Below are 48,674 nucleotides of genomic sequence, written 5' to 3'. Positions count from 1 at the left end.
AAGAACACGGCGACCTTGGGGTTGAACAGGTTCGTGAGCAGGCCGGCCGCGAACGCGCCCCGGGTTTCGGCTCCGCCGGCTTCGGGAGCCTGGTCGTAGCCGCCCCGGCGGGCGGCCAGCAGCGCCCGGATGCCGAGTAGCACCAGGTAGGCCGCGCCGATCAGCTTGACGATGGTGAAAGCGACCGCGGAGGCGGCGAGCAGGCCGGCGACACCGAGCGAGGTGACGACGGCCCAGACCAGCACACCGGCAGCGATGCCGGCGGCACTGGCCATGCCCGCGCGGCGGCCGGCGGACATGGCGCTGCGGAGGACGATGACGAAGTCGGGACCGGGTGACATGGCGGCGAGCAGGATGACACCGCTTAGAGCGATTGCCTGAGTTACGTGCACCGCTGGAGACTACGTGGTGCCGCGGTGTCGTTTCGCCCAAACTTAGGCTAGCCTAACTCGCGGAGGTGCCGCCTTGACCGATCGACCCCCGACTCCGAGCCCTGGCGAGCGGGCGAGAACGCTTGCCGCGCGTGGCCCGGCGACCCTGCTGCCGCCGACGCCGTCCCTGCCGCCGACCGGGGTGCCGGCGGACCGCGTGACACCGCTGTTCCACCACGTGCACGACGACGGGATCGTGTCGGTGCTGCTGCCCGACGACCACGAGCTGCCGGTGTCGCTGCGGGACGGGGTGCTGACGTCGATGGTCGAGGTGGTCGACGTCGCGCCGGTGCCGTTGCGGGAGTCGGTGCGCGGGCTGCTGTGGATCACCGGCCAGCTGGGGTCGCTGCCGCTGCCGGAGGCCCGCGAGGTGGCGCTGTCCATTGCGGCTCTCCGTCCTGACCCGCGCCTGCTCGACCTCGGGCACGGCGCCACGATGCTGCGCCTCACGCCGGTGTCCATGGTGATCGCCGACGCCGACGGCACGCACCCGGTGACCACGGCGATGTTCGGGCAGTCCCAGCCCGACCCGTTCTGCCACCAGGAGGCGGGCTGGCTGCGGCACCTCGAGCTGTCGCACACGGAGGTCGTGCACACGCTGCGCCGGCACCTGCCGACCAAGCTGCAGGGCGGTCACCTGCGCCCGCTCGGGCTCGACCGGTACGGCCTGCGGCTGCGGGTCGAGAGCATCGACGGCGACCACGACGTGCGGCTGGCGTTCTCGCGACCGATCGCGACGCTCGGCGAGCTGTCGGACGAGCTGCGCCGGATGGTGGGCTGCCCGTTCCTGGCGCTCCAGAACGGGGTCTAGGGGGACGTCGACAGCGCGGCCGTGCTCGATCTCGCGCAGGGTCTCGACGGATGGGGAGAGCAATGGTCGAGCTGAAGACCGAGACCGAACTCGCCGTGATGCGCGAGGCAGGGCGCGTGGTGGCGACGGCGTTGGCAGCGTGCCGCGAGAAGGCGGCGGTGGGCGTGTCACTGCTGGAACTGGACACCATCGCGGCCGACGTGCTGACCGACTTCGGCGCCACGTCGTCGTTCCAGCACTACCACCCGCGCTTCGCGCCGACCCCGTTCCCCGCGGTGATCTGCGCGTCGGTGAACGACGTGATCGTGCACGGCATCCCGTCCGGCTACCAACTCCGTGACGGCGACCTGGTGAGCATCGACTTCGGCGCCTGCGTGGACGGCTTCCACGGCGACGCGGCGATCTCGTTCGTGGTGGGCGAGGCGTCCCCGGCCGACCTTGCGCTGATCTCGACCACCCAGCAGGCACTGGACGCGGGCATCGCGGCGGCCCGCCCCGGCAACCGGCTGGGCGACGTCTCGCACGCGGTCGGCGTCATCGGCCGTGCCGCGGGCTACGGCATCCCGGAGGGCTTCGGTGGCCACGGCGTGGGACGCCGCATGCACGAGGACCCGTCCGTCCCCAACGAAGGCCGACCGGGACGGGGCCTACCACTGCGCCCGGGCCTGGTGATCGCGATCGAGCCGATGTTCATGGCCGGCGGCAAGGACCCGTTCACCACGGACGACGATGGGTGGGCACTGCGCACCGCCGACCGCAGCCGGGCCGCGCACATCGAACACACGGTGGCCGTGACACCGGACGGCCCACGCGTACTGACCGCGCTGTGACCATCGCGGCCGCCGCCGACGCGGACGCGGGCGAGGTGTTGACGGTCCAGCGGGCGGCGTACGTGTCCGAGGCACGGTTGTATGACAACCCGCACCTGTCGGCGCTGACCGAGTCGCTGGCTTCCGTGCGCGAGGCCATCGCATCGGAGATCGTCCTGGTGGCACGGGCCGGCACACGGATCGTCGGCGCGGTCCGCGGCCGGGTCGAGGGAACCGTGTGCCACGTCGGGCGGCTCGTGGTGGCGCCCGACGTGCAGGGCATGGGCCTGGGGCGGCGGTTGCTGCTGGCGGTCGAGGCGCGGGTACCCGCGTCGGTGCGGACGTTCGCGCTGTTCACCGGTGATCGGAGCGCGAGCAACCTCGGGTTGTACCGGAAGCTGGGGTATAAGCGGGTGCGTGAGGAGCGGGTGGCGGACACGCTCAGCCTCATCCACCTGGAGAAAACCGTGCCGTGAAGCGCTCAGCCTGCTTCACCTGACGCGAACTGCGCTTTGAACACCCGGTAGGCGTTGTCGTCGAAGAGGACGAAGCGGATCAGCTCCATCGAGCTGTCTCGCACGGCGGCCAGAGCGATCTCCGCCGCGGACTCGAGCGGCCAGCGGTAGACGCCGGTCGAGATGGCCGGGAACGCGATCGACCTGGCACCCAACTCGGCCGCTACCGCGAGGGAGTTGCGGTGGCAGTCGGCCAGCAGGTGGGCACGTTCCTCGGACTTCGACCACACCGGGCCCACCGTGTGGATCACCCAGCGGGCGGGGAGGTTGCCCGCCGTCGTGGCCACCGCCTGACCGGTCGGCAGGCCCTTGCCGTACCGGCTGGCCCGAAGCTTTCGGCACTCCGCCAGGATCTCCGGACCGCCCTTGCGATGTATCGCGCCGTCCACGCCGCCGCCACCCAGCAACGAAGAGTTGGCCGCGTTCACGACCGCGTCCACTTCCTGCTGCGTGATGTCACCTCGGACTATCTCGATCATGCGGGGCTCCGGAAAATCGTTGGCTCGGTGGGCGACATGTCCATAACGTCGGGTTCATGATCTACCAGCACCCGTTGGCCTACCTGCTGGGCATCGAGGGCATCGGGCTGCTTCGGGCGTTTCGCGGTGAGTTCGACCGTGAGTTCGTGGCGGCCCGCCTTGCCGAGGTGCGCACGCTGCTCGACGACGAGTCGCTGGTGCACGCGGGAGTCGAGGTCGATCGGGTGGGCACGGTCGACGGGTACCGCATGTGGTCGGCGACCTATGACGATCCCGGCAACGCCGCGTTCGACATCGACATGCCGATGGTCAAGGACATCCTCGACGAGTTGCCGACGGGTGCGGCCCTGGACGCGGCGTGCGGAACCGGGCGGCTCACCCGGGAGTTGGCCGATCGGGGCCACCAGGTCATCGGGGTGGACAGCTCGCCCGACATGCTCGTCCTGGCACGTGAGCGGGTGCCGGACGGTGAGTTCCTGGCCGGTGACCTGCGTGCGCTTCCCGTGCCGGACGACCACGTGGACCTCGTCGTCTGCGGGTTGGCGCTGTCTCACGTGCCTGAACTCGGTCCCGTGATGGCGGAGTTCGCTCGGGTGTTGCGACCCGGCGGACATCTCGTGATCACGGACATGCATCCCGAGTCCCTGCTGCGTGGCGCTGTCCCGGCCGTGCGCGACCAGGACGGGCGGCCCGGGCGGCTGGTCAGCCACCGGCACCTGGTCGGGGACTACCTTCGTGCCGCTCTCGCCGCCGGGCTGGTGCCCCGTCGGTGTGAGGAACCCGTCAGCGCCGGGGCACCGGGGGACGCGGCCGACGAGCCCGGCCCCTGGGAGCTGTGGCCGTGGAGCCTGGCCGCGCTGGTGCCCGAAGCAGCGCACGCGGCCAACGCCGGCGTACCCGTGATGATGATCTGGGACTTCCAGCTAGATGAGTGATTCCGTGAAGATCGCGTGAGGCGGGTCGGTGTCACCGCGTGGGAGGAGGGTGTTCAAGATCAATGTGTGACGAAAGAACCTGACGGCGCTGTACGTGCTGGTCGATGACCACGTGGTATCCGCCCGCACCGGTCGTGGTCGGCGACCTGAGTTGACTGATAGTGAGTTGATCACCTTGGCGGTGGCCCAGGTGCTGCAGCGCTTCCCCAGCGAGCGGCGCTGGATCCGCCATATCCGCGCCGACGGTGAGTGGTGGGCCATGTTCCCGGACATGCTGACCCAATCGGGCTATCACAAACGGTTGAAGACGGCAGAGCCGTTGTTGTGTAAGGCGATCCTGACTCTGGCTGCGTGTTGCCCGTCCTGGTCCGACGACCTGTGGATGACCGACGCCACCCCGGTGCCCTGCGGCATGTCCCGCGCGACCGTCAAGCGGTCGGATCTGGCCGGGCACGCCGGTTACGGTTACTGTGCGTCGCATTCCCGCTTCTACTGGGGCCTCAAGTTCTACCTGGTCTGTTCCGGGGACGGGATCATGTGGCGTCTGGCCCACCCCAAGATCGGGGAGCGAGGTGGCGGCCGAGTTATTGAGACCACGGTGCCCGCACCCCAGCCGGAGTATTCACCCGCGTCGCCCAACGCCTGCTGGCCATGACCACCGGCATCTGGCACAACTGGACCACCGGCGTGACCAGCAAACGATCACTGACCGCCTACGACCACTAACACCAACTTCACGGAATCACTCATCTAGAGCTCCGGTAGCGCGGCGTAGAAGAGTTCTGCCCGCCCCCACCCGATCCCGGGGGGCGTCCCTGGGCCAGTCTACCGGTGGGGGGTGACAGTGGCGGGGTTGATGATCTTGGTTGTGGACAACTCGTGCGGCTGTGGACAACCGCGGCGGCACCGGGCCCCTCCGGTGCGAGGAAACCAATCAGCGTGAGTGCGGCCGGCGGTCTGGGACTTCCAGCTAGAGCTCCGGTAGTGCGGGGCGTTTCTTCACCAGCAAAGGTTTCAGCAGGTCGGCGTGATCGTCCAGTCGGGACAGTACGTCCGTCGCGGTGAAGGTCATGTCGTTCGGGTGGCGGCAGGTGGCCACCTCGTCCCAGGTGACCGGGGTCGAGGCGGTCGGGGACGGGCGGCCACGTAGCGAGTAGGGCGCTACCGTGGTCTTGTATCGGTTGTTCTGGCTCCAGTCGATGAAGACCTTGCCCTGGCGCAGGTCCTTCGCCATGCGGGCCACCACCAGCTTCGGGTGTTCGCGGGCCAGGTGTTCGGCGACCGCCTTCGCGTACTCCGACGTGCGCTCCACCGCGGTCGTCGTGATCGCGGCGTACAGCTGCATGCCCTTGCTGCCGCTGGTTTTCGCCACCGCCTTCAGGCCGTGGCCGGCCAGGACCTCGCGTAGTTGGAGCGCGACCTCGCAGCACTCCACGATCGTCGCCGGCGGGCCAGGGTCCAGGTCGAACACCAGCAGGTCCGGTGTCAGCCGTTCACCTTTCCGGTCGACCTTCCACTGTGGAATGTGCAGTTCCAGCGCCGCCATGTGTGCGGCCCACACCAGGCTCGGCAGGTCGTTCAGCAGCACGAAGTCCAGTGTCTCGTTGCCTCGTGTGCTGCCGGGCGTCTCGATACGTACCGTGCGGACCCACTCCGGGGCGTTGCGGGCCGCGTTCTTCTCGTAGAACGGTTGCCCCGTAACGCCGTCCGGGAAGCGGCGCAGCGTCACCGGGCGGTCTTTCAGGTGTGGCAACAGGAATGGCGCCACCCGGCTGTAGTAGTCGATGACCTGCGCCTTGGTGAAGCCCGTGTCCGGATACAGCACCTTGTCCAAGTTGGACAGCCGGATGCGCTTGCCTTCGACCTCCACCAGCACGTTGCTGGGCGGCGGTTCCGCCTCGGGCTCCTCCTCCACCGGCTCCGGTACCGCGTCCGGCACGGCCTCCGGTTCCAGGTCCGCCGCGTCCTTGTCCGAGCGCAGGCCACGCCACGACGCGGCACGCAGCCGGCCGTCCGGGGTCCAGTTGCGGAACTCGACCTCGCCGACCAGCTCCGGACGCAGCCACGTCGCGCCCTTCGCGCGTTCCCTCGGCACCTCGTTGACGAACGGGTTCTTCTTCTGCACGAAAGGTTTCAGCTGCTCGTGCAGTAGAGCCAGCGCCTCGTCGGTGAAGCCGGTGCCCACCTGCCCGACGTACCGCACGCCCGCGTCCGTCGGCACGCCAAGCATCAGTGAGCCGATGCTGCCTTCCCGTCGGCCCTCGCCCGGTCGCCAGCCGCCGATCAGGACCTCGATGGTCAGGACCTCGGTGATCTTCAGCCAGTCGGCGGTGCGCCGGCCGGGGTAGTACCGGGACGAGCGGCGTTTGGCGAGCACACCTTCCAACTGCTGGTCATGGGCCGTCGCGACCACCGCGGCGCCGTCGCCGTCGAAGCTCGGCGAGATGTGCCAGTGCGGGCCGTTCAGTTCGAGCCCTTCCAACAGCTGACGGCGTTCCGCGTACGACAGGTCCACACAGGACCGACCGTCCAGGTGCAGCACGTCGAAAATCAGGTACGTCACCGGTATCGAGTTCGCCAGGCTTCTCGCCTGCCGGTCGTTGTGGACGTGCATGCGTTGCTGCAACACCGGAAAGCTCGGCCTGCCGTCCCGTAGCGCGACGATCTCCCCGTCCAGCCACGCCTGCGTCGAGCCGAGCTCCACCCCGAGCTGACGCAGCTCGGGGTAGCTGACCGTGATGTCGTTGCCCTTGCGGGAATGCAGCCGCAGCCGGCCGCCCTCGATTCGGGCCAGCGCGCGGACACCGTCCCATTTGAACTCGTACGACCAGTCGGACTCATCGTCGGGCAGCGTGCCCGGCGACGCCAGCATCGGCTCCACGAGGTCCGGCAGCGGGGTGAAGTCGTTCCGCAGCGGCGGCTCGGACCGGCGGACCATCCAGTCCTTCTCCTCCTTGCCGCTGCGGAAGAAGGTGTACTTGCCCTTGGCACGTTGCCCGTCGAAGACGACCGCGACCTCGCGGTCGGACCACTTCACCGTCTCGTAGCGGCCGCGGTCCCAGATGAACATACGGCCGCCGCCGTACTCCCCCTTCGGGATCTCGCCGGAGAACTCCAGGTACTCCATGGGGTGGTCCTCGGTGTGGACCGCCAACCGGATGTCACCGGGCACGTCAGGCAGCCCGCGGGGCACCGCCCACGACACCAGCACGCCGTCCCGCTCCAGCCGCACGTCCCAGTGCAGCGAGCTCGCGTGGTGCTCCTGGATGACGAACGCGTCGTTGTCGCCGGTCGGCAGAGGCCCCTCGGCCGGCACCGGCTCGGGGGTCTTCGCGGGGTCCCGCTTCTTGCGGTACTCGTCGAGACCGGCCATGAATCATTCGTACCGCGATCAGGGCAGCCAGGCCACACGTCCGCGCAGAATCGCGTACCCGACGAACGCGACGAAGTCGATGAAGAAGTGCGCCAGGACCAGCGGCCACAGCCGGTTCGTGCGCTGCCACACCCGCCCGTACACCAACCCCATGATCACGTTGCCGACGAACCCGCCGAACCCCTGGTACAGGTGGTACGAACCACGTAGCACGGCCGAGGCCACCAGCGTCCTGTTCTCCGACCACCCCAGCTGCCGCAGCCGCGTGATCAGGTAGCCGACGACCAGCACTTCCTCCGCCCACGCGTTGCCGAACGCCGACAGCGGCAGCGTGAGGAACTGCCACCAGTGGTCCAGCGCCGTCGGCACCACGGTGAGGTTGGCGCCGACAGCCCGCGCGACCAGGTAGAACGCGAGACCCGGGATGCCGATGAGCGCCGCGAGCCCGGCCGCGCGGGCCGCGTCGCCGCCCGGCCGGTCCCGGTCGAGCCCGATCCGTCGCAGCGTGATCCCGGCCCGCCACAGCAGGTAGACCCCGAGCGCGCCCCACGCGAAAAGCTGTGTCGCGCTGAGCAGTTGCCGCAGGAAGTCGAGCACCTGGTTGGTGGCCTGCGGGACGTTCAGCGCCACCCGCTGGTCGGCAAGCGCCTGCTCGCGCAGCAGCGAGTCCACCAGTGAGAGGAGACTGCGCAGAGCGGACAGGCCCAGCGTCAGCGTGAAGACGAGCACGATCTCGACGACCACCACGCGGCGGTTCTCGACCGGCAGTGGTTCCGGACGCGGCGGGTTCAGCCAGGTGCGAATCACGGCCGCACGCTACCCGGAGTCGTAGGCTGGTGTCCGTGCCCAAGATCGCAACGGCCGACCAGGTCGACCGCACCGCGCTGAACGACTTCGTCCGTCCCCGCCACCACGCCGTCCTGGTGACCCGCCGCGCCGACGGCGGCCCACAGATGTCGCCCGTGACCTGCGGGCTGGACACGTCCGGCCGGATCGTGATCTCCAGCTACCCGCAGCGGGCCAAGTCCCGCAACATCCGGCGCGACCCCCGCGTGTCCGTGCTGGTGCTGTCCGACGAGTTCAACGACGCGTACGTGCAGGTCGACGGCACCGCCGAGGTGCTGGACCTGCCGGACGCGGTCGAACCGCTCGTCGAGTACTTCCGCGTGATCTCCGGCGAGCACCCCAACTGGGACGAGTACCGCGAGGCCATGACGAAGCAGGGCAAGTGCCTGATCCGCGTGACAGTCGAGCGCTGGGGCCCGGTCGCGACCGGCGGGTTTCCGCCAGAACTCGGATAGGCTCGCTGGTGTGACCGCACCTGAGCTCGAACAACCGAGGGTCGAGAGCGAGGTCGGGCCGCTGCGCGTCGTGCTGCTGCACCGGCCAGGGGACGAGATGAAGCGCCTCACCCCACGCAACAACGACCAACTGCTGTTCGACTCGATCCCGTGGGTCGACCGGGCGCAGGAGGAACACGACGCGTTCGCCGAGACGCTTCGGTCACGCGACGTCGAGGTGCTGCTGCTCGCGGACACGCTCGTCACCGCCCTCGGCGACGAACGCGCACACGCGGCTGCCGCCGACACCGCCGTGGACCGCAGGCGGGTCGGGCACGAGTTGGCGGACGCACTGTCCTCGCACCTGTCGGCGCTGTCACCGACCGCGCTCGCGGACGTGTTGATGGGCGGCATGACGTTCGAGGAACTGCCCGAGGCCGAGGGCGCGTCCCTGGTGCGGAGGATGCACCACCCGCACGACTTCGTCGTCGACCCGCTGCCCAACCTGCTGTTCACCAGGGACTCGTCGGTGTGGATCGGCGACAGGGTGGCCATCGCGTCCCTCGCCATGCCGGCACGGAACCGGGAAACGGCGCTGCTGGACCTGATCTACGCGTACCACCCGAGGTTCCGCTCGGCCGGCCGCGCGTACGGCGCCCACTCGGCCCCCGTCGAGGGCGGCGACGTGTTACTGCTCGCGCCGGGCGTGCTCGCGATCGGCGTGGGCGAGCGGACGACCCCGGCGGGCGCGGAGTCACTGGCCCGTTCTGCGTTCGCGGACGGGCTGGCCCACACGGTGCTGGCGGTGCCGATCGCGCAGGACAGGGCAACCATGCACCTGGACACGGTGTGCACGATGGTCGACCGGGACGCGGTCGTGATGTACCCGGCGGTCCGGGACACGCTGGTCGCGTACCCACTGCAACCGGACGAGGCCAAGGGTGTGCGCGTGTCGGGCCCGGTCCCGTTCCTGAAGGCCGCCGCGTCGGCCATGGGCATCGACCGCCTACGGGTGATCGACACCGGCCTCGACCCCGTCACCGCGGAACGGGAACAGTGGGACGACGGGAACAACACGCTGGCCGTGGCGCCGGGCGTGGTGGTCGCCTACGAGCGGAACGTGGAGACGAACGAGCGCCTCGAGGAGGCGGGCATCGAGGTCCTCCGCATCCGCGGCTCAGAACTGGGCAGCGGCCGCGGCGGTCCCCGATGCATGTCGTGCCCGATCACCCGCGCCCCGCTCTGACCCGGTAGCGCCCAGCGGGCGTCGCCCTTGGGGCATCCGGCGCGGGCGGTTCGCTTGCAAAATCGCTCCGAGGCGCAGGGTGCCCATCCGCAGAAATACGACTCTGCCTCGTTGCTTTGGTGCCGCCCCAACCAAGCCACACCGCCGTTCGAGGTGGGGCGTCTTCACCGCGCCCGCTGGCGCAGGCATCTTCGCGAAACGCTGCACACTCGCGTCGCGCGCGCGTTGCCCAACCCCCACCCGATCCCGGGGGCGTCCCGCCGTGCCAGTCTACCGGTAGGGGGTGACAGAGACCGTGATGTCGATCTTGTCTGTGGACAACTCGGTGGGCTGTGGACAACCGTTGGTGAGCGGGGACGGGGTGGAGGTGACGCGCCGTGCGGGAGCGGCCCAGTCGGTTTGATGATGTCGTCGCGGTGAGCGTGGCGGTGGTGTGCGGGGGGTTGGCGTTCTTTCTCGTGGGGATGCAGGTGTTCGCCTACTCCGTGTGGGTCGCGCTCTGGCTCGGGCCGCTGTTGCTGGGGGTGGGGGTGGTCGGGGGCGTGTTGATGGTCGTGCGGGGTCGGCGGTCGGCGCGGGGGTTCGGGGTGGGGATGGTGGTCGGGTGGGTGTTGCTGGCCCTGTGGACGTCCGGGATGAGTGTCGGTCTCTAGTCGGTCCAGGACGGGTTCAGCTGGTGGTAGATCACCTCGTCGTCGAAGCCGGTCTCGCTGATCGGGAAGCCCTCCGGGAGTGTGGCCACCTGGATGAAGCCGGCTTTCTCCGCCGCGTACCGGGATGCCTTGTTCGTGCCGGCGATGCCCAGGCTCACGCGACGTAAGCCCAGGCCGCCGTCGGGTTTCGCGCGGAAGGACCATTCCGTCAGCATGCGCAGGGACTCCGTGACGACACCCCGGCCGCGCCACTCCGGGTGCACCGAGTAGCCCGCCTCGGCGGACGTGTCGTCCAGGCCGCCGAAGTGGAAAAGTTGGATCTGGCCGATGAGCAGGTCCGTGTCCCGGTCGGCGATCGTCCAGTCGTAGCGCTCGCCCCGAGCGTCGAACTCCAGAGCCCGGTTGATCAGTTGTTCCTTGTTCGGCGGCAGGTTGCGCATCCACGGAGCCCTGCCGGCGAAGTGGCGGCTGCGCTCGTCGGCCAGCACCTCCGCGAACCGGGGCGCGTCCTCCAGGCGGTGTGGGCGCAGCCGCAGACGGTCCGACTCGAGCACCGGCGGGGTGTGCCACGGGTGCTTGGGCTCGCGGGCGTCGTCCGCGCGCAGCGAGCCGTACCAGGTGTCCTTGCGCTCGCCGCGTTGTCTGAGGAACTTCGGCACCGTGCCGTGCCACGTGAAACCGTTTGCCCACGCCACGCGCAACGAACCCCAGTTGCCGACGTACGCGTACCACACCACGACGTCGATGTCCGGCTCCTGGAAGCCCCAGTCCAGGATCAGCTTCACCGCCCGACTGCACACACCGGACCCGCGCACGGCCGGGTGCAGGCCGAACGCGATCTCCGCGATGCCGTCCCCCATCGGACGAAGGGAGATCGAGCCGGAGAACTTGCGGCGGCCGTCCGGGTGCTCGGCCTCGATCGCGAAGTTCAGGTCCTTGCGTGTGTGCCAACCGTCCGGCACGTCCTCCGTCACAAAGGACTTCGCGTGCACACGGTCGTACGGGTTGGGCACGGTCGTCCATCTGATCGACTCGGGGTCCGTGCACTGCTCGACGATCTCGTCCACATCGGACAGTTGGTGCCGGCGGAGGGTGATCACGCCGTCGGTGAGAACAGGGGTACCGGCCACCACACCATCCTCGATGGCCGATGCCGGTGTGTGCAACGACGTTACGTGTCGTCCGTGGCCACACCGGCATGTTCCGTGCCCAGTCGCGATTTAGGAATGCCTTACCTGAATTGCATTTTGATAGGCTTGCCTAAATAGTGGAAAAATTGCCCACGAAAGGGTCAGTGCGTATTATCGAATTCATGACGAAGACAGGCAGCCTCACGAAGTTCCACTCGCTCCTGCAGGAGCAGGTGCGGCACGAGTTCACCGCGTCGCAGCAGTACATCGCCCTGGCCGTGTGGTTCGACGGGCACGACCTGCCACAGCTGGCCAAGCACTTCTACCGCCAGGCGCTGGAAGAGCGAAACCACGCGATGATGATCGTGCAATATCTTCTGGACAACGACATCCGGCCCACCATTCCGGGAGTTGACGAGATCCGGAACGATTTCTCCGCCCCCATCGACCTCGTCAGCCTGGCTCTGAAGCAGGAGAAGCAGGTCACCGAGGAGGTCATCAACCTCGCCAAGACCGCCCGCGACGAGGACGACTACCGGGGCGAGCAGTTCATGCAGTGGTTCCTCAAGGAGCAGGTCGAGGAGGTCGCGCAGATGACCACGCTGCTGAACGTGATGGAGCGGGCGAACGGCAACCTCTTCGACGTGGAGAACTTCCTGGCCCGCGAGTCCGTCGGCGCCGACGGCGACGACCCGCTCGCTCCGCACGCGGCCGGCGGCTCGGTGTAGCCGCTAGAAACAGCTCCGGTCGGCGGCCTGCAGCGACACGCCCGTGACCAGGCCGTCGGCGAACTTCAGCCGGTAGTGGGCTGACTGGTTGCCCGGCACCGACACGAGGATCTCCCCGTTGTCCTTCACGAACGTCTCGTCGACCTCGGAGTACACGGTCTTGACGTGCTTGACCGACCAGCCGGGGCCGACACCCTCCGGTGTCTGCGCCGGTCGCACGTCGATGGCCTGCACGGTGCCGGCCACGTACACCTCCCCGGCGGCGCGGGAGGCCAGCTTGTAGGTGGAGCAGCCGTCGGGGCCGCCGTCCTCGACAACCTCGCCCAGCTGCCCGGTGGCCTGCGCTTCCTCGAGGGTCTGCCCCAGCTCCAGCTGACCGATGCCGGTCGGGCCGAGCACCGCGTAGTTCAGGTCCGGCGGACCGGGTTCGGTCGATTTGGTGGTGACCGGCGCCTTCGGCGTCTTCGTCACGGTCGTCGTGGTGCCACCCAGGGGTGGCGCCGCGGCGCTGGACGCCGCGGGCAACGTCGTCGTGCCCTCGATGGACGTGGCCGCCGGCGGTGGTGCGGGTTTGGTGGTCGCGGGTGGCATGGCGTCGGGGTTGCCGCCGGTCAACACGATGCCACCGATGATCACGGCAACGACCGCGAACACCCCACCCGCCGTCGCCGTCGCGATCCGGCGTCGGCGAATCCGGCGGGCGCCGGTCACGATGACCTGCTCGGCGTCCGCCCGGACCGCCACGTCCAGCTGGTCGCTCGTGAACAGTTGCCGCAGCTCAGCGTCGAGGTCGCCGTCGAGGTCCATCAGGCACCTCCCCCGACCGAGGTACCCAGCCTGCTCCGCAGATGCGCCATGGCCTTACTCGTCTGGCTCTTCACCGTGCCGCGGCTGACCCCCAGCGCAGCCGCGATCTCCGTTTCCGACAACTCCTCGTAATAACGCAGCACCAGCACCGCGCGTTGCCTCGGCGGTAGCCCGCGTAGCGCATCCCACAACGGCTCGTTCTCGAACGGGTCGTCGTGAGCGGCGGCCGGCGCGTCGGGCAGCTCCGCCAGGAGGCTCTCCCTCCGCGACCGACGCCAGCGGCTGACATGCGCGTTCACCATCGCCTTGCGTGCATAGGCGACGGGATCCCCGGACTTGCGCGCGATGGTCTGCCAGCGGGCCCCGATCCGCTCGAGCACGGTCTGGACAAGGTCCGCCGCGTCGTGCGGGTTGCCTGTCAGCATGTGGCCGTACCGGAGCAGCCCCGGCAGTGCCTCTCGCACGAAGTCAGCGAAATCGTCCACCGCAGTGGCTCCACTTCCCCAGCCCAGATGATCGTGCCTCCCTCCGGGATGACATCGGCCCCCGTGTCAGGTACACACCGCCCAGACGCAAAAGGTTGCCTCATCGTTGCCCTTTGCGCGCAATTCCTACAGCGGTGACCGCATCCCGCCGCGAACCCCCAGGATCACGGATGGCGGCCGTGGCCTCCGGCCCCCGGGTCCAGCCTCTCATGGAGCACCGACAGTCTCGGCGTGCGAGGCCGCGCTTGTCCACAGCGCCCGCGTGTCCAACGGCACAGACCCGCGTGTCCAACGCGCGGGACCGGTGAGTTCGACAAGTCAGTCACGTGTCCGAACTGTTGAACTCAGGGGTCCACATTGTTGGACACGCGGGTCCTGAGCGTTGGACACGCGCGGTTGTCCACAGGTGGTTGGTCGCGGCCACTGGAATGTCGGTGGTCGCCGCTAGGCTGGGTAACGGGGGCCGGAGGCCGCCCGGGGGTCAGCGGATTGTTACCTGGCGGCCTATCAGGCCGTCGCGAGCTCGGCGTTCTTCGCTGGTCAGCGGGGTTTCTTCCAGGGAGGCCAGTGCCTCGTCCAGGCGGGTGCCCAGCTCCTCCGCCGGCTTGGTCCACTCGCGGGCGTGCTGCTCGCGGTCCAGATCCCAGACCGGCACCAGGACGCCGTGGGCGCGGAACGAGCCCGCGTACCGGGAGCCCTCGCCCAGGCCCAGCTCGCCGCGCGCCGACAGCCTGGCCAGCGCGAGCAGCAGCTTCTCCTCCGGCTCCGGGCGGACCCAGCGCAGGTGGGCACGGTCCCCCGCGTCGACCCAGTACGCCGCCGGGCCGATGCGCTCCGTCGGCATGATCGCCTGGTTCGCCCGCTCCAGGGACAGCGCCACCTCGCCGGACGGCTCCTCGCCCTCCGGCAGCCACCACGAGAAGTCACCGTGCAGGGTCGGTTCCAGCTCGGCCTTGGGGTCGATCATGTCCTGCAGGCGTTCCCGGTCGCCCTCTTCCGTTTCCGGGCCCACCACGGTCAGGACATCGCCTGGTTTGGCCTCCAGCACCCAGCGCAGGGCGCGGGCCACGTCGCGGCTCACGTCGCTCGACCGGGTCTGCACCTGCAGGCCCACCAGCGCGCTGCCGTCCGCGCGGACCAGGCCCGCCGCGGCCATGGGCAGGACCGTCGCCAGCGTGACCGTGCGGTCGGTGTCGACCGTCAACGTCAGGGCGGTGGTCGCTGACGGGACGAACTCACGCAGCGCGATCAGCTCGCACTCGCCTGCCAGACCCTCGAACGGACGGCCCACCGGCACCTCGATCGGGCCACCCGTAAGACCGTGGCACGCCTTGTACCGCTTGCCGGAACCACAGGGGCACGCCTGTCTCGGGTTGATGCCGTCGGTGGTCTTCTTGCTCTTCACGGCGGAACGCTTGGCCATGAAGCGAACGCTACCGGTTCAACAGGTCGCGGGTCGTGGCCGGGGAGTTGGTCGCCAGGAAGCGGACACCCAGTTTCGCGCAAAGTGCCACGTCGGTCGGCTCGTCCACGGTCCAGACGTACGTGTCGTTGCCGTGGGAGCGGGCCCGCGCCACGTAGTCCGGGTCGTTGCGCAGGATGTGCACGCCAGGACCGGTGTGGTCCGCGTACGGCGGCAGCGTGCCGTCCCAGCGGGTGACCGACAGCTGGTCCAGCAACAGCACGGTGGGCAGGGTGTCGGTGTGGCCCCGGATCCGCCGGACCGCGCGCGACGAGAACGACATCATCACGACCTGCGAGTCCTCTTTGGACCTCGGCCGGGCCATGCCGAAACGGCGCAGCAGGGCCACGAGCTTCGCCTCTACGAGCCCGCCGTAGCGGACCGGGTGCTTGGTCTCCACGAACAACCTGACGCCCGGTGACACCTTCACCAGTTCGAGCAACGACTCCAGCGTGAGCACGCCGCGTGCCGAGTCGTCGGGTGGCCTCAGCACGAGGTCGTCGGCGTGTTCCGGCAGGCCAGGATGCCAGCTGCCATAGTCCAGTTGGGAGAGACGGTCGAGCGTGAGCGTGGAGACGACGCCGCGACCGGAGGACGTGCGGTTGACCGTGCGATCGTGCACGCACACCAGGTGACCGTCGCGGGAGAGGCGGACATCGCACTCCAGGCCGTTCGCGCCCTGCTCGATGGCCAGCGCGTAGGCGGCCACGGTGTGCTCGGCCCGATGCGCGGACGCACCCCGGTGCGCGACAACATCGGGCTGCACGGCGGGGATCATCGCACAGCTACCGTGGCGGCATGGTCTTCGACCCACGGGATGTGGCGTTTCTCGCTGATCCGTATCCGGAGTTCGCGAAGCTGCGAGCCGCCGGGGCGGTGCACTGGCACGAGGAGCTCGGACTGGCCGTCGCGGTGTCGCACGCGGCCTGTTCCGAAGTGCTGCGGAACCGGTCCGCGGGTCGACTGTGGAGGGACAAGGAGCCCGCATCGTCCTTTGTGGCCTTCAACCTGCTGCACCAGAACTCCTTGCTGGAGAGCGAGCCGCCCCGCCACACCCGGTTGCGGCGGCTGATCTCGACGGCGTTCGCGCGCGGACACGTCGAACGTCTGCGGCCCGCGGTGCGGCGGATCGCGGACTCGCTGGTGTCCTCGCTCGCCTCCGCCATCGCGGCCGACGGCTCGGCGGACCTGCTCACCCACGTCGCCGCGCCGCTGCCGATCGAAGTGATCGCCGAGCTGCTCGGTGTGCCCGTCGCGGACCGGCCGAGGCTGCAGCCCTGGTCGAACGCGATCGTGAAGATGTACGAGTACGCCCTCCCGGCACCGGCGGCGGCCGCCGCGGAATCCGCTGCCCAGGAGTTCGTCGACTACCTGCGCTGGCTGGCCGCGCAACGAGTCTCGGCGCCCGGCCAGGACCTGATCAGCGATCTTGTGGCGGTCCGCGACGGCACCGACCGGCTCTCCGACGACGAGCTGGTGGGCACCGCCGTCCTGCTGCTGATGGCCGGCCACGAGGCGACCGTGAACGTGATCGGCAACGGGATGCTCGCGTTGCTGACACACCGTGCCGAATGGACTCGCCTGGTCGACTCCCCCGAACTGCTGCCGACGGCCGTGGAGGAGCTGATCCGGTTCGACGCGCCACTGCAGCTGTTCGAACGAACGGCGACGGCACCCACGGTCGTCGCCGGCTACCCGCTGCGTCCCGGCGACAAGATCGCGGCCCTGCTGGGGGCGGCGGCGCGGGACCCTCTGGTGTTCGAGTCGCCGGACGTGCTCGACGTCGGCCGCACGCCGAACGCGCACCTGGGGTTCGGCGCGGGGATCCACTACTGCGTGGGCGCCCCGCTGGCGCGGGTGGAAATCGAGGCGGCGCTGGAGGCGTTGATCACGCGGCTGCCGGGGTTGCGGCTGGCGGGTGAGCCGGAGCGCAGGCCGGAGTTCGTGATCCGCGGCCTGCGGAATCTGCCGGTCACGGACAACGCACGGTCCTGAGGAAGGCCGGGAGCAGCCAGGGGCGGCGACCCGAGACGATCACCTTGCCGGTGAGCGCCGCGCGGGCCTTGCCGACGCGGTGGAACATCATCAGGTTGAGCGTCGGCGGGTCGAAGAAGATCCGCACGTCGGTGGGTTCGCCCGGCTCCTCGACCGACACCTGACCGTTGTGCAGCACGATGGTCACCGGCGCGGTGTGGCGCGAGCGGAAGCTCACCGCGATCCGCCGGGCTCTCGGCGGCTCGTCGTTGTCCAGCAGGTGCCCGACGCCGTGCCGGATCAGCTCGACGAAGAAGACCTCGAAGAACAGCGCGGCGTCCGCCGGCGGGACGGGCCACGGCGTGCGGGTGGCGCGAGCGATGTCGCGGCCGTGTATCTGCAGCTCGTTGACCAGGTGGGCGAGCACGCCGGCGATCGGGACCTTCGAGTCGCCGAGCCAGGTCACCACCGTCGCCGGGTCCAGCGTCTCGGTGACCCGCAGGATCTCGACGACGTCCGCGCGCAGCCGCTCGACCAGTGTCGCCGGGTCGCGCTCTCCGAACAACTCGAGCGCTCGTTCGTTCAGATCGGCGACGGTGTCCACGCTGGTGGCCAGGACCTGTTCCTGGATCGCGGGGATGGCGGGCTCGTCGGACCGCACGATGTGCGTGTACATGAAGGCGATCGTGGCCACGTGGGCGGCGGTGTCGGCCACCGACCAGTCCGCCGTGGCCATGGTTCGCGGGTCACTCGCCGCCACCAACTCGACGAACCGCGTGGCGGTCGCCGCGACGGCCGTCCGGGTGGCCTGCCATCGCTCGTTGGTGATGGGCATGTACAAGGACGTTAGCGACGGACGGCGCTTGCCCGGTTCTCCGAGTGTGCGAAGCTAGCCGACCCCCACGCCCAGCGAGACGGTGTAGCCGTTCGAGGCGTCGCCGCTGACGGTCGCGAGCTGGTGCACGCCTTGGTCGTCGCTGAAGACGTTGTCGGTCGCGAGGCTGACCTTGGCGAGGTTGCTGACGGACTGTTCGTAGCCGCTCTGGGCGTACACCTCCTTGCACACGTCCTCCGGCAGCGCGACCTGCGAGGTGGTGAGGGCGTTCGCGGCGTCGGTGATGGTGGCCTGGTCGGGGTAGACCTCGAAGTGGATGTGCGGCCAGCGCCCGGAGTAGCAGCCCGGGAAGATGCTCGTGTACATGACCTTGCCGTCCGGGCCGGCGACCTGGACGCCACGCAGATAGTTCTGGTCCGTGACGCCCTGGGAGTAGAGGGAGTAGCCGCCCTCGCGGGTGCAGTGCCAGACGTAGACGGCGGCGCCTTCGTACGGGGCGCTGTTCTCGGCCAGGTTGTAGATGGTGAGTTCCAGCGTCATGGGCACGCCTTCCGCGGTGCCGCTGAAGTCGCCGAAGCTGGACCGGATGTCGGCGCGGACGATGCCGCTCTGCTCCAGCACGTCCGGACCGTTGGAGCCGTCGCCCGGGTACGGACCCGCGGTCTCCTGGGGGATCTCCTCGGTCACGGCCGTGCCCGACGAGGTCGCCGCGCTCGTCGTGGTGGTGGTCGTCGACGCCGAGGTGGTCGTGGCGGACGAGCCGGTGTCGTCGTCACCGCACGCCACCAGTCCGATGGAGACGGCACCCAGGCCGAGCGCGCGCAACGTCTGCCGCCGGCTCAGGAGCGTGCCGATGTCGAACCCCAGCCCCTGGTCGACGATCTCCTCATCCGGCCGGGGCAGTGGACGACCTTCGTAGCGCGTCATGGGTCACAACATAAGCCGAGTCCAGGCGGCCCGCAGCAGGCGATCAGCGGCGGGACGGGAGTGTCTTCACCGCGCGGAGTGGGGGTTCCGGTGCGCCTTCCACCCGGACGACACGCTGGTACCGGACCGTGGTCGAGTCGATCGGGGCCAGCAGCATGACCAGGCGGCGGATCATCAGTGCGGTCAGTACCGCGAAGCCGGCCGCGGACAGGTCGGTCAGTGCGCTCAGCACCACGCCGTCCGCTCGGGCCTGTACCGAGTCGCGGAAACGCCACAGGACGGTGACGGCGAAGAGCAGGCCGGACGCCGCCCACGTCGCCCACCAGATCTTCACGTGATTCGTCGGCTCTGGGCGTTGGTCGGCCGGGCGGCGGAGGATCTGGTGCTCCAGCTCGGCCAGGATGACGCCCGCCATGGCCAGGTTCAGGCCCGGGAACAGCAGGTACACCAGCACCTGCCCGTCGGAGCGGGCCAGGCGTTCGTCGACGAGGTCCGCGGCCGCGTGCCTGGCGAGATGCAGCCACCACAGGGTGACCACCGCGGCCAGCAGCCCGAACGCCATCGTCAGGATCGCCGCGATGCCCACCAGAGCGTCGGATGCCGTCACGAGGCCGGACGACAGCGCTCCCGTCCTGCTGCGCAGCAACAGCACGTACCGCCACACCTCGCCGGCCGCCGCGATCACGGCCAGGCCCGCGAGGGCCCACATCATGGACGAGGCGTGGCCGGCCACGGAGCGGACACGGTCGACCGTCACCGGTTGCTCGACCACGGTGCCCGGCACGGCCGTGGGCCAGCGCCACGCCAGCGGCGGGAAGCCCCAGTTCGGGGGCGTGCCGTACGAGGGCGGGCCCAGATACGGCAGTTTTCGGCGCACGCGGGTTCGGCGGCCGCCGCCCGGAGGCACCGTCGCTATCCACCGCTGGCGCTGCATGTCTACAGAACCGTCGGCGCGCCGCTGTCGCTGGTCATCGGCCGGCCGGCCGCCTGCCAGGACTGCATGCCGCCCTCGACGTTCTTCGCGTCCCAGCCGTTCGCGTTCAGGTACGCGGTCACCCGCGCCGAACGACCACCACTGCGGCACACCACGAATACCTCGCTGTCGGCCGGCAGGTCGTCCAGACGGGACGGGATGTCGCCCATGGGAATGTGTATCGCGTCCGGAGCGTGACCGGCCGCCCACTCGTCGGGTTCGCGCACGTCGAGCAGCGTCACCCCCTCGGGCAGCGCGGCCGGCAGCTCCGGCACGGACACGGTGGGCACCTGCTGTGGCATCACGACACGATGCTGCCATGTCCGCCCGTAGAACGCGTGTGAGTCAGTACAGGTTTGTCACGAACCTCTCCGCGATGTCTGCCAGCTGCTCCTGAGTGGTCGGCAGCTTGCCGCGCCCGCCCACGTACGTCTTGCTCTCGCCGACCAGCACCGCGTCGTCCTCGCTGTAGCCGGCCGACGTGATGTTGTAGAAACGTCCGTCCGGCTCATAGACATTGAGGAACTGGGTCGGCTGCTCCCCGCTCTCGGCCGTGTAGAGCTGCAGCACCGTGCCATCGGCGAGGACACGCCGCTGAGGCAGCTCGCATTGTCCGTACCCGAAAATGTCGAGGTTGGCCGCTTCCTCGGGTGTGCCGCCGAACCGTCCCGTCTCCAACTGGAGCTGGCCGCTGCCGTTGTCCATCGGCACCTTCACGGTGACGTAGCCACGAGGTCCGTAGTTCTTCGCCGAGGTGATCTGCCATTCGGAGGTGGCCGTCAGCGGCGGCAACTGGCGCACGTCGGCGATCGCTTCGACGAAGACGTCCTTCACCGTCTCTTCCGGCCGCAACACGATGTCCGGTTCGCCCGGCCCTATCACCGCGACTGTGCATTCGAGCCCTTCGATCGGCGCGACTACCGCCCAGCCGGGCAACACGGCAGTAGGAGCCAGGGGCGTGCTCTCGGTCGTCCTGGTCGACTCCGGCCCCGCGGACGTCGAAGTCGGCGCGGTCGGCGAGTCGGCGACCCGCACACCGTTCCCGGACGAGTCACCGGGCCGCAGTATCAGCGCGCCGACCCCGATAGCCGCGACCACGGCCACCACACCGGCGACCGCACCGGCCCGCTGCATGAACACCCGGCGCCGTCCCCGTCGCAGCACCTGGTCGAACGTGGTCTCGACCGGGGGTTCCGGGTCGTCGGCGAGCGCCTGGAGCACCCGGCGCGCCGCGTCGTCGTCGAACATCTCACGCACCCCGCATCTCCAGGTTGATCTCGCCTTTGCCGTAGGCGGCTCGCAGGGCCGCGAGGCCACGCGAGGTCTGGCTCTTGACCGTGCCCGCGGAACAGCCGAGTGTCTCGGCGACCTGTTCCACCGAGAGGTCGGCGACGAAACGCAGCACCAGCACCGCCCGCTGCCCCGGCGGCACGGTCAACAACGCAGCGCGTAACGCCATTCGCTCGGCCGGCCCGGCGTCCGGGGGCGCGATCATGTCCGGCAGCTCCGCGACGATCTGCTCCCGGGCCCGACCTCGGCGTTTGGTGTCCAGAAAGACCCTGGTCAGCACCGTACGCAGGTACGCGTCCACCGTCTCGATCCGTATCTTCGTCCAGCGCGAATACATCTTCACGAACGCCGACTGAGCTATCTCCTCCGCGTCGGGCCACGAGCCACACATGGCATACGCGATCCGCCGAGCCCCTTCGAAGCGCGCCGAGAAGAACTCGGCGAACTCCTGATCACGCCCTCGCACCCCTCCGACCTCCTCATGTCCACCCCTTCTACGCCGATCATGAGGACAGGGTTGCACGCCAATGTTGACCTCTTGTGCGGTCGAGGTACGAGTCTTGTAAGAGTGAGCGATCTGGAGGAAATCAAGCAGGTCATCGCGGACGTCGAGCGGGGATTCAACGCGAACGACGCCGTGCTGATGAACAAACATCTGGCCCAGGACGCGGCCGTCGTCAGCGCCATGGGCGTCCGGCTGGTGGGGCGGGAAGAGATCATGAAGGCCAGTGAGGAAGGGCTCGCGGGGCCGCTGAAGGACCAGTACGCGCGCTACGAGGTGCGGGACGTGCGGTTCGTCCGGCCCGACGTGGCGTTGGTCCACAAGGAGGCGTTCGCGATCACCGAGGACGGCGATCCGATCGACCTGGACCACGCGATGAGCGCGCTGTACGTCCTGGTCAGGGAGGACGGCCGCTGGCTGGTCAAGGCCCGCCAGAACACGCTGGTGCCCAAATAGAAAAGAACGGCCCTCCGACGCCGTTGTCGGAGGGCCGTTCGGCAGAGGTGGCTAGTGGGCCACGGCCTTCTCGGCATGGGCACCGGTCAGGCTGCGGACCTCCATCTCCGCGTACTTCTTGTCGGTGCGCTCCTTGGAGAGGATCGTGCCAAGGAAACCGAGCAGGAACGCCGCGGGGATCGACACCAGGCCCGGGTTGTCCAGCGGGAACCAGTGGAAGTCGACGTTCTGGAACATCGACGGGCTCTTGCCGGTCGCGGGGTTCACCGGCTTGCCGGACACTGCGGGCGAGAAGATGATCAGCACGACGCAGATGATCAGACCGCCGTACATGCTCCACAGCGCGCCCTGGGTGTTGAACCGCTTCCAGAACAGCGAGTAGATGATCGTCGGCAGGTTCGCCGACGCCGCCACCGCGAACGCCAGTGCGACCAGGAACGCGATGTTCTGGCCGTTGGCCAGGATGCCACCGACGATCGCGACCGCGCCGATCACGAATGCCGTGATGCGGGCGACCTTGACCTCCTGGGCCTTGTCGTCGGCCTCGCCCTTCTTGATGATGTTCGCGTAGATGTCGTGAGCGAACGACGCCGACGCGGTGATCGTCAGGCCGGCGACCACGGCGAGGATCGTCGCGAACGCCACCGCCGCGATGATGCCCATCAACACGGTGCCACCCAGCTCGAAGGCGAGCAGCGGGGCCGCGGAGTTCTGGCCGCCAGGTGCCGCCGCGATCTCCGCCGGGCCGACGAGTGCGCCGGCGCCGTAGCCGAGCACCAGGGTGAACAGGTAGAAGATGCCGATCAGCCAGATCGCCCAGACAACCGACTTCCGGGCTTCCTTCGCGGTCGGCACCGTGTAGAAGCGCATGAGAATGTGCGGCAGGCCGGCGGTGCCCAGCACCAGTGCGAGCGCCAGCGACACGAAGTCGAGCTGTGTCGTGCCGGTCAGGCCGTACTGGGCGCCCGGGGCGAGCACGTCCTTGGGCGTCGCGGCACTCGCGGCCTTGTCAGCCGCGTCGCCGAGCAGGCTCGACAGGTTGAGGCCGTACTTGCCCAGCACCCACACGGTCATCAGTAGGGCACCGGTGATCAGCAGCGCCGCCTTGATGATCTGCACCCACGTGGTGCCGCGCATGCCGCCGATGACCACGTAGACGATCATGATGACGCCGACCACCGCGATCACCAGCGCCTGACCGGCCGTGTTCTCGATGCCAAGCAGCAGGGCGACGAGGCCGCCCGCACCGGCCATCTGGGCCAGCAGGTAGAAGAAGGACACCACCAGCGTGGAGGTCGCGGCGGCGGCCCGGACCGGACGCTGCCGCATCCGGAAGCTCAGCACGTCACCGAGCGTGTACTTGCCCGTGTTGCGGAGCAGCTCGGCGACCAGGAGCAACGCGATCAGCCACGCGACAAGGAAGCCGATCGAGAAGAGGAAGCCGTCGTAGCCGTTGAGCGCGATCGCGCCGGCGATACCGAGGAACGACGCCGCCGACAGGTAGTCACCCGAGATCGCGACACCGTTCTGCGCGCCGGTGAACGAGTGACCGGCCGCGTAGAAGTCGACCGCCGTCTTGGACGAGCGGCTCGCGCGGAACACGATGAACAACGTGACCACGACGAACAGCCCGAAGATGGTCATGTTGAGCCACGGCTCGCTGCCCTCGACACCCTGAGCCAGGTTGACCGGCGCGCTCATCGAGCACCTCCCTCGATGTCATCGCGGATCTTCTCGGCCACCGGGTCCAGGTTCTTGTTGGCGTGGCGCACGTACAGGCTGGTGATCAGGAAGGTGGACACGAACTGCAGCAGCCCGAAGATCAGCCCGACGTTGATGTTGCCGAAGACCTTGGTGCTCATGAAGCCGTGGGCGTAGTCCGACAGGAGGACGTACAGCAGGTACCACGCGAGGAACGCGATGGTCATCGGGAACACGAAGTTACGCAGCCGGCGACGCAGCTGGGTGAATTCAGCGCTCTGCTGAACCGTCTCCCAGTCGGGCCCGGGTGGGCCCTGGTCGGTGGTGCTCACGGCGCCTCCAGGGAAGTGAACATGGTGCTACGACCCTAGGAAGGTGTTAACGCGGCGTGAATCCGTCGAGGATCAACCGTCTAGTCGCACGACGAGCGGTCGACGAACGGTGCGATTGCGCGACGAGTGGCAGAGGTCACATTTTGGTGACGCGCAGGAAAGACGTCCAACCAGAATTAGGCAGGATGAGCGACCCCTTATTGGGGGACTTAGAGTCACGGACGGCTACGCAGTGTTCGGTATTCGCGACCTCAACGCATGCGCTATTGCTGCCGTCCTGGCTGCTCCAGCTGCTCTTTCGCCAGGCAAGTCGCGTGAGGTCTGTCGACATGTCCGCCTCTACCATTCTTGGCCGATGCGCTTCATCAGCGCGACCGAGTCGTCCGGGCTCAATGCTTCGACGCCCAACCGATCGAACTTCAGTCTACAGGCCTGGACCTCGGGATCCTCCTCAATGTGAAGCGCTCCAGTGACGTACTCGACGTAGAGCAGGTCTGGTTCGTCGCGATCTTGGAACGACAGCAGGATGAAGCCGCCGTCCAGGGCGCTGTGCGCCTTGAGTGGCAGCACCTGCAGGGTGACGCTCTCCAGGTTGGCCACCTCGACCAAGTGTCGCAGCTGCTCTCGCATCACCTCTGGTCCGCCCAAGTCCCGCCGTAGGGCCGACTCGTCGATGATCGCGGACAGTTCCAGTGGGTCGCGTTCGCTGGTCAGTCGCTCCTGGCGAATCAGCCGAACCTCGATGTCGTTGTGCAGCTGCTCGGGTGTCCGACGTCTGCGGCTGTGTGCGAACGACGCGCGGATGTATGCCTCGGTGTGCAGTAGGCCAGGGAGTTTGAGGCCCGAGAACTCCCTTACCGACGCGGCATACGTCTCGACATCCACGTAACCCATGTCCTCGACGCCGTAGGCGCGGAACCACGGCGGTTTCGCGGCCTCCCGGGCTTGCTCGACGAGCGTCTCGTCGTAGATGTCGTAGACGTCCATGGCGGACCGGATGAAATGGACGTCCGCTCGCGTGACACCTGTTTCGATGCGTTGCAGGGCGCTGCGGGTCTTGTCCAACCGCTTGGCCGCCTCGGCCAGCGTGAAGTTGGCCTCCTCGCGGATCTCCCGCAGTCGGCGTCCCAGCCTGCGTCGTAGAAACGGTGCTCGCTTGCCCACGACGTCACATGATCGCAGCTGGTCGACCCAATGCTGGGAAACCCAGGGCTGGCGAGTTCGTTCGGATACTGAAATGCCATGAAAGGACGACTCTTCACTCTGGTCAGTGCCGAGGACGAGAAAATGGTGTTCGCGTGGGGAATGGAGATCACGACCCCGAACGAACAGGAAGCCGTGACCTACTGCCGTGACCCGGCCACCAACCAAACCGTGTTCGGTCTGCACCGGAATGCGGAGTCCGCGTTGCGGCGATACGGCAGGACGCTTCAGCTACGGCTCGTCTGGGAGGACTGAGCGCTCTCCCGCAGCACCCCGAGCCGGTCGGCGGGTGTCTGCTCGCGATCCTCGTTGAGGTGCAAGCGAAGCATGGCCCGCCGTGCCCACACCGGTGGCCGGCCGCGCCGCGACACGACGACCATCGTGAGGAACGCCAACGGCACCGACCACGGCGCCGGCTGGGCGACCAGGATGGCCACCCACCCGGAGACCGGAAGTCCCAACAGCGTCGCCGTGATGGCGCCCGACGAGGTCAGCAACCCGACGACGACACCGGACATGGCGCCGGCGACCGTGAGGCGTGCCCACCAGATGCCGAGCACGAGCAGTGGGCAGAAAGTGGAGGCGGCGACCGTGAACGCCCACGTGACGAGGATGCCCGCGTCGAGCCGGATCGCTTGCAGGGCAAGGAGAACGACCACCGCGGCGGCGGCGACCACGGTAACCCGGAGGCGCCTCAGCCCGCCGGGCAGGAGGTCGTAGGAGATGGCGCCGGAGACGACGAGCAGCAACCCGAGCGACGTGGCGAGGAACGCGGCGAAGGCGCCACCGGTCAGCAGGGCGGTGAACATCGAGCCGGGCCAGCCGTGGTCGACCTGCGCGGGCAGGGCGACGACCGCGGTGTCGGTGGCGCCGTTGAGGTAGAGCTGCGGCACGAGCACCCGGCCGAGGACGCCGTAGATGCCGGGGAACAGGTAGAAGATGCCGAGCAGGCCGACGGTGAACGCGGCGGTACGACGTGCGGCGCGGCCGTCGGGGCTGGTGTGGAAACGCATGATGACGTGCGGCAGGCCCATGGTGCCGAGCGCGAGCGCGACGACGAGCGCCCAGGTGCCGAGGAGCGGGTGCCCGGCGTTGGCGAGGTCGAGGAGAGGGCGGGCCCAGCCGTCGCCGCCGGGACGGGCCTCACCGACGACTTCCGGTACGGCGGCGCCCTTGGGGAAGGTGACGGTGGTGCCCTGCGGGACTTCCCAGGTGCCCGTCCTGCCGTTGAGGGGTTCGTCGAGTTCGAGCGTCGTGCCTATTTTGAACTCGATCGTGGTTTCCCTGGCGAAACGCGTGAACTCGGCGGGGTGCAGGGCTTCGTGGCGGATCTGCGGCGTGATCTGGATGAGCAGCCAGACCGCGGGAATGATGAAGAGAACGAGTTTGAGGACGAACTGGAAGGCCTGCACGTAGGTGGCCGCCCGCATGCCGCCGAGGGCGAGCGTGATGGCGACACCCGTGCCGGCGATGACGACACCGACCCAGTACGGCGAGTTCGTCACGGCGGAAAGCACGAGCCCGGCGGTACGGAACTGCGGAACGAGATACAGACCGCCGATAACCAGAATCACCGCGGCGGTGACTCGCCTGAGGGCGGGCGAATTAAGACGCGCCTCGGCAAAATCCGGAACAGTGAGTGCACCGGACCGCCGCATAGGCGCGGCGACGAGCACGAGCATGGCAATGTAACCGGCGGTGAATCCGACGGGATACCAGAGCGACCCGATCCCGTCCTTGACGACAAGCCCGGCCACGCCGAGAAAAGACGCGGCGGAAAGGTACTCACCGGAAACCGCGGCCGAGTTGAGCAGCGGACTCACGCGCCGGGAAGCGACAAGGAAATCAGAGGTGGTCCGCATGGCCGCCACTCCACGCAACCCGATAAGCAGGGTCACGAGCACAACAGGCGCGACAGCAAAAGCGAGAATCACGAGCCGCCACCAAGCAATCCGCGGCGCGTATAAGTGTTCTGCCCGCCCCCACCCGATCCCGGGGGGCGTCCCTGGGCCAGTCTACCGGTGGGGGGTGACAGTGGCGGGGGTGATGATCTTGGTTGTGGACAACTCGTGTGGTTGTGGACAACCGCGGTGGCGTGCACTGCGCCGCAGCTCGGAGCCCATGGGGGCGGGGGCGTCAACGGCGGGCGGGGGGCAGCTCGCTCGCTGGCGGCCGATGTCCCGAGGGTGTCATTGAGGACGTTGAACCCAGAGCCACCGATGATCATGCTGTTCGCGCGTGGTTCTGTGGGGCCGGTGGGCGAAGCCCGCTTTTCGGGCGGTGTCCGCGCGGCGGGCGAAGCCCGCTTCGCGGGCGGGGTCTGCTTCGCGGGCGGGGTCTGCTTCGCGGGCGGGGTCCACGCGGCGAGCGGTGTCCACGCGGCGAGCGAAGCCCGCTTCGCGGGCGGGGTCCGCGCGCCGAAGGACGCCTTCCTCACGCCCACGGTGAGGAAGGCGTCCTTCACCACATCGCCAGGGAAGCCCGGCGTGCCACCGGCGCTGTCTCGAAAGACGCGCTGATGACGTTCAACGACCCGAAAGCGTCCTTCGAGACAGCGGCGATGTCCCGAACGCGTCTTTCGGGACCCGGCGGATGCGGCCAACGCCCGTGCTGAACGCGTAACTCGCAGGGGCCGAAAGCGCGACTCGCAGGGGCCGAAAGCGCGACTCGCGGGGGCTGAACGCGCGACTCGCGCGGTCACTTGGTGTCCTCGGTGTGTTCGGCTCTTCTCAGGTGCCAGCCCGCCAGTAGTGCCAGGGCTGGGTACGGGAGGACCGCCAGCGCCAGCCACGACAGCGGGATGCCCAGTACGCGGATCGTGTCCAGGGCCGGGACGAGCGCGAACAGCAGGGGAAGGCCCAGGATGCCGGCGAACAGGAGGGCCAGGGGTGCTACCGCCAGGCGGAGTTGTCGGTGGTGTAGTTCGACGGCTCGGGCCTCGCCCGCGGCGTCCAGTTGGGGGACGCGCCAGCGGCCTCGGGCCCGGCGGCGGGAGTGGGCCAGGCGGGTTTGCGGGCTCATGACCGCTACGCGCTTGTGGCCCGGCATCAGCGCCGGTCCAGTTGTCCGGCCTTGGCCGCGATCAGCAGCTTCTCGCGGAGGTCGCGGGCATGGCGCCGGGAGACGGGGACGTCGCCCAGGTCCGTGTGTGCCAGTAGGCCGCCCACCGAGTCGCTTCGCAGTTCGCGGACCGCGTCCAGCGCCACCAGGAAGCTTCGGTGCACCCGCACGAACCCGGCCGGCGCCCAGTACTCCTCCAGGCGGGAGATCGGCATGCGCACCACGTGCACACCGGACACCGCGTGTAGCCGCACGTAGTCGCCGTGGGCTTCCACGTAGCTGACCTCCGTGCGGCGGATGTAGCGGGTCCTACCGTCCGACTCCACAGGGAGCGCGGCCATCGTGTCCGGCGCTTCCGACGCCGGTTTCGCGAGCAGCCGGTTGACCCTCGCCAACGCGTCAGACAGGCGTTCCGCTCGCACCGGTTTCAGCAGGTAGTCGACCGCGCCGATGCCGAACGCCGCGACCGCGTGCTGCTCGAACGCCGTCACGAAGACGATGACCGGGGGTTCGTTCAGGCGGGCCATCAGGGACGCCAGCTCGAGGCCGTCCAGGCCCGGCATGGAGATGTCCAGGAACACCGCGTCGAAGTGATCGTTCTGGATCATGCGGAGTGCGGTCAGCGCGTCGCCTGCCGTCGCCACCTCGGACACGTCCGGGGAGGCCGACAGCAGGCGCTGTAATTCCGCCAGGGCGGGTGGTACGTCGTCCACCGCCAGGACTGACAGGGTCATGGCATCACTCCGGGTTGGAACCTCGGGATGCGGACCACCACTCGGGTTCCTTCGCCCTCCGCGGTCTCCACGACCAGTCCGTACCACGGACCGTAGACGTGCCGCAGGCGCCGGTCCACATTGGCCAGGCCGACGCTGTCCGTGCCGCCTCTGCCGGCCAGGACGGCCTCCGCGAGTGCCGGGTCCATGCCCACGCCGTCGTCCTCCACGCTGATCACGCAGTCGTTGCCCTCCGCCTCGCCGCGGATCTGCACGTGCCCGGTGCCCGTGCGGGGCTCGATGCCGTGGCGGACCGCGTTCTCCACCAGAGGTTGCAACACCAGATACGGCAGCGCCACCGCCAGCACCTCCGGAGCCACCCGGACCTGCACCTGCAGTCGATCTCCCAACACCGCGCGTTGCAGCGCCAGGTAGGTCTCGATCGCGTGGAACTCGTCGGCCACGGTGGTGTACTCGCCGCGCTTGGCCAGGCTGTAACGGATGTAGTCGGCGAAATCCAGCATCAACTCGCGGGACCGGTCCGGCTCCGAGCTGACCAGCGCCGCGATCACCGTCAGCGCGTTGTACACGAAATGCGGCGAGATCTCGGCCCGCAGTGCCCGCAGCTCCGCCTGCGCGGCCTGCTCCGCCGACGCCTCCAGCCGGCCCCGCTCCAGCGCCTCGACGATCCACGTCGACGCCTCGCGGACCGCCGCCCGCCGGCTGGCGCCCGCGACCACCATCACGCCGGCCAGCTCGTGGTGCACGTGGAGTGGGACCGCCACCAGCGGGGACCGGCCCTCCTTGGTCTCGCTGTGCAGCACCTTCTCGACCAGCGCGTGCGCGTCGACGATGAACGGCGGCTCGGCCGGGGCCCACACCACGTCGCCGGACAGATCCGCCAGGCCGACGAAGTCCGCGTTCAGCAGGCGGCGCACCCCACGGGCCGCCGAACGCACACCCACACCGTTCAGGCCGTCCTTCAGGTCCCCGGCGATGTGCCGTGCCATGCTCAGCACCGACATCGACATGAGGGGCTCCACATCGTCCGTGACCGGGTCCGCCTAGATGCTAGTGGCGGACATGGCCTTAATCACTTGCGATGGCGACCGTCCGCCAATCGGGATCGTTCCTCCGCCGTGCCGAAACTCGCCACCGCGCGGTCGCGCGTCAGGCCGAGGCCGTCCGGGGCGTGCATGCGCAGGCGGATCTGCGCCACGTCGGACGGGATCTTCGCCGGCGTCATCTTGCTCACCAGGATCACCGTGAGGAACGCCGCTGGCACGGTGATCAACGCGGGTTGGTCGATCACCCCGGGTGCCCAGTCACCGGTCAGGCCGCTGATCGTGCTGATGACCAGCGCGGTCAGCACCAGGCCGCCGCCGACGACGATGCCCGCCACCGCGCCGACCCACGTCAGTTTCCGCCACCACACGCCGAGCACCAGGATCGGGCTGAACGTCGACGCGGCCAGGGCGAACGACATGCCGACGGTCAGCGAGATGTCCGACTGGCGCAACGCGATGGCCAGCGCCAGCGGCACACCGCCCGCGACCGCGGTCGCGAACCGGAAGTCACGGACCCGCCCCCGCAGCACGTCGGTCGACAGCACCCCCGACACGCTCACGACCAGCCCCGACGACGTCGACAGGAACGCCGCGAAGGCACCTGCAGTGGTGATCGCCCCGAGGATCTCGCCCAAGAGACCGGGCGCGATCTTGGTCGGTAACAGCAGCACCGCCGTGTCCGTCCTGCCGGTCACCAGCAGCTCCGGCGTGTACAGCCGGGACAGCGCGCCGAGCATGATCGGGAACAGGTAGAACAGCGACAGCAGCACCAGGACGTGCAGCGTCGTGCGCCGGGCCGCTCTTCCGTCCGGGTTGGTGTAGAAGCGGACCAGCACGTGCGGCAGGCCCATGGTGCCCAGGAACAGCGCCAGTATCAGCGAGTACGTGGCGAACAGGTCGTCCCTCGTGGAGACGGGGGCGAACCAGTTGGCGTTGTCCACGGGCGCGCCTGCGACCACCGGCACCGACGAGCCCTGCGAGAAGCTCAACGTCGTGCCGGCGTCGACCTCGTGCGTCTCCCCGGCGGTCCAGTACACCGAACCGTCCACCGGGTCGTCGTCGATCGTGCCGCGGGCCGCGAACTTCACCGTCTCGTCGACCTGCAGCAGGACCGGGGTCTGCACGGTCATCGTGGCGGCGGAGGTGAAGGTGGGCGGCAACTCCTCGGCAAGGCCGGTCATCTCGCTGCTCTGCAGACCGCCCTTGCCGATGAACACCACGCACAGGACGAACGTCGGCGCGGCGATCGCGAACAGCTTGAACCAGTACTGGAACGCCTGCACCACCGTGATCGCCCGCATGCCGCCGCCGAACACGTTGACGATCACGACGATCGCCACCCCCGCCGCACCCCACCAGGTGGGCGCACCGGGCACGACGTTCGACAGCGCCAGCCCGGCCGCCTGCAGCTGCGGGACCACGTACAGGATCCCGATGAACACCACGAAGACGGCGGCGAGCCCGCGCAACGCACGCGAGCCGAGGCGGGCCTCGCAGAAGTCCGGGACCGTGTACGCGCCGGAACGGCGCAGCGGCGCGGCGACGAACAGCATCAGCGCCAGGTAGCCGGCTGTGAAGCCGACCGGGTACCACAGGGCGTCGGCGCCGTCCTTCAGCACCAGGCCGGCGACACCGAGGAACGACGCCGCCGACAGGTACTCACCGGACACCGCGGCTGCGTTGCGACGTGAACGGACCGTGCGACGGGCGACCAGGAAGTCCTGTGTGGTGCTGGCCAACCGGGAGGCACGCCAACCGACAAGGAAGGTCGTCACGGTGATCGCAAGGACCCCCGAAAGGGCCCAGATATGTGCGCTCACCAGGTCCTACTTCGTGTCGCTACTACTTCTCCACCATCGCCACGAACGCCCGTTCGTGTCGCTCGGCCCTGTGGTTGTACCAGTAGCCGGCGACGAACAAAAGCGGGAACGGCAGAAGACCGAGGGCCAGCCACGGGAGCCCGACACCAGCGACGGTCACCTCGGACAGCTGCGGGACGAGGAAGAACAACGCCGGCAACGCCAGGAAGATCAGCACGACCGTGCCCCAGGCCAGCGTGGCGTCCTTCAGCTGCTCACGGATGAGCTGGCGGACCAGCTCCTCGCCGTAGCTCGTCTGCTCCTCCAGCTCGACCACCGTACGCAGCCGGGTGACAGGTGCGCGTGAGTCGGCCAGCACGACCCGCTTGCGGCGGGTCTTGGACGGCGGATCGGAGTACGCCCGCCGCCCCCCCTGTTCCTCCCGCCCCGGACCGGCCGTGTGCTTACTCATAACCCGCCGCGCCGCACGATCCGGTCCTTCAGCTCACGTGTGTGCCGGCGGCTGACCGGCAGCTTGCGCTCCTCGTCGCCGATCACCACGTGGTAGCCGTTGCCGCCGAGTTGCAGCTCGGTGATCAGGTTGATCGGCACCAGGTACGAGCGGTGGATCCGGACGAAGCCCGCCTTCTCCCAGCGTTCCTCGAGCTGCGCGAGCGGGATCCGCACCAGGTGGGAGCCCTCGGTGGTGAACAGGCGGGCGTAGTCGCCCTGCGCCTCCACCCAGCGCACCGACGAACGCGGGATGAGCTTGGTGTTGCCGGCGAGCTCCACCGGGATGACCTCGTCGTCGGCCGGCTCGGACGCAACCTGCGCTGCCTCGCCGATCAGCCCGTCGCCACGCAGCTTGGAGATCACCCGCTGGACGGCCCGGTCCATGCGGTTCTGGTCGCACGGCTTCGGGATGAAGTCCACCGCGCCCAGGTCGAACGCCTCGACCGCGTCGCTGCCCTCGCCGTGGCCGGTGATGAAGACCAGCACCGGGGACGGCTTGAAGCCGGCCAGCACCTTCGCCATCTCCATGCCCGTCAGACCGGGCATCTTGAGGTCGGAGAAGACGGCGTCGACGATCGGCTTGCCGGCGTTGCGGCGCGCGACCAGGTCCTCGTCGTCACTGCCGAGATGGCGCAGTGCCTCGGTGGCGTCGAAGGCCTTGATGACCTTCCGCACGTAGCGGTTGGCCTCCAGCCGTTCGACCATGAGATCCATGCCGTCTTTCTCGTCGTCCACTGCGAGGATGACGAGACCAGGTGTGTTCGCTGAAGTACTCACGGTGAACAGCATCTTGCCGATTGACGGGATGGGTTGTCCATGGCGTTACTCCTCGCGAGTGACGAAGCTCAAAGTCCGAAGCGGGACCAGAGGGCGCGGTGCTCGATAGCGGTGAGTAGCGACTGCGTCGCGCCGCCGAAGCCGAGCCTCGCCAGCAGCGGTCGCTTGGGCTCGGCCACGCTGAGCTCCGCGTCCGGATAACGTTCGGAGAGCACGGTCCGAAGGTTGCCAAGGCCGTCGACGAGACCGAGCTCCTTGGCCTTCGCACCCGTCCACACCTCGCCGGTGAACAGGTCCTCGCCGTCGGTCAGCCGGTCGCCGCGACGGGCCTTCACCCAGGACACGAACTGCTCGTGCAGCTGTGCCTGCAGGCCCTTCAACCATTCGACGTCCTCGTCCTTCTCCTGCTGGAACGGGTCGAGGCGAACCTTGTGCGCCCCCGCGGTGTAAACACGACGCTCGACGCCGACCCGTTCAAGAAGACCATTCAATCCGAAACCCGCGCTGACCACACCTATGGAACCGACCAGCGAGGAGGAGTGGGCGTAGATCTCGTCGGCCGCGCACGCCAGCCAGTAGCCGCCGGACGCCACGACGTCCTCACAGAACGCGATGACGCGCACCTTCTTGCGGTCGGCCAGCTCCCGGATCCGCTCCCCGACCAGCGCGGACTGCGTCGGCGCGCCCCCCGGCGAGTTGATGGCGAGCGCGACCGCCTTCAGCCGCTCGTGGTCGAACGCCTTCGTCAGGGCCTGCTCGACCGTGTTGATGTTGATCGTGCCCCGGGCAGCCAGCGGCGATGGCGTCGGGGTGATCACGCCGTGCAACTTGACCACCGCGACGACGGGCTTCGCCGTGGCCCGGCTCATGGGCAGGCGGGCGGTCAGCTTCTCGGTGACACTCATGTGCCAACCCTACGTATCCGTCGCGGGTCCGTCTGCTCATGTTCTGTATGGGGACCGAAGTACGCTGGCGGGCGTGGCTCGGTGTAGGGGATGAGTCACGAATCTCGGAAATCGACGTGGCGGAGTTCGCGACCTGCGCGGCGGCATGCGCGTGGGTGGAGCGGCGGCTGTACGCGGAGTGGACCCGGCCGGGGTTGACGGTGTTCGGCTCCGTCGACCAGGGGTCGTACCGGTCACCCGCTCCGGGGGCGCCCCCGTGCTGGACGTTGGATCCGTACTCGGTGGGCATGGACGCGGACCTCGTGGAAGGCCGCGTGTACTGGCGAAGGTCAAAGCAGCCAGCGCGGCCGATGTGCTGAGGGTGCCATTCGGGACATGCGGGCAGGTCAGCTGGCTGGTTGGCTTGCTTTTGGCTCGGTTTCCTCGCCGAACTGGGGGAGGTCGGGGCGGACGCCGGGGAAGAACTTCGGGACGCGGAGGATGACCTTCATGCCCGCGCCCGGGGCGGTTTCGGCCATCAGGGCGTACTCGTCGCCGAAGACCTGGCGCATGCGTTGGTTGATGTTGCCGATGCCGACGTGGGAGCCGGTTTTGTGGGCGTCTCGCAGGTCGGCGAACAGGCGGTCGGCGTCCATGCCCACGCCGTCGTCCTCGACGCTGATCAGGGCCTCGTTGCCGTTGTCCTGCGCGACGACCGTGACCGTGCCGCCGCCGGGCTTCGGGGAGATGCCGTGCTGGACGGCGTTCTCCACCAGTGGCTGCAGCACCAGGAACGGGACCACGACCGACAGGACCTCCGGGGCGATCTTGATGCGCACGTTGAGCCGCTCGGCGTAGCGCTGGCTCTGGATGGTCAGGTAGCGGTCGATGTTGCGCAGCTCCTCGGCCAGCGTCGTGAACTGGCCCGACGTGCGGAACGAGTACCTCGTGAAGTCCGCGAACTCCTGCAGCAGGTCTCGTGCCCGTTCCGGGTCGGTCCGGATCAGGGAGCTGATCGAGTTCAGCGCGTTGTACAGGAAGTGCGGGGAGATCTGGGCCCGCAGCATCCGCACCTCCGCCTTCGCCAGCTGCTGTTTCGACTCGTCGAGCTTCGCGAGCTCCAGCTGGCTGCAGACGAACTGGGCCACCTCGTCCGCGGCGCGGATGAGCCGTTTCGAGTTGACGCCACCCACCACGATCAGGGTGCCCTCCACCTGACCGTCCGAGATCAGCGGGACGATCACGGCCGTGCGCATCGGGCAGCGGCCGCGGCGGGCGCAGCTCAGGTTCGTGTGGTGGATGTGCGCGCGCTGGCCGTCGCGGATCGCGACGTCGATGGCGCCGGTCAGGTCCGGGTAGTGCTCGTTGGCCCCCCCGGCCCACGACAAGTGGTGGCCCTCCCCGTCGGTGATGCCGATCGCCACGCACTTCAGCATCTCCAGAAGGTGCTTCACGGTCAGGTCGGCGGCTTCCTCGGTCAGGCCGCTGCGCATGGCGGGCGCGGCCTTGGACAGCCGCTGCACCGCGTCGAGCACGGCCTCGTCCACCGAACGGTCCGACTTCTTGGACTTGAAGACGTACGTGAGCAGGAGGATGACTGCGAGTATCGCGAGCCCGATAACGATGACGTTCTCGGTCAACAGGTCAGTCACTCGTCAATGCTCCGGCTAGCAGAGGCCATCTGGCAAGGAGGGGTCACTTCAGCAGCCTCGACAGCCGCCGATCGGCCAACGGCTTGCCCCCCGTTTGGCAGGTGGCGCAGTACTGGAACGCCTTGTCGGCGAACGACACCTCCCGCACGGTGTCGCCACAGACCGGGCACGGCATGCCCGTCCGGCCGTGCACCCGCAGTCCCGATCGCTTCTCCCCCTTGAGCCGGGCCGCGTGCTGGCCGACCGAACGATCGACCGCGCTGGTCAGGATCTCCCGCATCGACTCGTACAGCCGGTCGAGCTGCTCCTCGGACAGCTTGCCGGCGGTCGCGAACGGGGACAGCTTCGCCATGTGCAGGATCTCGTCCGAGTAGGCGTTGCCGACGCCGGCGAGGATCTTCTGCGTGGTCAGCGTGTTCTTCAACCGTTCGGTCCGGCCGGCGAGCAGCTCCGCCAGCTCGTCCCTGGTGATGGCCAGCGCGTCCGGCCCCAGTGCCGCGATGCCCGGCACCTCCGTCGGGTCCTGCACGATCCACACCGCCAGGCCTTTCTTCGTACCGGCCTCGGTCAGGTCGAAGCCGGGCCCCTGACCGGGTGGGCCGAGGTGCACGCGGAACGCGAGCGGGCCCTTGCCCGGCTTCGGCGGCGCCGCGGACAGCGTGTCCGCCCAGCGCAGCCAGCCTGCCCTGGCCAGGTGGATGATCAGGTGCAGACCTTCGACGTCCAGGTCGAGGAACTTGCCGTGCCGGCCCGCGCCGGTCACCTTCTTGCCGTGCAGCTCGGTCCATGGCGGGGAGACGGTCTTCAGCACGGACAGCGAGGCCACGTCGACCCGCGCCACCGTGTTGCCGACTCCGTGCTCGCGGATGTGCTGGGCAAGCGCCTCAACCTCGGGTAGTTCTGGCACGGCCCCAGTCTTGTCCGATTTCCTCGGTTACGCCACGGGCTCGACGACGGGCTGCAGCGGTCCCTCGATGCTGGGGTGCCCGTCCACGTGGATGTCTCGCGCGACCTGCCTGAGCTGCTGGCGCACGGTGAACACGCCCCGCACCGAGCCGACCCACCGCTCCACCGGCTCGCCCTCGCCGTTGTCGCCGGTCTCGGCGACAACGCGCCACGGCCGGCGCAGCGCCCAGCGGGTCGGGAAGAACAGGATCGTGAGCACGATCAGTAAGCCCAGCCAGAGCATCCGGCCACTCCACGGCGCGACGACGTCTTCGGGGATCGCCACCACCAGCACCACGGCCAGCACGATGATCAGCCCGAACAGTACGAACGCCGACGTGCTGCTCGCGCTCACGTCGTGCTCGAAGTCGTCGACGTCGTCCGGCTGACGCCACTCCATCTGGCTACGCAGAGTCCACCTGTGCCCGTCGGGGTCAAGCACAACGCGCTCCATCATCTCAATTGCCTCCGAGCTGTTGAGCACTGTTCAAAAGTCCGGCCGACCTCCGTTGGCAACGTCCCTCACCTGGACGAGGTACGGCTCGTCGGCCTGTTTCGAACAGTGCTCACCGGCAACATCAACTGAAATGATGGCGTATCAGGGGTGGCGTTGTCAGGCGCCGGTCAGGTGGTTGGTGTGGGGTCAGGCTCACTCAACGCCTTCGGATCGGACTCCTTGGGCTGTTTGTAGGACGTGGTGCTCGTGTTCGTGCGGGTCTGGTCCAGCGAGTTGACCTCGGTGACGGTGGTCGTCTCCTGCACGTACGTGTAGTCCTCGTACTCCTGCGAGTAGCTCTGTACGGTCGTCGCGCTGTAGACCACGGGGGCGCTCTCGTCGAACTCGTCCGAGTCGCTCGACAACGGTGTGGCGTCCAGGCGCGCGCCGTCGGTGGTCTCGGTGACGGTCGTGGTCGTCGGCGTCGTGGTGGTCGACATCGGTGGCGGCGCCGCCGACTCCCTGGCCTGCTGTTCGGACCGGTCGATGTAGCCGTCGCGGGAGCTGACCGGCGCGTCGATGGAGTTCAGCGGGCTGACCGGACGTCCGTCGACGTGCATCTCGATGGCCCGCTTGCCGGAGAGGTCGACCGGCTCCGACTTGCCGCCGCCCCACGGCGTGAGCACGAAGCCGAGCACGCCGATCGCCGCCGCGGACGAGGCCGCCACACCGACCTGGAACTTCGTGCTGGCGAACAGTCCCTTGACCGTCGCCCCCAGCTGCCAGCCCGCGGCCGCGACGACCGGTGCCGCGGCGAGCCCGCCGTGGGACCGCAGCCCGCTGAAGACGTCCCGCAGCTCGGCGTACACGGTCGTGCAGGACGAGCAGTTCTGGAGGTGGGACCGGATGCGGCGGTGCTCGATGCCCGACGTGGTGCCGGCGGTGTAGGCGCCGAGCTTTTCCAGCACGGACCGGCAACCGGTGTCGCTGCGGTCGGCGGCGAGATGGGCCTGCAGGTACGCGGCACGTAAGCCCTGTCTGGCACGGCGCGCGAGCGCGGCCGTCGCGTTGGGGCTGAGACCGAAGTTCGTGGCCACGGCCGCCGGGCGCTCGCCCTCGACCTCCATCTTCCAGAGCACCTTGCGCCAGCGTTCCGGGAGGCTGGTGAACGCACGGCGGATGAGGTTGCGTTCGGTGAACTGCCCGGTGTTGTCCGGGTCCGACGGTGCGCGGTTGGTCAGCTCCTCGTCGGAGACGGGCACGTCCCTGCGGCGCATGCTCCACTCCCACGCCACTCGCCGCACCACGATCAGCAGGTAGCCGCGTACGTTGTCCACGGGCCCCGCGCCGCGCCGGATTGCTTGCAGCACACGGAAGAACGCCTCGGCGGTGAGGTCGTCCGCCTCCGCGCGGTCGGCGGCCAGGCCCAGCGCGAGCCGGAACACGGCGCCCGAATGCCGGGAGAACAGCTCACCGAAGGCAGCGTCCTCCCCGGCACGAAGCCGTTCGAGCAACGTCCGGTCCCCGTCCTCGGGGGCTTCCACAGCCTCGCTGGTCACGCCACCTCCTCCCGACCGCCACGGGATGTGGCAAACATGCCACACAGGGTTTGACGCACAGGGGCAAACGTTAAGAACGTTAAGGCGATACCGACGAACGACGTGAGCCGATCGGCGTAATCAGATGATCTGTCCAGCCCCAGGAATTACTGATGGCGACCATCCGCTAGACTGTGCCTCACCTCATGCGGACGTAGCGCAGTTGGTAGCGCATCACCTTGCCAAGGTGAGGGTCGCGGGTTCGAGTCCCGTCGTCCGCTCGTTCGTGGGAGTTCCCTACTCGCGGAAAGCGCTCGTGGGGCTCACTCGCCGCGTCTTGTGGGGGCGCAGCCCCCACGCCCCGCCCGGAGGGCTCCGCCCCCGGACCCCCACTTTCGCGTCAGCGCGGGTTTTCCGTTCGCTGATAGCCCATGGCTCGTAGGTAGCGCACCAGCAGCGGCTGCGCCGGGACCGTGCGGCCCATCTCGAAGCGGGCCAGCTCCGCGTGTGAGGTGCCGGCCAGTTGTGCCAGCCTCGTGCGGGTCCAGCCTCGTTCCTCCCGCAGCAGCCGCACCATCCGGCCGGAGTCCTCGGCATCCCAGCGCGCCAACTCCGCTTCGGTCACGTCAACGGCCCGGAACCATGGCATGTCGGACATCCCACCACTCGTTGATCATCGGTGCCAGTGGGCGGGACGGCCGGATGGTGTAGTTGCGTGCTAGTTGCCGGTCAGCGGCGGCGCGAAGTATGGCCGGTCAGGCGCGTTCGACGTTCAGGCCGATCGGGCAGCTCACACCCGTGCCCGCCAGACCGCAGTAGCCGTTCGGGTTCTTGGCGTCGGACAGGTACTGCTGGTGGTAGTCCTCCGCGTAGTAGAACTCGCCGAGCGGGGCGACCTCGGTGGTGATCTGGCCGTGGCCGCCTCGGGTCAGCGCCGCCTGGTAGGCCGTCCGGCTCTCCTCGATCGTCTTCTTCTGCTCGTCCGAGGTGTAGTACAGCGTGGAGCGGTACTGGGTGCCGACGTCGTTGCCCTGGCGGTTGCCCTGGGTCGGGTCGTGCTCCTCCCAGAACAGCTTCAGCAGCGCGTCGTAGGTGACCACCGACGGGTCGAAGGCGACCAGGACGACCTCCGCGTGGCCGGTCAGGCCAGAGCAGACCTCCTCATACGTCGGGTTGGCCGTGTAGCCGCCCGCGTAGCCGACGGCCGTGGTCCACACGCCCTCGGTCTGCCAGAAGAGCCGCTCCGCGCCCCAGAAACAGCCCATGCCGAAGACCGCGACCTCGACCTGCGAGGGGAACGGCGCGGCGATGGGACGATCGGTGAACACGGCGTGCGCCGACGGGACCGGCATCCTCGTCTCGCGGCCCGGGAGGGCGTTCGCCTGCTCAACAGGGCGGGTCTTGTCACGTCCGAACACTGTGCTCAACTGCCTCTCTTCGTTCGGCATGCAGGGCGTTCGCGTGGTCACCCTGGCGACGCGGTCCGGCCAGCTCACGCCCGGCCTCCACTCTACGTATCGCGGCCGTGGTACCAACAAAGCATGAGTTGGCAGGATCGGCTGCGGGACCTCGGTGAGCGGCTGGTGTCCGGCGAGATCACCACCGCCCAGTACCGCACCGAGAGCGAGGCGCTGCTCGCCGAGGCGGACCAGGAGGCGGCCGCCGAGACGCAACCGTCACCACCTGAGAAGAGCGCCAGGGAGAAGGTGCCTATTCCCGTGTCCGCGGCGTGGGAGGCACCCTCCGGTGAGATGACCCAGATCGTCGGGACCAGCGACAAGACGACCATGGTCAACCCCGGAATCGCCGACCGGCTCGACCAACCTGACGCCTCCGCGACATGAAACCAGCTAACGTGCTGGTGTGACCGCTGGACCGACTCACGAGCTGCCGCCGGTCCATGAGGCATGGCTGCCGCGGGAGCACGCACTCCACCGGCCGCGCCACGGCAAGCGGCAGCTCACCGCTCTGATCAGCGCACTCGTCTTCTTCGCCACACCCGCCCTGCTGTGGGTGTTCGGGGCGCGGGCCACCGAGATCGAGAACCACAAGCTCGCCGAGTTCCCGGGTTTCGACCTCACCGGCTACGACGCGTGGGCCACCGACAACCTCGCGTTCCGCGCGGCGGCGGTGAACATCACCGACTGGGTCAGCCGCACGTTCTTCGGCGAACCCGCACCGTTCGACCAGGGCGGTGGCGGCGGCACGCCCAGCGGCCCACTGCCCGGCAGCCCGTCGGAGCCGGAGGAGAAGCAGGACGACCCGACCCAGACCGACCCCACCGAGGGGGAGACCAACGGTTCGGGCCAGGCCGGGTTCCGTCAGGTCGTCGAGGGCAGCGACGGCTGGTTGTACTACGGCCCGGACGCCCTGTCGAAGTGCCAGCCGCTCAAGCCGTTGAACGAGACGGTCGCCCAGCTCGCCAAGCTGCGGGACGTCGTCGAGTCGTCCGGTCGCACGTTCGTACTGGTCGTGGTGCCGGACAAGTCCACGATGGTGCCGGAGCACCTGCCAGCCACCTACCCGGGCAAGGACTGCGCGGCCCCGGTCACGCCCGAGCTGTGGCAGCAGGTCGTGACCATCGGAGGCGCCATCGACATGCGGCCCAGGCTCGCCGCGGTCGCCGACCGGAGCGACCAGCCCGTCTACTACCCGCAGGACACCCACTGGACCACCGAGGGCGCGCTCGAGATGATCAAGACGGTCGCCACCGAGGTCAAGCCGGGGATCACCAAGACCTGGAAGATCCAGCAGAAGGACAAGACGAGCGGGACCGCGGACCTGCCGCCGCTGATCGGCAAGGACGGCACCAACCGGATCACCAACTACCGGTTGAAGCCCGACGGGCGTTACGACCGGGTCCGCAAGAACACCGCCGACCTGCTCGCACCGAGGCACTACGAGTCGAAACGGCTCACCGGCATGGTCAACGAGCCGACGGCGGTGCTCGGTGACTCGTTCCTCGTCGGCGCGTCCGGCTACCTGCCCGCCGCGTTCTCCGACGTGACCATTCAGTACTACCGGTCCGCGGAGGCACAACCGGCTCAAGTGATCAAGACGTTCACCGACTCCGAGGTCGTCATCTTCGAAGTGGTGGAACGTAACGTCGCAGCCGGCGCCGTTGCCGTCCTTGACCAGGGGTTTCTCGACCAGTTGGGCACGGAGCTGGCCAAGAACCCAGTCCGCTAGAAAGCCCCGCCGCACGTGTGCGTGTCGGACTTTGACATGGTATTCCGCGTAACAATCGCGCGGAGGAATGTGACGTGACGAGCACGGTGACGACGGACTCGGCGGAGGATTCGCCGCCCGACCAGCACGCCGACGACGCGCGGGGGGCACAGGAACCCGGACGCTGGGCCGAGCGGCTGCGCAGGTTCACCACGACCAGCTGGCTGGCCCGCCTGATCGAACTGCTCGCGCTCGTCCCGGCCGCCGCGATGAGCATCGAGGTCGCACGCGCGTCGAAGCTGCACTACGTCGACTACTGGTACGCGCTGGTCCGGTTCGTGAACCTGGACGGGTCACTCGACTTCGGCGGCCTGTTCATGTCCTCCAACGAGCACCTGATCGCCATCCCGTCGCTGATGTACTACGGCGACGCCACGCTCGCCGGCGGCGACCAGCGGGTCCTCGGGTACGTGGACATCCTGATCGCGCTCGCGACCGTGTTGCTGATCCGGTTCGCGATCCCGAAGAGCCTGCCGATCGTGGTGCGTGCCTCGATCGTGCTCGCGTCGTCCGCGTTGATCTTCAGCCTGCACGGGCTGCACAACTTCACCCACGCCATGAGCGGCGCGGCCTGGCTCACCGCGAACCTGATCTCCGTCGGCGCGCTGCTCTTCGCGGTCAAGGGCAAGTGGTGGCCGGCCTGGGGCATGGCGCTGCTCGGCAGCATCACGTACGGCACCGCGTTCGCCGCGTGGCCGTCGCTCGCACTGATCGCGATCATGCGCAAGGAGCCGATGTGGCGGCGGGTCCTGCCGCTCGTCACCGGCGCGGTGATCGTGGTCGGCTGGATGTCGGTCAACCACAACGCGGCGGGTTCGGGCACCGAGAGCGACATCGGCACCGCGATCTTCGGGCTGTTCGCGGTGCTCGGTCACATCTGGGCGGCCAACAACACGGGCTTCGCGGTACTCGCGGGCGCGGTCATCCTCGGCGGGTACGGCGCGCTGGCCACAGTCAAGGCGGCACGAACGCCCGAGCTGCGGTTCTGGTGGGGCCTGGCCTGCCACGCGTTCTTCGGCGGCGCGATGATCGCCGTCTCCCGCATCGACTTCGGCCTCGACTACAGCCAGCACAGCCGCTACACCTCCATCTCGGTGCTGGTCTCGCTGCCGCTGCTGGTCATCGCCGGCACGGTCGTGCACTCGTTCGTCGCACGGCACTGGCGCAAGCTCGCGGTCGGGTTCGCGGTCGCCGGCGTCACGGGGTTCGCGCTCGGCGTGCCCACCGCGAACACGGTGCGGACCGAGGACATCGACCACGACATCCAGTCCGTCGCCCTGCGGGCCGGCTACCTCAACGCCTTCGGGTGGGCCCTGCCGCCGACCGGGCACCAGCTCGTGCCACGGCTCGAGGCACTGGGTCATTACCCGTTCAACGACAGCTTCACGCTCGGGTGCGGCGGCCCTGAGCTGGGTGATCACATCGACCTCGGCGGTGTGAAGCGGATGGTGCCGCCGGAGGGTGGCCGCACCCCCGCCTCGCCGGCCGGCACGGTCGACAAGGTGGAGGCGAAGCCAGGCTCACAGCTCGTGTGGGGATGGGCGACAGGCGTGAAGGACCCGGTGCGCTGTACCGTTCTCGTCGACTCGACCGGCAAGGTCGTGGGTGGCGGCGTGAGCGACCGGGTGCGTTCGGACATCGCCCAGCAGTACCTGGGCATCAACGCGGACACCGGGTTCGGCATGGTGGGACCCGACGACCCCGACCTCCGCGTCGTGGTGATTCTGGAGAGCGGCGCGAAGCGCTGGATGCCGGCGGAAGTCGACGACGAGGACCAGAAGTGAGCATTGAAACAACCCCCCAGGTCAGTGTCCTGATCCCGGTCAAGGACGAGGAGGCGACGCTCGCGACGCTGGTCGGCGAGATCGACGCCGCGTTCGCGACGCTGCCGGAGACCGAGTACGAGGTCATCTTCGTCGACGACGGCAGCACCGACACGAGCTGGCAGGTCATGACCCAGCTCGCCGCCGACAACCCGCGTGTGCGGGCACTGAAGCTGCGCCGCAACTTCGGCAAGGCGGCGGCGCTGGCCGCGGCCGTCGACGAGGCACGCGGCGAGCGGATCGTCACCATGGACGCCGACCTGCAGGACGACCCGGCCGAGGTGCCGCGCCTGCTCGCCGAGCTCGACGACGGCGCCGACCTGGTGTCCGGCCACAAGGCGGACCGCAAGGATCCGCTGGGCAAGCGGATCCCCTCGAAGTTCTTCAACCTCATGACCAACGTCATGACCGGTCTCAAGATCAACGACCACAACTGCGGGCTGAAGGCGGCGAAGACCGAGGTCTACCGCCGGGTGCCGCTGTACGGCGAGCTGCACCGGTACATCCCGGCGCTGGCGCACCAGACCGGCTACCAGGTCCGTGAGCTGGCCGTGAACCACCGGGCCCGCGAGCACGGCAAGTCGAAGTACGGCCTGGAGCGGTACGTCCGGGGCGCCATCGACCTGCTGACGGTCATGACGATCACCAAGTACGGCCGACGTCCCGCGCACCTGTTCGGCGGGATCGGCCTCCTGTCCGCGCTGATCGGCTTCGTGGTCCTGGCCTACCTGACCGTGGTGAAGCTGTTCGGCGGCGAGGCCATCGGCGACCGGCCGCTGCTGATGCTGGGCATCCTGCTCGTGATCCTGGGCGTGCAGCTGATCTCGATCGGGTTGATCGCGGAGATCGTGCTGCACCGAACGGCGAACCGACGCGAGGCCACCGATCTGATCAGGGAACGGACCCCTGTCGAGCCGACCGCGCAGGACGCGGCCGTGACGGTCAAGAAGAAGGTTGGGGCATGAGCGGCCTGCGTGGCGCGTACGTGACCGGTGTCCGGACCGTGCGGAAGGCGGTCGACAAGACCGGGCTGCTGGACAAGCTGGAGCGCAGCGAGTCGCCGAAGGCGCGGCACATGCGCACCCTGTTCTCGATCTTCGACGCCGACGAGATGGTCCGGATGGACCTTGCGTGGTGGAGCTACCCGGCAATGCGCCGGGTCGACGAGTTCCTGTCTTCGCGGCCAGACGCACGGATCTTCGAGTACGGCGCAGGCGCGAGCACGGTGTGGCTCGCCAAGCGCGCCGGCCAGATCAACAGCGTCGAGCACGACACCCAGTGGGCCCAGACCGTGAAGCAGATGCTGGCCGACACCGCCGGCAACGCGAAGCTGCACGTCGTGCCGCCCACGGCGGCCACCGAGCACACCACGGTGCGCTCGGGTCGGGTCGGGCACACGGACCTCGACTTCGCCAACTACGTCTCGACCATCGATGAGGTCGGCGGCCCGTTCGACCTGATCGTGGTCGACGGGCGGGCTCGGGTGGACGCCTTCCGCCGCGCGCTCGACCACCTCAAGGACGACGGCGTGGTCGTGTTCGACAACATCAAGCGCAAGCGGTACTGGGACGTGCTGTCGGCCATGCCGGGCCTGCGCATCGAGCTGCTCAAGGGTGGCACGCCGACGCTGCCGTACCCGACGACCACCGGTCTGATCTGGCGTGACTGAGCGGAGCTTGCGGAGCGAGCATCGTGACTAGCGAGCCGACCGCCCCGAAACCGAGCCGGCGGGCGGATCTGCTGGCCATCGTTTTCGTGGTGGTCGCCGTTGGGGTGGCCGTCTGGGCCCTGCGTGACGACTTCCCGTCGATGGTGGACGCGCTGGGCAAGATCTCATGGTGGCGGCCGCTGTTGGCCTTCGCCGGGATCGTGTTGGGGTTGCTGGCGACCGCCGAGGTGTGGAAGCACTGCCTTGCCGCTCTCGGCTCGCCGGTGACGTCACGTGCCGCCCGGGAGATCTTCTTCCCCGCTCAGGTCGGCAAGTACCTGCCGGGTTCGGTGTGGCCGTTCCTGGCGCAGATGAAGTTCGCCCGTGAACGCGGGGTGCCCGGCGGGTCGGCACTGCTGGCCGGTTCGGTGTTCCTGGTCATCCACATGGTCACCTCCGTGCTCGTCGGCGCTCTGTTGCTGGTCAGTCAGCCGGACCTGGTCAGCCGGTTCGGCTGGGCGGGTGTGTGCGTCCCGCTCGCCCTGGTCCTGCTGCACCCACGCGTGATCAACTGGCTGGCCACCAAACTCGCGAAGCGGTCCGGCACCACACCTCCCGAGCTGCGGTGGTCCGGCCTGGTCCGCCCACTGCTGTGGATGCTGCCGGCGTGGGTCGGCTACGGCGCGGCCGCCTATCTGCTGGCGGACCCGTTCACCGACTCCGTGCTGCGGCTGGCCGTGGTGTGCACGGGTGCGTTCGCGCTCGGCTGGCTCGTCGGTCTGCTGGTCTTCCTTGCCCCGGCCGGAGTCGGGGCGCGGGAAGCGGTGTTGATCCTGGCGTTGACCCCGCTGCTCGGCGCCCCGGCCGCGGCCACGGTGAGCCTGCTCCTTCGGGTCGGCCACACGCTCGCGGATCTGGTGCTGGCACTGCGCTACGGCCTGGCCCGTGCCCGCCGGGCCGCCCCAGCCGAGTCGAACGGCACGATCTCGAACTCCCCCAACACTGCCTAGAACCGGCCGGAGGTTAGCCTTTGCGAGGTCCTTGGGGGTCCGCGTACCGGGAGTAGTAACGGCATGGCAGTCGAGCGGCTGAAGTCGACGTGGGAGGAGCTCGGACGGGTCGACCCGCTCTGGGCCGTCCTCACCGACCCGGAACGGCGGCACGGCGGTTGGGACGTCGAGGAGTTCCTCGCCACCGCCGTCGAGCCCGTCGAGCAGGTGAAGGCACTTCTCGACCAGGCCGGGCTGTCGCTCGGCGACAAGGTCCTCGACTTCGGTTGCGGCGCGGGCCGTCTGTCCAACGCACTGGCCGCGCACGTCAAGGAAGTCGTCGGCGTCGACATCGCGCAGTCGATGATCGACGAGGCCACGCGTATCAACCAGTTCCCGGACCGGGTCGCCTTCGTCGCCTACGACGGGCATCGGCTGCCGTTCGACGACGAGTCGTTCGACGCCGTGGTCAGCCTCATCTCCATCCAGCACTCCCCACCCGCCGTGCAGCTCGCGTGTCTTGTCGAACTGCAGCGTGTGGTCCGCCCCGGCGGTGTCCTGGTGTGCCAGATCCCCAGTCGGCCGAGCAAGCCGGAGCAGCTGCCCACCGAGGCCATGCGCGCCCACATCGAGCTTCTCGACGTGCCCAGCCCTGTCGGCGCCGGCCAGCGCGCGCCCGTGCGGACCCGGCTCACCAACGTCAGCGACCAGACCTGGCCGGCCGGGCAGCTGATCCGGCTCGGCAACCACTGGCACCGCGACGGTGAGGCGGTGCGCTGGAACGACGGCCGCGCCGACCTGCCACACGACCTCCCGCCCGGCGCGTCGGTCGAGATGGAGCTGCCGGTCGTCGCACCCGACGAGCCCGGCGACCACGACCTCGAACTGGACGTCGTGCAGGAGGCGGTCACCTGGTGGGCCGAGGTCGGGAGCAACCCCGTGCGTGCCCGCGTGACCGTGGTGCGGGACGCGGTGGCGGACGTGCCCGCGCTGAGCCCACAGCCCGAGGTGGTCATCGAGCCGAGACCGGCACCCCGCGGCCGCGACGACGGCGGCATGGAGATGTTCGGCATGGACCCCAGCCTGGTCCGCCTTCTGTTCGCCCACTGCGGCTCGGTCGTGGTCAACCAGGTGCTGGACGACATGGCCGGGACCGAGTGGGAGAGCTTCACCTACGTCGTGCGGCGGGGTGAGACCGTCTAGGTGACCGGGCGCACCACCGCGGTGGTCGCATCGGTGCACGTTCTTCTGGCCGCGGTGGTCGGGTTGTGCGTCGTCGCGCTTCCCGAGCCGGCCGACCAGCACGTCACCGTCTCCGATCCCGACCCGAGGCTGCCGGCCGACGAGTCCCTCGTGCTCGTGCGGCCATCCGGCCTGCTCATCATGAACTCGACGTTCACGAAGCACGGCGACTCCCCCGCCGTGCTCGGCAAACCGGAGGCGGAGGCGCTGACGGGCGCTGGCGTGGTCCAGGTCAAGGCGTTCGTGGCCCGTGACGAGGGCACCACCCGCGGCGTGTGGCAGATGGCGGTCCGCGACGGCGTCGACCCGCGTGCCGCGCTGCGCGCGATCGACCGGCTGTACGCGGACGGAGGTTGGACACGCGAGCCGGCCGCCACCCGTGGTGTGGTGGTCCGCGCGCAGGCACCCACCGACGGCCAGCCGTACGCCAGCTACCGCGCGCACTACGTCCGAGGGCCCTTCCTCGTCCGGATCGAGGCGTACGGGACCGACCAGGCCGAGGTGGACCGCGCGTTCGACGCGCTGGCCAGGCAACAGCTCGCCGCGTGGCCGCCGCGATGACCCGACTCGTGCCGGTCACCCTGCTGCGGGCGACCGCCGCCGTGCTCGCGGTGTACGGCTACGTCGTCGCGCTCTGGCTGACCACGCACGACCTGAACCCGCAACCGGTCGCGACCATCCGCGAATGGGTCAACCGGCCACTCGGTGTCGGTGAGGACTTCGGCCCGTTCGCGGTCATGCTCCTGTTGGTGTGCACCGGCTACACGGCCGCCGCCACGGGATTCACCGTCCGGCGCCTCGTGCTGGTCTGCCTGCCGGCACTGGTGGCGGCGATCCTCGCGGCAGCCGTCGCGATAACGGGACTCGAAGCCTGGACCGTCCCCGGCGGTATCGCGCTCGTGCCACTGGCCTGGGTCACCGGCCTCCAGGCGATCAGCTGGCTGGTCGCGCTCGACGAGCGGACGTGGCCGACCACGCTCCTGCTGTTCACCGCCGTCGCCGCGCTGTGCCTGCTCGCCGACG

At 68.8% G+C, this 48,674-nt stretch carries 55 protein-coding genes, 1 tRNA gene and 1 pseudogene (1 of these 57 cut by a window edge); 24 read left to right on the top strand and 33 right to left on the bottom strand.

Features of this window, described 5'->3' with window-relative positions; translation table 11 throughout:
• Nucleotides 1-341: LysE family transporter (locus VF106_RS43565; RefSeq protein ID WP_330845908.1), on the bottom strand; the 341-nt coding region annotated here is incomplete at its 3' end.
• A 124-nt stretch (nucleotides 342-465) separates the two neighbouring features.
• On the opposite strand from VF106_RS43565, the gene VF106_RS43560 reads away from it, so the two are divergent.
• From VF106_RS43560 to VF106_RS43550, 3 genes are all read left to right on the top strand, one after another.
• Nucleotides 466-1,242, top strand: a complete 777-nt coding sequence (locus VF106_RS43560; RefSeq protein WP_330845907.1) for a DUF2470 domain-containing protein — start codon at nucleotides 466-468, stop codon at nucleotides 1,240-1,242.
• Nucleotides 1,243-1,304: 62 nt separating this feature from the next.
• Nucleotides 1,305-2,072, top strand: coding sequence for a type I methionyl aminopeptidase (gene map, locus VF106_RS43555; RefSeq protein ID WP_330845906.1), 768 nt, complete (start codon nucleotides 1,305-1,307; stop codon nucleotides 2,070-2,072).
• Complete coding sequence (locus VF106_RS43550; RefSeq protein ID WP_330845905.1) at nucleotides 2,069-2,527, top strand: GNAT family N-acetyltransferase; 459 nt, start codon at nucleotides 2,069-2,071, stop codon at nucleotides 2,525-2,527. The genes map and VF106_RS43550 overlap by 4 nt, the downstream gene beginning before the upstream one ends.
• Nucleotides 2,528-2,532: 5 nt before the next feature.
• On the opposite strand, the gene VF106_RS43545 is transcribed toward VF106_RS43550, so the two are convergent.
• Nucleotides 2,533-3,045: an O-acetyl-ADP-ribose deacetylase gene (locus tag VF106_RS43545; protein ID WP_330845904.1), complete on the bottom strand. Its 513-nt coding sequence runs from the start codon at nucleotides 3,043-3,045 to the stop codon at nucleotides 2,533-2,535.
• Between the two features lie 56 nt (nucleotides 3,046-3,101).
• On the opposite strand from VF106_RS43545, the gene VF106_RS43540 reads away from it, so the two are divergent.
• Complete coding sequence (locus VF106_RS43540) at nucleotides 3,102-3,980, top strand: class I SAM-dependent methyltransferase (protein ID WP_330845903.1); 879 nt, start codon at nucleotides 3,102-3,104, stop codon at nucleotides 3,978-3,980.
• A 79-nt stretch (nucleotides 3,981-4,059) separates the two neighbouring features.
• Nucleotides 4,060-4,706: pseudogene (locus VF106_RS43535) on the top strand (transposase family protein).
• 244 nt (nucleotides 4,707-4,950) lie between these two features.
• Here VF106_RS43535 and ligD read toward each other — a convergent pair.
• Entirely contained in the window at nucleotides 4,951-7,353 is a 2,403-nt protein-coding gene (gene ligD, locus VF106_RS43530) for a DNA ligase D (RefSeq protein ID WP_330845902.1), read from the bottom strand.
• An 18-nt stretch (nucleotides 7,354-7,371) separates the two neighbouring features.
• Entirely contained in the window at nucleotides 7,372-8,160 is a 789-nt protein-coding gene (locus VF106_RS43525; protein ID WP_414639200.1) for a CPBP family intramembrane glutamic endopeptidase, read from the bottom strand.
• Between the two features lie 35 nt (nucleotides 8,161-8,195).
• Here VF106_RS43525 and VF106_RS43520 point away from each other — a divergent pair, with 35 nt between their 5' ends.
• The 3 genes from VF106_RS43520 to VF106_RS43510 all read left to right on the top strand — a co-directional run bounded on the left by VF106_RS43520 (nucleotide 8,196) and on the right by VF106_RS43510 (nucleotide 10,532).
• Entirely contained in the window at nucleotides 8,196-8,654 is a 459-nt protein-coding gene (locus VF106_RS43520; protein WP_330845901.1) for a PPOX class F420-dependent oxidoreductase, read from the top strand.
• Nucleotides 8,655-8,664: 10 nt separating this feature from the next.
• Nucleotides 8,665-9,879 carry an arginine deiminase gene (locus VF106_RS43515; RefSeq protein ID WP_330845900.1) on the top strand — a complete coding sequence of 405 codons (1,215 nt, stop codon included), beginning with the start codon at nucleotides 8,665-8,667 and terminating at the stop codon, nucleotides 9,877-9,879.
• 377 nt (nucleotides 9,880-10,256) lie between these two features.
• Nucleotides 10,257-10,532, top strand: a complete 276-nt coding sequence (locus tag VF106_RS43510) for a hypothetical protein (RefSeq protein ID WP_330845899.1) — start codon at nucleotides 10,257-10,259, stop codon at nucleotides 10,530-10,532.
• Here the strand turns inward: VF106_RS43510 and VF106_RS43505 are convergent.
• Nucleotides 10,529-11,662, bottom strand: a complete 1,134-nt coding sequence (locus tag VF106_RS43505; RefSeq protein ID WP_330845898.1) for a GNAT family N-acetyltransferase — start codon at nucleotides 11,660-11,662, stop codon at nucleotides 10,529-10,531. The genes VF106_RS43510 and VF106_RS43505 overlap by 4 nt on opposite strands.
• Before the next feature lie 182 nt (nucleotides 11,663-11,844).
• Here VF106_RS43505 and VF106_RS43500 point away from each other — a divergent pair, with 182 nt between their 5' ends.
• Entirely contained in the window at nucleotides 11,845-12,390 is a 546-nt protein-coding gene (locus tag VF106_RS43500; protein WP_330845897.1) for a ferritin, read from the top strand.
• Nucleotides 12,391-12,393: 3 nt separating this feature from the next.
• Here VF106_RS43500 and VF106_RS43495 read toward each other — a convergent pair whose 3' ends face one another.
• From VF106_RS43495 to VF106_RS43480, 4 genes are all read right to left on the bottom strand, one after another.
• On the bottom strand, nucleotides 12,394-13,197 hold the full coding sequence (locus VF106_RS43495; protein ID WP_330845896.1) for a hypothetical protein: 804 nt from the start codon (nucleotides 13,195-13,197) through the stop codon (nucleotides 12,394-12,396).
• Nucleotides 13,197-13,709: a SigE family RNA polymerase sigma factor gene (locus VF106_RS43490; RefSeq protein ID WP_524535875.1), complete on the bottom strand. Its 513-nt coding sequence runs from the start codon at nucleotides 13,707-13,709 to the stop codon at nucleotides 13,197-13,199. Before VF106_RS43490 ends, VF106_RS43495 begins: the two co-directional genes overlap by 1 nt.
• A gap of 454 nt (nucleotides 13,710-14,163) precedes the next feature.
• Nucleotides 14,164-15,105 (bottom strand): DUF5926 family protein, encoded by a 942-nt coding sequence (locus VF106_RS43485; protein WP_330845894.1) that lies wholly within the window; start codon nucleotides 15,103-15,105, stop codon nucleotides 14,164-14,166.
• Between the two features lie 10 nt (nucleotides 15,106-15,115).
• Nucleotides 15,116-15,910 (bottom strand): glycerophosphodiester phosphodiesterase, encoded by a 795-nt coding sequence (locus tag VF106_RS43480; RefSeq protein WP_330845893.1) that lies wholly within the window; start codon nucleotides 15,908-15,910, stop codon nucleotides 15,116-15,118.
• Between the two features lie 32 nt (nucleotides 15,911-15,942).
• On the opposite strand from VF106_RS43480, the gene VF106_RS43475 reads away from it, so the two are divergent.
• On the top strand, nucleotides 15,943-17,139 hold the full coding sequence (locus VF106_RS43475) for a cytochrome P450 (RefSeq protein WP_330845892.1): 1,197 nt from the start codon (nucleotides 15,943-15,945) through the stop codon (nucleotides 17,137-17,139).
• On the opposite strand, the gene VF106_RS43470 is transcribed toward VF106_RS43475, so the two are convergent.
• The 6 genes from VF106_RS43470 to VF106_RS43445 are packed head-to-tail and all read right to left on the bottom strand — an operon-like array spanning nucleotide 17,117 to nucleotide 21,609.
• Nucleotides 17,117-17,953, bottom strand: a complete 837-nt coding sequence (locus VF106_RS43470) for a DinB family protein (protein ID WP_330845891.1) — start codon at nucleotides 17,951-17,953, stop codon at nucleotides 17,117-17,119. The two genes, VF106_RS43475 and VF106_RS43470, sit on opposite strands and share 23 nt — an antisense overlap.
• 54 nt (nucleotides 17,954-18,007) lie before the next feature.
• Nucleotides 18,008-18,880: a peptidase associated/transthyretin-like domain-containing protein gene (locus VF106_RS43465; protein WP_330845890.1), complete on the bottom strand. Its 873-nt coding sequence runs from the start codon at nucleotides 18,878-18,880 to the stop codon at nucleotides 18,008-18,010.
• Between the two features lie 43 nt (nucleotides 18,881-18,923).
• Nucleotides 18,924-19,814, bottom strand: coding sequence for a DUF4328 domain-containing protein (locus VF106_RS43460; RefSeq protein ID WP_330845889.1), 891 nt, complete (start codon nucleotides 19,812-19,814; stop codon nucleotides 18,924-18,926).
• A gap of 2 nt (nucleotides 19,815-19,816) precedes the next feature.
• A complete protein-coding gene (locus VF106_RS43455; RefSeq protein WP_330845888.1) occupies nucleotides 19,817-20,155 on the bottom strand; it encodes a rhodanese-like domain-containing protein in 339 nt (112 codons plus the stop codon).
• A gap of 43 nt (nucleotides 20,156-20,198) precedes the next feature.
• Entirely contained in the window at nucleotides 20,199-21,110 is a 912-nt protein-coding gene (locus VF106_RS43450) for a hypothetical protein (RefSeq protein WP_330845887.1), read from the bottom strand.
• On the bottom strand, nucleotides 21,103-21,609 hold the full coding sequence (locus VF106_RS43445) for a SigE family RNA polymerase sigma factor (RefSeq protein WP_330845886.1): 507 nt from the start codon (nucleotides 21,607-21,609) through the stop codon (nucleotides 21,103-21,105). Before VF106_RS43445 ends, VF106_RS43450 begins: the two co-directional genes overlap by 8 nt.
• Nucleotides 21,610-21,711: 102 nt before the next feature.
• Between VF106_RS43445 and VF106_RS43440 the strand changes: the two genes are divergently transcribed.
• A complete protein-coding gene (locus tag VF106_RS43440) occupies nucleotides 21,712-22,101 on the top strand; it encodes an SgcJ/EcaC family oxidoreductase (RefSeq protein WP_330845885.1) in 390 nt (129 codons plus the stop codon).
• Nucleotides 22,102-22,152: 51 nt separating this feature from the next.
• On the opposite strand, the gene VF106_RS43435 is transcribed toward VF106_RS43440, so the two are convergent.
• The 4 genes from VF106_RS43435 to VF106_RS43420 all read right to left on the bottom strand — a co-directional run bounded on the left by VF106_RS43435 (nucleotide 22,153) and on the right by VF106_RS43420 (nucleotide 25,298).
• Complete coding sequence (locus VF106_RS43435) at nucleotides 22,153-23,802, bottom strand: monocarboxylic acid transporter (RefSeq protein WP_330845884.1); 1,650 nt, start codon at nucleotides 23,800-23,802, stop codon at nucleotides 22,153-22,155.
• Nucleotides 23,799-24,134 carry a DUF485 domain-containing protein gene (locus VF106_RS43430; protein ID WP_330845883.1) on the bottom strand — a complete coding sequence of 112 codons (336 nt, stop codon included), beginning with the start codon at nucleotides 24,132-24,134 and terminating at the stop codon, nucleotides 23,799-23,801. Before VF106_RS43430 ends, VF106_RS43435 begins: the two co-directional genes overlap by 4 nt.
• 136 nt (nucleotides 24,135-24,270) lie before the next feature.
• A complete protein-coding gene (locus VF106_RS43425; RefSeq protein ID WP_330845882.1) occupies nucleotides 24,271-24,465 on the bottom strand; it encodes a DUF397 domain-containing protein in 195 nt (64 codons plus the stop codon).
• Nucleotides 24,466-24,473: 8 nt separating this feature from the next.
• Nucleotides 24,474-25,298, bottom strand: a complete 825-nt coding sequence (locus VF106_RS43420) for a helix-turn-helix domain-containing protein (protein ID WP_330845881.1) — start codon at nucleotides 25,296-25,298, stop codon at nucleotides 24,474-24,476.
• A gap of 78 nt (nucleotides 25,299-25,376) precedes the next feature.
• Between VF106_RS43420 and VF106_RS43415 the strand changes: the two genes are divergently transcribed.
• A complete protein-coding gene (locus VF106_RS43415; RefSeq protein WP_330845880.1) occupies nucleotides 25,377-25,592 on the top strand; it encodes a hypothetical protein in 216 nt (71 codons plus the stop codon).
• On the opposite strand, the gene VF106_RS43410 is transcribed toward VF106_RS43415, so the two are convergent.
• Nucleotides 25,565-27,271 carry a sodium/solute symporter gene (locus VF106_RS43410; protein ID WP_330845879.1) on the bottom strand — a complete coding sequence of 569 codons (1,707 nt, stop codon included), beginning with the start codon at nucleotides 27,269-27,271 and terminating at the stop codon, nucleotides 25,565-25,567. The genes VF106_RS43415 and VF106_RS43410 overlap by 28 nt on opposite strands.
• 285 nt (nucleotides 27,272-27,556) lie before the next feature.
• On the opposite strand from VF106_RS43410, the gene VF106_RS43405 reads away from it, so the two are divergent.
• Nucleotides 27,557-27,856: a hypothetical protein gene (locus VF106_RS43405; protein WP_330845878.1), complete on the top strand. Its 300-nt coding sequence runs from the start codon at nucleotides 27,557-27,559 to the stop codon at nucleotides 27,854-27,856.
• Nucleotides 27,857-28,034: 178 nt separating this feature from the next.
• Here the strand turns inward: VF106_RS43405 and VF106_RS43400 are convergent, their stop codons facing one another.
• From VF106_RS43400 to VF106_RS43370, 7 genes are all read right to left on the bottom strand, one after another.
• Complete coding sequence (locus VF106_RS43400; RefSeq protein WP_414639199.1) at nucleotides 28,035-28,358, bottom strand: hypothetical protein; 324 nt, start codon at nucleotides 28,356-28,358, stop codon at nucleotides 28,035-28,037.
• Between the two features lie 26 nt (nucleotides 28,359-28,384).
• Nucleotides 28,385-29,131 (bottom strand): LytR/AlgR family response regulator transcription factor, encoded by a 747-nt coding sequence (locus tag VF106_RS43395; protein ID WP_330845876.1) that lies wholly within the window; start codon nucleotides 29,129-29,131, stop codon nucleotides 28,385-28,387.
• Nucleotides 29,128-30,141: a sensor histidine kinase gene (locus VF106_RS43390; protein ID WP_330845875.1), complete on the bottom strand. Its 1,014-nt coding sequence runs from the start codon at nucleotides 30,139-30,141 to the stop codon at nucleotides 29,128-29,130. The genes VF106_RS43395 and VF106_RS43390 overlap by 4 nt, the downstream gene beginning before the upstream one ends.
• Nucleotides 30,142-30,203: 62 nt before the next feature.
• Nucleotides 30,204-31,997, bottom strand: a complete 1,794-nt coding sequence (locus tag VF106_RS43385; protein WP_330845874.1) for a sodium/solute symporter — start codon at nucleotides 31,995-31,997, stop codon at nucleotides 30,204-30,206.
• Nucleotides 31,998-32,019: 22 nt separating this feature from the next.
• On the bottom strand, nucleotides 32,020-32,448 hold the full coding sequence (locus tag VF106_RS43380; RefSeq protein ID WP_330845873.1) for a hypothetical protein: 429 nt from the start codon (nucleotides 32,446-32,448) through the stop codon (nucleotides 32,020-32,022).
• Entirely contained in the window at nucleotides 32,445-33,278 is an 834-nt protein-coding gene (locus VF106_RS43375; protein ID WP_330845872.1) for a LytR/AlgR family response regulator transcription factor, read from the bottom strand. Before VF106_RS43375 ends, VF106_RS43380 begins: the two co-directional genes overlap by 4 nt.
• Before the next feature lie 56 nt (nucleotides 33,279-33,334).
• Nucleotides 33,335-34,171, bottom strand: coding sequence for a S49 family peptidase (locus VF106_RS43370; RefSeq protein WP_330845871.1), 837 nt, complete (start codon nucleotides 34,169-34,171; stop codon nucleotides 33,335-33,337).
• 116 nt (nucleotides 34,172-34,287) lie between these two features.
• On the opposite strand from VF106_RS43370, the gene VF106_RS43365 reads away from it, so the two are divergent.
• Complete coding sequence (locus VF106_RS43365; RefSeq protein WP_330845870.1) at nucleotides 34,288-34,530, top strand: hypothetical protein; 243 nt, start codon at nucleotides 34,288-34,290, stop codon at nucleotides 34,528-34,530.
• Between the two features lie 27 nt (nucleotides 34,531-34,557).
• Here VF106_RS43365 and VF106_RS43360 read toward each other — a convergent pair whose 3' ends face one another.
• The 4 genes from VF106_RS43360 to VF106_RS43345 form a co-directional block, all read right to left on the bottom strand.
• Nucleotides 34,558-35,802: a histidine kinase gene (locus VF106_RS43360; protein WP_330845869.1), complete on the bottom strand. Its 1,245-nt coding sequence runs from the start codon at nucleotides 35,800-35,802 to the stop codon at nucleotides 34,558-34,560.
• Nucleotides 35,803-35,845: 43 nt separating this feature from the next.
• Entirely contained in the window at nucleotides 35,846-36,709 is an 864-nt protein-coding gene (locus VF106_RS43355; RefSeq protein WP_330845868.1) for an Fpg/Nei family DNA glycosylase, read from the bottom strand.
• Between the two features lie 27 nt (nucleotides 36,710-36,736).
• Entirely contained in the window at nucleotides 36,737-37,189 is a 453-nt protein-coding gene (locus VF106_RS43350; RefSeq protein WP_330845867.1) for a DUF983 domain-containing protein, read from the bottom strand.
• 182 nt (nucleotides 37,190-37,371) lie between these two features.
• Nucleotides 37,372-38,742, bottom strand: a complete 1,371-nt coding sequence (locus VF106_RS43345) for a sigma-70 family RNA polymerase sigma factor (RefSeq protein ID WP_330845866.1) — start codon at nucleotides 38,740-38,742, stop codon at nucleotides 37,372-37,374.
• A 187-nt stretch (nucleotides 38,743-38,929) separates the two neighbouring features.
• Between VF106_RS43345 and VF106_RS43340 the strand changes: the two genes are divergently transcribed.
• A tRNA-Gly gene (locus tag VF106_RS43340) sits at nucleotides 38,930-39,002 on the top strand.
• A gap of 119 nt (nucleotides 39,003-39,121) precedes the next feature.
• Here the strand turns inward: VF106_RS43340 and VF106_RS43335 are convergent.
• Together VF106_RS43335 and msrA are read right to left on the bottom strand one after the other, a co-directional pair.
• Entirely contained in the window at nucleotides 39,122-39,379 is a 258-nt protein-coding gene (locus VF106_RS43335; protein ID WP_330845865.1) for a helix-turn-helix domain-containing protein, read from the bottom strand.
• A 97-nt stretch (nucleotides 39,380-39,476) separates the two neighbouring features.
• Nucleotides 39,477-40,148, bottom strand: coding sequence for a peptide-methionine (S)-S-oxide reductase MsrA (msrA, locus tag VF106_RS43330; protein WP_330845864.1), 672 nt, complete (start codon nucleotides 40,146-40,148; stop codon nucleotides 39,477-39,479).
• 114 nt (nucleotides 40,149-40,262) lie between these two features.
• Between msrA and VF106_RS43325 the strand changes: the two genes are divergently transcribed.
• The 9 genes from VF106_RS43325 to VF106_RS43285 form a co-directional block, all read left to right on the top strand.
• On the top strand, nucleotides 40,263-40,565 hold the full coding sequence (locus tag VF106_RS43325; RefSeq protein WP_330845863.1) for a hypothetical protein: 303 nt from the start codon (nucleotides 40,263-40,265) through the stop codon (nucleotides 40,563-40,565).
• 19 nt (nucleotides 40,566-40,584) lie between these two features.
• Complete coding sequence (locus VF106_RS43320; protein ID WP_330845862.1) at nucleotides 40,585-41,910, top strand: alginate O-acetyltransferase AlgX-related protein; 1,326 nt, start codon at nucleotides 40,585-40,587, stop codon at nucleotides 41,908-41,910.
• Between the two features lie 74 nt (nucleotides 41,911-41,984).
• The gene (locus tag VF106_RS43315) at nucleotides 41,985-43,733 is read left to right on the top strand and encodes a hypothetical protein (protein ID WP_330845861.1); all 1,749 of its coding nucleotides are present in this window, start codon (nucleotides 41,985-41,987) and stop codon (nucleotides 43,731-43,733) included.
• Entirely contained in the window at nucleotides 43,730-44,737 is a 1,008-nt protein-coding gene (locus VF106_RS43310; RefSeq protein WP_330845860.1) for a glycosyltransferase family 2 protein, read from the top strand. The genes VF106_RS43315 and VF106_RS43310 overlap by 4 nt, the downstream gene beginning before the upstream one ends.
• Nucleotides 44,734-45,441: a class I SAM-dependent methyltransferase gene (locus tag VF106_RS43305; RefSeq protein WP_330845859.1), complete on the top strand. Its 708-nt coding sequence runs from the start codon at nucleotides 44,734-44,736 to the stop codon at nucleotides 45,439-45,441. Before VF106_RS43310 ends, VF106_RS43305 begins: the two co-directional genes overlap by 4 nt.
• Nucleotides 45,442-45,464: 23 nt before the next feature.
• Complete coding sequence (locus tag VF106_RS43300; RefSeq protein ID WP_330845858.1) at nucleotides 45,465-46,430, top strand: lysylphosphatidylglycerol synthase domain-containing protein; 966 nt, start codon at nucleotides 45,465-45,467, stop codon at nucleotides 46,428-46,430.
• Between the two features lie 63 nt (nucleotides 46,431-46,493).
• A complete protein-coding gene (locus tag VF106_RS43295) occupies nucleotides 46,494-47,612 on the top strand; it encodes a methyltransferase domain-containing protein (RefSeq protein WP_330845857.1) in 1,119 nt (372 codons plus the stop codon).
• The gene (locus VF106_RS43290) at nucleotides 47,613-48,212 is read left to right on the top strand and encodes a hypothetical protein (RefSeq protein WP_330845856.1); all 600 of its coding nucleotides are present in this window, start codon (nucleotides 47,613-47,615) and stop codon (nucleotides 48,210-48,212) included.
• Nucleotides 48,209-48,674, top strand: partial view of a hypothetical protein gene (locus tag VF106_RS43285; protein WP_330845855.1) — the 5' portion only. The gene runs 356 nt beyond the window's last position; only the first 466 of its 822 coding nucleotides appear in the window; it begins with the start codon at nucleotides 48,209-48,211; the stop codon falls past the right edge of the window. Before VF106_RS43290 ends, VF106_RS43285 begins: the two co-directional genes overlap by 4 nt.

The sequence above is a fragment of the Actinophytocola sp. genome (genome assembly GCF_036378875.1).
GTDB lineage: Bacteria > Actinomycetota > Actinomycetes > Mycobacteriales > Pseudonocardiaceae > Actinophytocola.
Note: the sequence above shows the minus strand (reverse complement) of the source record. Positions and strands in the feature narration are given on the sequence as shown.

Coding starts and splice junctions, on each gene's coding strand:
- map (WP_330845906.1), top strand. CDS start 1,305: ATGGTCGAGCTGAAGACCGAGACCGAACTCGCCGTGATGCGCGAGGCA.
- VF106_RS43545 (WP_330845904.1), bottom strand. CDS start 3,045: ATGATCGAGATAGTCCGAGGTGACATCACGCAGCAGGAAGTGGACGCG.
- VF106_RS43540 (WP_330845903.1), top strand. CDS start 3,102: ATGATCTACCAGCACCCGTTGGCCTACCTGCTGGGCATCGAGGGCATC.
- ligD (WP_330845902.1), bottom strand. CDS start 7,353: ATGGCCGGTCTCGACGAGTACCGCAAGAAGCGGGACCCCGCGAAGACC.
- VF106_RS43500 (WP_330845897.1), top strand. CDS start 11,845: ATGACGAAGACAGGCAGCCTCACGAAGTTCCACTCGCTCCTGCAGGAG.
- VF106_RS43495 (WP_330845896.1), bottom strand. CDS start 13,197: ATGGACCTCGACGGCGACCTCGACGCTGAGCTGCGGCAACTGTTCACG.
- VF106_RS43485 (WP_330845894.1), bottom strand. CDS start 15,105: ATGGCCAAGCGTTCCGCCGTGAAGAGCAAGAAGACCACCGACGGCATC.
- VF106_RS43475 (WP_330845892.1), top strand. CDS start 15,943: ATGGTCTTCGACCCACGGGATGTGGCGTTTCTCGCTGATCCGTATCCG.
- VF106_RS43470 (WP_330845891.1), bottom strand. CDS start 17,953: ATGCCCATCACCAACGAGCGATGGCAGGCCACCCGGACGGCCGTCGCG.
- VF106_RS43465 (WP_330845890.1), bottom strand. CDS start 18,880: ATGACGCGCTACGAAGGTCGTCCACTGCCCCGGCCGGATGAGGAGATC.
- VF106_RS43460 (WP_330845889.1), bottom strand. CDS start 19,814: ATGCAGCGCCAGCGGTGGATAGCGACGGTGCCTCCGGGCGGCGGCCGC.
- VF106_RS43455 (WP_330845888.1), bottom strand. CDS start 20,155: ATGCCACAGCAGGTGCCCACCGTGTCCGTGCCGGAGCTGCCGGCCGCG.
- VF106_RS43435 (WP_330845884.1), bottom strand. CDS start 23,802: ATGAGCGCGCCGGTCAACCTGGCTCAGGGTGTCGAGGGCAGCGAGCCG.
- VF106_RS43425 (WP_330845882.1), bottom strand. CDS start 24,465: ATGTCGACAGACCTCACGCGACTTGCCTGGCGAAAGAGCAGCTGGAGC.
- VF106_RS43415 (WP_330845880.1), top strand. CDS start 25,377: ATGAAAGGACGACTCTTCACTCTGGTCAGTGCCGAGGACGAGAAAATG.
- VF106_RS43405 (WP_330845878.1), top strand. CDS start 27,557: ATGATCATGCTGTTCGCGCGTGGTTCTGTGGGGCCGGTGGGCGAAGCC.
- VF106_RS43400 (WP_414639199.1), bottom strand. CDS start 28,358: ATGAGCCCGCAAACCCGCCTGGCCCACTCCCGCCGCCGGGCCCGAGGC.
- VF106_RS43395 (WP_330845876.1), bottom strand. CDS start 29,131: ATGACCCTGTCAGTCCTGGCGGTGGACGACGTACCACCCGCCCTGGCG.
- VF106_RS43390 (WP_330845875.1), bottom strand. CDS start 30,141: ATGTCGATGTCGGTGCTGAGCATGGCACGGCACATCGCCGGGGACCTG.
- VF106_RS43380 (WP_330845873.1), bottom strand. CDS start 32,448: ATGAGTAAGCACACGGCCGGTCCGGGGCGGGAGGAACAGGGGGGGCGG.
- VF106_RS43375 (WP_330845872.1), bottom strand. CDS start 33,278: ATGCTGTTCACCGTGAGTACTTCAGCGAACACACCTGGTCTCGTCATC.
- VF106_RS43370 (WP_330845871.1), bottom strand. CDS start 34,171: ATGAGTGTCACCGAGAAGCTGACCGCCCGCCTGCCCATGAGCCGGGCC.
- VF106_RS43335 (WP_330845865.1), bottom strand. CDS start 39,379: ATGTCCGACATGCCATGGTTCCGGGCCGTTGACGTGACCGAAGCGGAG.
- VF106_RS43325 (WP_330845863.1), top strand. CDS start 40,263: ATGAGTTGGCAGGATCGGCTGCGGGACCTCGGTGAGCGGCTGGTGTCC.
- VF106_RS43305 (WP_330845859.1), top strand. CDS start 44,734: ATGAGCGGCCTGCGTGGCGCGTACGTGACCGGTGTCCGGACCGTGCGG.
- VF106_RS43295 (WP_330845857.1), top strand. CDS start 46,494: ATGGCAGTCGAGCGGCTGAAGTCGACGTGGGAGGAGCTCGGACGGGTC.